Here is a 56,450-nt window from a genome sequence, read left to right on the forward strand (position 1 = left end):
TGGAGTTACCCTCCACGTGAATTCGGATCAGACCATCACCGAAGTCATGCAAGGCGCCGGTCTAGAAATTCCAACCTCCTGCGAACAAGGTGTGTGCGGAACATGCGTGACGCGCGTTCTAGAGGGAAGAGTGGACCACCGGGATCATTACTTTAGCGAGGCTGAGCGCCGATCGGGAGAATTTATGACCCCCTGCGTCTCGCGTGCGCTCGGAAAGAAGATCGTCCTCGATATCTAAGAGAGACGGGATGCAAAACGTCATAAATCGCGTATGTATCGCAGGGGAAGTTAAAAACGCAGACTTCGAGGCCTTCCTTGAGTTCTACGTAAAGAGGCTGGATCTGCGTAGGGTCGCAATCGCCTCTCGCGAGGACTGCATCGAAATTGATCTGCAAGGTCCGCCAGAGCTCGTCGATATGCTCATGATTGCATGCTGGCTTGGCCCACCGCGTGCGGCAGTTTCCGATGTTTCGCTCTTGCAGTTTTAAGTAGACTCGACGGCTTTCTTTCGAGATATGGCTTTCTTTCGAGATTTACCATTTGTGCGGCGTCGCTTGGCTTGCTTGGTACTAGGTTCGATCTGATTAATTAGAGAGTATCCCGGATATCGAATAAAAGACTGAAATTCCGTTCGCATTTGTTTGACGAGATTCATAACTCTTGGGTTACGGTATCTGTGCGCAGGATAAAGAGTGTAGATCGCTGACTCTTGCGAGCGCCATTCAGGAAGAACGGGGACGAGAGCTCCTTGTTCGACTTCGTAGTGAACGAAGAAGTCGGGCAAATATCCGATTGCTGCGCCTTGCACGGCGAAATATTTGGCCATCCAGTACTCATTGACTGTGAATCGTGGATGGCATTTCACGTTGATATTCTCGCTCCCCTTCGACAATTGCCACTCCTCCGGAATTCCGTTGCGGAGATAAATAGCCCCGTTGAGTTTGGCTATGTCTTCGGCTGTCCGGGGCATTCCGAATTCGCGAATAAATGCAGGGTTTGCGTATAAGCCGTAGAATATTTCGCCCATCTTCCGGCGTATTAGGCTCGAAGGTGGCGCTTCACCCACATAGATCATGCAATCAAAATCCAGTTGACCACTCGCGAGCCGATCGGGCGAATAGACTTGGGTGTCGAAGTCAAGCTGTGGATTCAGAGTAGCGATGTAGTATGCGGCAGCGCCGATAATCGATGTGCCGAACTCAGCACTAGATGCGATACGAACTTTGCCGCCAACTGTTGAGTGGGCGCGTTGTGCGGCGTTTGCGGCGTTCTCGCAGCTCTCAAAGATCTTTCCACAATGAGCAAAAAATTCACGGCCGGCGTCGGTTAGCTCCAGTCCTTTTGCTTTGCGTGTAAAAAGTTCGACATTGAGTGCATCTTCCAATCGTCTGAGATGATGGCTCAATGTTGCTTTAGGCACATTGAACATGTTGGAGGCGCGGCTCATGCCGCCAGCCTGGGCGATGCGCATGAAGGAATTCACGTCATCGAGATCGTACGGATAGCCCATGTTCCCAGCCCGTCTAATTTTTTGAACGCAGTGTCTTCAAACCCTGCCTTTCTTAGAAGCCTATCGTTCGATAGCTTTTTTTACAACAATACTAAACTGACGTTGGGTGGAAATGCTGGACACTGGAGAAGTCGCCGTTTGGACGGCGGTAGGGACGTCTGATGGCCTGTTGGACAGAAAAGTTCAGCGAGCTCAAATCAAGGCAACCGACCTCGCGGTTTGGCGCGGCGAGGATGGCGGAGTCAGAGCTTGGAGCAATCGGTGTCCGCATCGAGGCATGCGTCTGTCTTACGGTTTCGTTCGAGGTAATAGACTTACTTGCCTTTACCACGGCTGGACCTACGACGGCACCGGTGGCTGCGCGCTAATCCCAGCGCATATGAAGCTCACACCACCGAAGACAATCACTGTCGCCATGTATAGAGCTGCTGAAGCTGGTGGTTTGATTTGGGTCGCGTCCTCCAAAACAGAGGGAGAGCCTAATTTTAGCGGTTCGTGGCGCGCAATCCGCTCCATCCATATCGGAGCGCAGGCGTCTGCGGTCGAGAGTGCAATCGAGGCATCGCCCTTAGAATCTGGCCACCTCGTTAGGGCATCATCACCACGTGCGTACATACATGAACTGAAGGATGGGGGGCGCGTAATTTGTGCTCTTCAAGAGATCAACGACCATCAAACGATGATGCATGTCGCCGTTGAAGGTAGCGAAAGCCTCGATCGAAACCAGCGCATCGACGCATGGACCCGGAGAATCCGACGTGCAGCGGAGAAACTAATCGCTGCAGCGAAGTCTAATCGTCCGGTCCTGGAAGGAGCAAAAGTATGACAATTGATAGCTTCACAAAGGCTCATTGGTACGCGGTAGGGCGGCCCGAAGACGTAGCTGAGGGTGCCACACGAAAAACAAGGCTTTTAGGAACCGACATTGAGATTAGTCGATGCGGCTCGGAATTGGACGCGCGCAAGATTGAGAATGGCAACTTCAAGAAAATACCGCTCCAGGTTCGTTATGGCCATTTGTGGACGACGATGTCTGATGATCCAAAGCCGCTATTTGAAATGCCAGAGTTTGACGAAGATGGGCGCCGTCTGGTCACCGCGGGCGCCATTTCAGTGCGTTGTTCGGCGCCGCGCGCCGTTGAGAACTTCTTGGATATGGCGCATTTCCCGTTTGTTCACACGGGAATTCTCGGAGACGAAGCTCATTCCGAGGTCGCAGACTACAATGTCGAGATGCGTTCCGACGTCGATGAAGTATGGGCAACCAAGTGCGAGATGTACCAGCCGCAGGCGGCGGCGTCGGCCGCCGGTGGGCAGATAACCCGGTATATGTATCGCGTCCCTCACCCTACGGTTTCGATTCTGTACAAGACGTGTCCGATCCGTCCCGAGGGTGTTTGGGACTTGGTTGGTTTGTTCATACAGCCGCGTGAAGAAGACTTATGTGACGTTCATTCGTTCGTTCTCGTTTTCGATGAGGACAACACGGATGTGGGCCTGCTGCATTTCCAGCAGACCATCTTCATCCAGGACCGAATGATTCTAGAAAATCAAGTGCCCCGTACGTTGCCGCTCGACCCGCGGTCGGAACTGCCGACTCGCGCTGACGCCTCATCCATTGCATTCCGACGTTGGCTTAAGGCCAAAGGTGTCAAATACGGAGTGAACGAATCCCAGCCAAGTCCGGTGCACTGATATGAAGCTCTACGACTACGTCCTGTCCGGAAATTGCTACAAAGTTAGGCTTCTGGCGTCTTTATTGGGACTGCAATACGAAACCGTTCCCATCGACTTCTATCCTGGCCGTCAGCATAAGGAAGAGTGGTTCCTTGAATTGAATCCGCTCGGACAGCTTCCGATCATAAAAGATAACGGCATCATCGTACGAGATGCGCAGGCGATATTGCTGTATGTCGCCAATTGCTATGACGCCGACAAAAAATGGTGGCCCTCTACTGATGCGAAGCAACTTGGGCAGGTAGCTCAGTGGTTGGCTTTCGCCGATCAGATTACCAGTACCGCATCCGCTGCCAGGCTCCATGACATGCTAGGCTATCCGGTCGATGTGGAAACGGCGCGCCGCGATGCGCATCAGATATTCACAGTGCTTGAAGATCATCTCGTAGAGCGAGAGCTTGAGAAAGGTGAATGGATTGTTGGATCAAATCCGACAATCGCCGATATCGCATGCTTCCCCTACACGGCGCTCGCTGGCGATGGTGGAATCGACACGTCGATCTATCCGGCAATGCTGCGGTGGCATCGACGAGTTATGTCACTGCCGGGATTCATTGATATGCCCGGCATCAACAGCATCCAATAGGTGGCATGAATGTTAGCAACTCAGAGTGTGGTCGAAAAAGAACCACCCGGGTTTGGGGAAACGTTTCTTCTGGAGCTGGATGGTGTCACCAAGCGCTACCCGCTTACGGTGGCCAATGATGGCATCAATCTGAAGCTCAAGAAGGGCGAGATACATGCCGTTCTCGGTGAGAACGGTGCCGGAAAATCAACGCTGATGAAGCTGATTTTTGGCGTTGTTACTCCAGACGAGGGAATAATTCGTTGGAACGGGGAAGAGGTGCTGATTACAAATCCGGCGCAAGCACGTGCGTTAGGTATCAGCATGGTGTTTCAGCATTTCACATTATTTGAAACGATCACGGTCGCGGAAAATATCTCACTGACCGTTCCCGGCAGCATCCAGGAAATCTCGAACCGCGTACGCAAGATCAGCAAGGAGTTTGGTCTTCCGATCGAGCCTAATGCTATGGTGCATACGCTGTCGATCGGCGAACGTCAGCGCGTTGAAATCATCCGCTGCCTCTTGCAGAATCCTTCACTACTCATTCTCGATGAGCCAACGTCAGTGCTGCCACCGCCGAGCGTCGAGCAGTTATTCGCTACGCTCCGCGGCTTGTCGGAGAGAGGAATTGCGATTCTCTATATCAGCCACAAGCTAGAAGAGATTCGCGCACTGTGTCATTCGGCGACTATCTTGCGGCAAGGCCGTGTGACTGGAACCGTGATTCCGGCCGCCAAGACCGCCGGCGAACTGGCGCGCCTGATGATCGGTAAAGATCTTCCGACTACGAAGCATGCGCCAGCGAGGGACACGAATGTTGTTGGCCTAGAAGTGAATAAGCTCTCGACGTTCAAGGCTGACCCGTTTGCAGTCAATCTCGACAATATTTCTTTCGAGGTGCGCGCCGGGGAGATTCTTGGTATCGCGGGTGTCTCGGGCAATGGGCAAACGCTGCTCACGCGGCTTTTGTCCGGCGAGGAGCCGATGACGGCGGCGGAGAGCGGTGCCATCAAGATGATGGGACAGCCAATTGCCGACTTGGATGCTGCGGAGCGGCGTAACAGGAAGCTGGCGTTTGTTCCGGAAGAACGTTTAGGCCGCGGCGCCGCTGCGACGATGTCGCTGTCGGACAACGCGCTTCTCACTGCGCATCGTTACGGCATGGTAGATCGCGGTCTCGTGCGCTTCACACGTCGTAATAAATTCACCGAAGACACTATCCTCGATCTGGACGTGCGGTGCAGTGGGCGTGGAGCGCTTGCGGCAAGTCTGTCGGGCGGAAACCTGCAAAAGTTCATCGTTGGCCGCGAAATGTCGCACGAGCCACAGGTACTCGTCGTAGCACAGCCGACATGGGGCATCGACGTCAACGCAGCAACCATGGTTCGCCAAAAACTTGTCGATCTGCGCGACAGCGGTGTCGCCGTCCTGGTGGTGTCAGAAGAACTTGAGGAGCTGTTCGAGATTTCCGATCGAATTGCAGTGATGTTCAAAGGACGTCTATCGCATGCCATGCCGACGCGGGACGCCGACGTTGAAATGGTAGGGCGCATGATGATGGGAATGTTCAATCCAATGTATCCGAACGACGTAGTGATCGGCGCCGGCACTGCAGCGATTCCGCCCAGTGTAACGGTCGGTGTCGGAGGGCAAGCATAATGTTTCCGTTCTCGATCAATATTGTCCCGCGTCGCACGGCGTCTAACAATGGCGTATTGCTTGTCCCGTTGTTCACGATCGTACTGGCTGTTCTGTCGGCCACGATCATCTTCAGTGTTTACGGCACAAGCCCAGGTAAAGCGCTCTACAGCTTTTTCATTGAACCATTATCATCGAGCTACAATTTTGGTGAGGTTCTGCTCAAGGCAACACCACTGATCTTGGTGGCCCAAGGATTGGCGATTGGCTTCCGGGCGAAGGTCTGGAATATCGGCGCCGAAGGGCAGTTCATCATTGGCGCCATCTGCGCGAGTCTCCTGCCTATCACCTTTCCGAATAGTCAGTCGCTGTTCATGATGCCAGCCATGATCGTTGTTGCGGCTTTATCGGGAATGGCGTGGGCCACAATCGCCGCTGCGCTTCGGACCCGCTTCAACGCTAGTGAGATCATTGTCACGCTTATGCTGACGGAGGTGGCGCGCCAACTTCTTTATTATCTGGTGACGGGACCTTTGCGCGATCCCGGCGGATACAATTTTCCACAGTCGGTTCCGTTTCCAGACGCGGCAATGTTTACGTCAATCGGCGACACCCGCGCAAATATGTCGATCCTTATCTGCATCGGAGTGAGTATTGCAGCCTGGGTGTTCGTGGCGCGAAGCTTTGTCGGCTTCCGCCTCTTGGTCGGTGGTTTGTCGCCAGATGCCGCGCGTTATGCCGGCTTCTCGCAGCCGCAAGCGGTCTGGCTGTCATTATTGATCAGTGGCGCAACGGCTGGCCTTGCGGGTTTGGCTGAGGTTGCGGGCCCGTTTGGTAAACTTTCTGCAGCCATACCATCGGGCTACGGTTACGCGGGCATTATCGTCGCCTTTCTCGGCGGTTTAAATCCTGTAGGTATTGTGCTCGCCGGTTTATTCATGGCCATGATCTATATTGGCGGCGACAACTCTTTGGCAACCGCGCAAATCCCAGCTGCGGCGCCGGCGGTAGTTCAGGGCCTGCTACTCGTTTATTACTTGGCGTTTGCCTTCCTCATTAATAACGAAATTCGCATTACATCGACGAAGATTGCGAGGGCCAAGGCATGAGTGAAGCATTGATCTTCGTGCTGGCGGGAGCGTTCGCAACAGCCACTCCACTTCTTCTTGCTGCACTCGGTGAGTTGATCTCCGAGAAATCAGGTGTTCTCAACCTGAGCGTTGAAGGAATGATGGCGGTTGGTGCTGCGACCGGTTTCGTTCTTGTAGAGTCGACGGGTTCGCACTCGTTTGCGATGCTAGGTGGTGCTGTCGCCGGAATGCTACTCTCGTGCCTATTTGCGTTGCTGGTGCTGCGTCTTTTAGCCAACCAGATCGCAACCGGCCTTGCGATCGGTCTACTTGGACTCGGCGTTTCGGCGCTGCTCGGGCAATACAATGAAGGCGCGACCACGAGCACCATGGCTAAGCTCGATATTCCAGTGCTGTCAAAGATTCCGCTGCTCGGGCCGATCCTCTTTCATCAGGATATAATAGTGTACCTTACGTTCGGCTTCGCGGCGGTCGTTGGTTGGTTTATGTATCGTACCAAGGCAGGCTTGATGCTCCGCGTAGTCGGAGAAAATCCCCAAGCCGCTCATTCCTTGGGCTTGCATCCAACGGCTATTCGTTTCGCAGCAATTCTGTTCGGCGGTGCCATGGCTGGACTTGCCGGCGCCTATGCGTCGACCGTTCTGACCCCACTCTGGTCCCAAGGTATGATCGCGGGCCGCGGCTGGATTGCTATCGCTCTTGTTGTGTTTGGTTCTTGGCGACCTGCGCGCGTGATGGCGGGCGCATACTTCTTTGGTGCTGTTCAGCTGCTCGATCTTGCGGTGCAATCGGTTGGCATCACCATTCCCTCTCAGGTGATGACATGTGTGCCTTATGTGTCGACGATCGTCATCCTAGCCATCGTTTCACGGGACACCATTCGTATTCGGCTGAATGCACCGATGTCGCTTGGAGAAACGTATCAGCCGGCGACCTAGCGTCGTCTGATACTTAGTTGCTTAAAAAAAGACTACAAAAACTGCCCACGGAGAGAAACGTTTCTGTAACTGCGAAACATGTTGGACAGAGGAGTGGACTACTATGAAGAGGCAATTCTTGATTTCAGCGATGTTACTCGGACTTGCCGTTGCACCGGCATTTTCCGAGCCGTTGAAGATCGGCATCGTTTTTGCGAACGCAATCGCGGAAACCGGTTGGGATCACGAACTCGATCGAGGGGCAAAGGAAGTCTCAGAAAAATTTGGGGACAAAGTACAGATCAGCACCGTGACGGGCGTACTCGAAGGGCCGAATGCGACGCGCGCCATGAACAAGCTGGCTGCAGACGGGAACAAGATGTTGATCCTGACAGGCTTCGGCCAGATGAACGATGGCCTGCGTCTCGCGCGTAAGGACCCGAAGTTGAGTGTGTTGCATGTTGGCGGATATATCAACGAGCCGAACTTCGCCACGTTAGCCTTGCGCCACTATGAAGGTTCGTATCTATGCGGTATGTCGGCCGGTTTCGCTACTAAGTCTAAGCAGATCGGTATTGTCGCAGCTTTCCCGCTGCCAGAAGTTCTCAACATCATGAACGCATATGTGCTTGGCGCCCAGAGTGTGAATCCGAATCTGAAGCCGATTAAGGTTGTTTGGCTGAACTCCTGGTTCGATCCGACCAAGGAAAAGTCCGCAGCAGAATCGCTTGTGACGCAGGGCTCAGACGTTATCTTCTCATTGTTTCCCGGCACTGCTTCTACGGTTGCTACCGCTGAACAGCTCGGCGTCTACTCCAATGTGACGTTGTCGGATTCGTCGAAGATAGCGCCTAAGAAACATCTCTGCGCAGAACAAGCCTCGTTCGGCCCGGGCTTCGTCAAGAAAGTCCAGGAAGTACTTGATGGAAAATTCAAAGGTGACGACAACTTCATGGGCGTCAAGGATAACTCTGTTGCTGCCGCCGGCCTAAGCAAGGATCTGACTGATGATCAGCGCAAGCAGATCATGGACAAACAGGAAGCCATCCGCACCGGAAATTTCAAGCCGTTCACTGGTCCCATCACTGGTAGTGACGGAGCTATGGTCGTTGCGTCGGGGGGGGAGCTGGACGACAAGCAGATCAAGAGCATGAATTTCCTCGTAAAGGGTATCGATACTACGCTGCCCAAAAAGAACTGACCCAGTGGGGGCATCGAATGATGCCCCCACTTTTTAAAGGAGTATTGAATGAAAACCCGGGCCGCCGTAGCTGTCGCGCCAGGCAAGCCACTCGAGATAATGGAGGTAAATCTTGAGGGGCCGCACGACGACGAAGTTTTGATCGAAGTTAAAGCGACAGGTATTTGTCATACTGACGAATTCACGCTGTCTGGCGCCGATCCAGAGGGCCTTTTCCCCGCAATTCTTGGACACGAAGGTGCTGGCATCGTAGTGGACGTGGGAAAGTCAGTGACGAGCGTAAAGAAAGGCGATCACGTCATTCCGCTCTATACTCCCGAATGCCGTCAGTGCCCGTCTTGCCTATCGCAAAAAACAAACTTGTGCACGGCTATCCGAGCGACGCAGGGGCAAGGCCTCATGCCCGACGGCACGAGCCGCTTTTCAATCGGAAAAGACAAGATCCACCACTATATGGGATGCTCGACATTCTCAAATTTCACTGTCCTACCGGAAATTGCGGTCGCGAAAGTCAATCCCGACGCTCCATTCGACAAGATTTGCTACATCGGCTGTGGCGTGACGACGGGTATCGGCGCGGTGATTAATACAGCCAAGGTCGAGATGGGCGCGACCGCCGCAGTGTTTGGCCTTGGAGGCATTGGACTGAATGTAATTCAAGGCCTGCGCTTGGCAGGTGCCGACATGATCATCGGCGTTGACATCGACAACAAGAAGCAGTCCTGGGGCCAGCTTTTCGGCATGACACACTTCGTCAATCCAAAGGAGATCGACGGTAGCGTCGTTTCTCATTTAGTCGAGATGACAAAACGCGGAGCCGATGCGATCGGAGGATGTGATTACACTTTCGATTGCACGGGTAACGTCACCGTCATGCGTCAGGCGCTCGAGGCATCACACCGTGGATGGGGCAAGTCAATTGTAATTGGCGTAGCTGGAGCAGGGCAGGAGATTTCGACGCGTCCATTTCAGCTCGTGACTGGTCGTAACTGGATGGGGACCGCCTTTGGTGGGGCCCGTGGTCGCACTGACGTTCCTAAGATCGTCGATTGGTATATGGAAGGAAAAATCCAGATTGATCCGATGATCACCCATACCTTTTCCCTTGAGGAAATCAACAAGGGTTTTGAACTGCTCCGCAAAGGAGAGTCGGTGCGCGGGGTAGTTTTATACTGAGCTTGCTCCTTGGGGTAGGATGGAAAGGGGGAGCGAGATTGGAAAATAAGTTCGTAGTATGTGCGAACTGTTCTCGATCTCGCTCTTCAAAAAAGGGAAATGCACTAAGTTCTTTGTAGAAGCGTCATCCCTGCACGTGTGCCTGTGAAAGGTGAGACAGATTTTGATTGCGCTAGACAACATTCGAATCTTTATGCGTTCGGCTGAGCTCGGGAGTTTCTCGGCGGCAGGTCGTAGCCTTCGGATGTCACCTTCAGTTATAAGCTATCGCATCCAGGCACTCGAAGAGCATCTGAATTGCCGACTTGTGAGTCGAACAACTCGCCGCATGAATTTAACTGAAGCTGGCCGCATATTTTATGACAAGTGCGTGGATATTATTGATACTGTTGAGCGCGCTGAAACGAGCGTCGTCCAAGCTGGCGCTTCGCCTAGAGGCGCACTTAAAGTCACTGCGCCGCTGCGCCTCGGACGTCGCGTTCTGTCGCGCGTAGCTGTCGACTACCGTTGCGTTCACCCCGAAACCGATATTCATCTGCGTTTGTCGGATCATTTGATCGACCTTGTTCAAGATTCGGTCGATATTGCTATTCGAATGGGCCAGCTTCGCGACTCCACCTTCACTTTAAGAAAGGTGGCCGAGGTTGAGAGGGTGATTTGCGCTGCTCCATCTTATCTTGAAAAATATGGTGAGCCCAAGACGCCAGAAGAGCTCAGGCTGCATCAGTGTTTACTGTTGCGATTTCCGGGGTCGCATCAGTATAGGTGGCCCCTCATCGTCAACTCGAAGGTTGTTTTGCTTGACGTTTCAGGTGGCATCGACGCAGATGACACCGATTTTTTAGTGCGACTAGCGCTGTCGGGCCAAGGCATTGTCATGATGCCTTTATTCGATGTCGCGGAGGAGTTGGCCAATGGGAAGCTGGTTCCTATCCTCACGGAAACTCCTCCAGTGAGTGTAACGCTCGGCGTTTTGTATCCCAGCCGTAAAATGCTTCCTCCCCGGGTGAAGGCATTTGTTGAGATGACGATCGCCGCGCTTCGCTGTCACATTACGCATGAACTCCAGCGAATCGATGAAGTTTCCAAGCAGCCACTCCGTATGATTGGATAGTACGACGGTCACCGGGGTCGTGTAGGCTCACCGTTTCAACAGGTCGTCATGGCCGGGTTATTCTAGACATATCCATCATCCAGTTGAAATTTAAAGCACGCGCTCCGCAAGACTGAAACTCAACGTTGCTTCGTCGCCCATGGGTTCGATAAGCAAGCGCGGCTGCATTACTTGCTCTGAAATTTTAACGTGACGTCATAGTAAGCATCCGGGGCCTGCTTGCTGCGCTCACCCACGTATGATGCTTGACGCTTAACACGTAGAGACCAAAGAGAAACGGGGGGCTTTCGCCCCCCGTTTTGCAATATTCTGCGAGGTTAGAACTTGAGCGTGATGCCCGTGTGCAGGGAGTCTTCCGAACAGGTGTGGTTGCTTACACCAGGTGAGATATTACACACGGCGCTCCTCTTGGCATCGAGGCCGAACTTATTCTCCCAGTGACGCCAAGCGACCCAGACGTCGACTTCATGCGCATATTTCTTGCCCATGAAGGCAGAACCAGCATCAAAGGTCAGGCGAATTGGTTGACTGAACAATTCGACCGCAGTCGGTGTGCCGGTCTGCAATGGTTCGTTCTCGTTGCCCTTCTTACCATACCAAGTCGCGTTGCCGCTGATGGAAAAGTAGCGAATATTCTCTGGCAGGAAGCCAAGATCCATGTAGTACAGGATTTCGAGGGCCCAAGTTGCCTTGTACTCGTTGTTACCCGTGGGGCTTGATCCGCCACCAAATGCACCGCCAGTTTGCATAAACGAGTTATGGTCAAAGTGCTTGTATAGCATTGGTGAGATGTTGAAATAGCCTTTGTAAGGCAGATCGAACGCAAACATCACGCCGGCTAAGAGCGATTTGGTTGCCGGGGCATAAGTCTGATTCTTCGTGCCAAAGTTGGTTCCGATTTCGAGCGAAACGTTCCGTAGCGGCCCGTAGGTAAAGGCCTTGGTATCGAAGATCTGGTTCAGGCCGAATGTGCTGCGTTGAACGCCGTACAACTCGGTCGCGCCAGCGCAGCCAGGAATAAAACCGCCTGCAGCAGCAAAAGCACAACCGTTTGCTGGATCGTTCTGGCCCGACTGGTTGAGGTCGATCGAGATGAAGTTGGTACCGTACTGCCAAGCGTCAAAGTGAGTGAAAGAGACGACGTGCTTATGCGTCGTGCCGCCGATCGAACCATCCGGACGAACAACATAGGAGCCAGGGCCAGTCGCGTTGAACAGATAAGAGTAGCTCAATCGATTATCGACCACATAAAAGAACGGAGTATCTGGCGCAGCCTTTGGCGCCTTTGCCGGTGGATCTGTATCAGCTGCGAAAGTGTGAGTTGCAAATGAAAGGCTACTAACGCAGATAGCCCCTGCTGCAAATAGTGCACGTCGATAGGTCATTGAATCATCCCCCCATTAAGAATGATTCAAGCCTAAGCGATCGGTCTCATCTCCATTTCACAAAAATATAGAAAAGAGAATCCGCTCAGCCGAATAATAGGCGACACGCATCGTGCATAAAAAGTGGCGAGTAATGCTTGTTGCAACTTTGGAGGAGGCGACGCAGGCTTAGTTCTGTCAGGTGATAACGTCAAGAAGATCACCGCGGTCGCTCCTCACTACTTCCTGTTGATCGGATATTGGGACGACGTGTTCAAGAATACGAACACTCGGTGTCAGGACAGCATGCTAGTTTAAACGCTATCCTAGCTTGTGAGGTTCCATTTGCTCGGGCCATTGTTCGATAAAGTCGGAAACAGCTTGAGTGCGTTTCGAATGGCGCTCCGACGTTGAAGCGATATTTCTCTGACCAGAAAGCGACGGTAATTGTTAGGAACGATGCTTTCTAGATAATGCTGCGCCCAAGGTTGAAGTCCTTCATCGACGAGCATCGCTTTTGAGCGACCAAAGTCTTGGAGGATCAAGTGCCTCGAAGGAGCTTAGCGCAGCGTTAGACAGCGGTGGTGCTGATGGCAGGAAGCATAAACGAATGGCTAAAAACCGGAACGTGCGCTCAAGAGCGCGCTATTCTGGTGCAGATCGTGAACGCGTTGGGCTCGACGCCGCGCGACTCCGACGCAGTTTTAATTGTTACAAGTCGTTCCTTGAGCGGTACGATTGGTGGTGGCGCTCTCGAATGGACTGCGGTTGAGCACGCTCGTGAGATGATCGAGCAGGAACAGGACGTATCAAGTCTTTCAATAGCCCTTGGACCATTCTTAGGTCAGTGCTGCGGTGGGCATGTAACCTTAGATTTCCGAAACGTGAATTCTGAGGTTATCAAAGAACTTCAGCAGAGCGTGCACCTCCGCGAGGCGCAATGGCCAAAGGTGTTGGTATTTGGTGCCGGTCATGTGGGCCGCGCCATCGCGCGAGCGTTTGGGCCACTCCCGTTCGACGTTCATCTTATCGATACTCGTGCGGAAGAAGTTGCGACGCTACCATCGGATGTTTTCGCAGAAGTTGTGGAGGATCCCGTTGATATCGTCGAGAAAGCCGAACCCGGCTCAATCTATCTCATTCTCACGCATAGCCACACGATAGATTTTCTTGTCGGTGAGGCCGTCTTGAACAGACAAGACGCACTTTACGTCGGGATGATCGGGTCGAAATCGAAACGGGCTAGGTATCGAAGCTGGTACACCTCTCGGGGTAACAAGGCTGATTTGTTATCGCGCCTCACATTGCCGATTGGCAGCAAGAATGTCCGGGACAAGCGTCCGGAAATCATAGCGGCTCTCGTGGCTGCCGAAATTATTACAACCGTTCACATGAACCAAAGCCAGGAGGAATTCTTGGCTGACGAGCGTCGATCAGCCATGTCGTCTTCATGATCGATTGGGATAGGACCAGACCAGGATAACAATGAATAAACCAATGCAGAAGCAAGAATCGCTACAGGCTCTCGACCGCATACGTTTTTATTTTCGCGGGCGGATTCATGAGGTGGCCAACGAGAATCCGACGGCAACCGTCCTTGAGTGGCTTCGTGAGAGTGCTCACTGTACCGGTACTAAGGAGGGATGTGCGGAGGGTGATTGCGGTGCCTGCACTGTTCTGGCTTGTGAACTATTTGACCCGCAAAATGCGAACGAGTCTCTCAGGCGCAACGTCGTTGGTGGCTTGATTATTCGACCCGTAAACGCCTGCATTAAATTTCTTCCGACGCTTGACGGCTGCGCATTATTCACTGTCGAGGACGTGGAAACGTTTGGACTGGAATCGGGATCTCCACGAGGCTTAAGTCATCTACATCCCGTTCAGGAGGCCATGGTGAATTGCCACGGTTCTCAATGTGGATTCTGCACGCCAGGCTTCATCATGTCGCTCACGGCGGCTTATGAGCGGTATGCTGAAACGAAAACAGTCCCTTCAAGGGCTCAACTGGCTGACGATTGTGCCGGAAATCTGTGTCGGTGCACTGGTTATCGTCCCATCCTCGATGCCGGCCAACGAATGTTCGAACTTCCACCAAGGCGATTGAATACGAAGCCGGTTGTGGATGCGCTGCAATCCATCAGGGCGGCGTCCACGCCGATTTCGGTCGCAGGAGCCAAGAAATATTGGGCGCCGCGAACGGTCGCCGAATTTGCAGACGTTCGGCTTGCCCACCCCGAGGCAAGGCTTTTGGCAGGCGCAACCGATATCGGATTATGGGTCAACAAACAGATGCGGGATGTTGGAGACCTCATTTACATTGGAGAAGTCCAAGAGCTAAAGGCGATTGAAGAGCGTGATGGATTCTTGATCATCGGAGCGGCGGTGCGTCTGGAAGATGCTTGGCGCTCCATCGCCAGTCGCTGGCCCCAGCTACGCGACCTTTGGCGGCGATTTGCATCACCCCCCGTTCGGCACGCAGGCACGCTGGTCGGCAATCTGGCCAATGGTTCGCCGATAGGTGATGGGCCGCCAGTTCTTATAGCGCTTGGCGCGCAGGTCCAGTTGCGGCGGGGCGATGACCTGCGAGAGATGGACCTGCAGGACTTTTATCTGGACTATATGAAGAATGATCTTCGGGTGGGTGAATTCATAGCCTCTGTCCGTATTCCCATTCCCGATCGGGAAATAACGATGCGAGCTTATAAAGTGTCGAAACGCTTTGACTCCGATATTTCTGCCGTTTGCGGCGCTTTCTCGATTGAGTTGGACGAGCGAAAAAAGATCAAGACAGCATGCTTCGTCTTCGGGGGTATGGCGGCGATAGCCAAGAGGGCTGCTGCTGCGGAGGCTGCGGCCATCGGTCAGCTTTGGACCGAACGGACCCTCAGGAGCATTCAAAACGCGGTCAAATCTGATTTTAAACCACTGACCGACCTGCGGGCGACTGACAATTATCGCTGGTCTATTGTTTTAGGTCTGTTTGAGCGGTTTTGGCTTGAAACCCGAAGCGGCAGCGGCTTGGCGCCCCTTCCGGTTGAGCAAACGACAGTGTTCGCCGTCTTGGATCAGCGATAGGAGCGCATGATGGATCAGATACTCCAGAAGCCACTGCGCATGAAAGATGTCGCTTGGGTGCAGGTAGGGGCCGGGCAGTCGCACGAGTCAGCAAGACTCCACGTTAGCGGAAGGGCGAATTACACGGACGATATCCCCGAATTGCAGGGCACTTTGCACGCGGCCTTGGGATTGTCCCCGGTTGCCGCTGGGAAGATCGATAGCATTGACCTTGCAATGCTAAAATCCATGCCTGGCGTGGTCGATATCGTACTTGCCTCGGATATTCCTGGCGTCAATGATTGTGGGCCGATCCTGCACGATGACCCCATTCTCGCCGCCGACCAGGTCCAGTATCTTGGACAGCCTGTGTTTGTCGCGATCGCGACCACACGGAATGCGGCACGCAGGGCGGCGTTCCTTGCGCGAAAAGCCATCACTATCACACCGTCGGAGCCCGTTCTGACAGCGCGTGATGCACATCGGCTGGGCCAGTATGTTGTTCCGCCGATGAAATTAAGCAGAGGTGACGCTGAGAGCGAACTGGGTAGGGCCAAGCACCGCCTTGACGGGGTAATTAGCGTCGGCGGACAGGAGCAATTCTATCTCGAAGGCCAGATCGCTTATGCTTCACCTGCCGACGACGGCGGCATTAAGGTGTGGTCCTCCACGCAGCATCCGACTGAAATGCAGCTGGTGATAAGCCACTCGCTCGGCATTTCTGCCAACAAAGTCCATGTCGAATGTCGACGCATGGGCGGTGGTTTCGGCGGCAAGGAAAGCCAGTCCGCGTTACCCGCGTCCGTCGCGGCCATTTGCGCCAACAAACTCAACAGTCCGGTCAAGTTGCGGTACGATCGGGACGACGACTTCATGGTGACCGGTCGTCGCCACGGCTTTGAATATGATTACAGCGTTGGATTCGATGACGAGGGCCGAATCCTGGCGGCGCAGATCGACATGATTACCAATGCCGGATTCTCCGCAGATCTTTCGGCGCCGGTGATGACGCGCGCGCTATGTCATTTTGACAATGCTTATTGGCTACCGCACGTCCTGATCAAGGGGTTTTGTGCAAAGACAAATACGCAAAGCAACACCGCATTCCGCGGATTCGGCGGCCCGCAGGGGGCCTTGGCGATGGAAATCATCATCGACAAAATAGCTCGCCATCTCGGCCGGGATGCGATCGATGTTCGGAAAGTCAATTTTTACGGTATTGGTCGCAATAATGTGACCCCTTATCAGCAGGCGGTCACGGACAATGTTATTCATCAGCTGTCTGATGACCTCCTAGAGTCGAGTAACTACCGCGCACGACGAAAGACAACTGCGGAATTCAACAGGACGAGTCCGATTCTCAAGAAAGGATTGGCTTTTAGTCCGGTGAAGTTCGGCATCTCGTTCAATGTCACTCACTTCAATCAGGCTGGTGCCCTTGTCCACGTCTATATGGACGGTTCCGTACTCGTAAACCATGGCGGGACGGAAATGGGCCAGGGTTTGAATACCAAGGTTGCACAGGTCGTGGCCCAAGAGCTTGGGGTCGATGTCAAAAACGTACGGTGTACGGCAACCGACACACAAAAAGTAGCAAACACCTCAGCAACGGCGGCTTCCACCGGTGCCGATCTCAACGGAAAAGCCGCCCAAGACGCAGCGCGGCAAATCCGAAACCGCCTGTTGCAGTTTGCAGTTGATCATTTCGGATGCTCGATCGAAGACGTAATGCTCCAGAACGATATGGTCTATGCGGGTGATCAGGAGTTGCCATTTGGCGAATTCGTAATGCTGGCTTATCGCGCTCGCATCCAGCTTTGGTCGGACGGTTTCTATACGACGCCGGGATTACATTGGGATCCCGCGACGATGTCGGGCAGGCCGTTTTATTATTTTGCGTACGGCGCAGCCGTTAGCGAGGTGCTGATCGATACGTTGACCGGTGAATGGATGCTGCTCCGTGCAGATATCCTCCATGATGCAGGAAAGTCGCTGAATCCGGCGATTGATGTGGGTCAGGTGGAAGGCGCATTCGTCCAAGGCATGGGCTGGCTAACCAACGAAGAACTAGTCTGGCATCCGAAGACAGGTGCGTTGCTGACACATGCACCAAGCACCTACAAGATTCCGACCGCGAACGACGTGCCGACCGAATTCCACACCCGCTTATTCCGGAATGAAAGTGCCGTAGATAGCATTTTCCGCTCGAAGGCGGTGGGCGAACCGCCGTTGCTTCTGCCGTTTTCGGTCTGGTTGGCTATCTGCGATGCGATTAGCTCAGTTGGTGATCACAAGATCCAACCGCCGTTGCGTGCGCCGGCAACCGCTGAAGCGATTTTGACTGCCGTCGAGCAGGTCAAGAAAGCTTCAGCGGACATTGGTGCCTTGCCGCCTAGGTAGAAGGGAAAGACAATTAGCTCCCTCGGTAAGTGCTGTAGCCGAAGGGAGCGACTAAAAGCGGCACATGGTAATGGCGCGATGTATCCGTAATCTGAAATCGAACGGGGATTTCTTCGAGAAAGAGAGCCTCGCCTAGCGCGGAGGTTCTCTGGAGATATTCACCGTAGTTGAAAAGGAGCTCGTAGCAACCTTCAGCCATCTTGGGGCCCGAAAGGAGCGGGCTATCACATCGGCCGTCTCCGTTCGTACGAACCGTAGTCAAAAACTCACGGTCGGAGCTTGTGATGCGAAAGAGCGAAACGCCCATATTCGCGGCGGGTGTCCCGTTTGACGTGTCTAGAACGTGTGTCGTCAGGCGACCTGCTGCGGTCATGTGAATCCCTGCGTTTGATGTTGCTGTTCTCCAACCATAATGGGCTCGCTTTAGAAAAAAACAACGCGATCCCGTCATTCAATCGAAAAGTCTTTCGTAAAATCGCGAAGGATAATTCGGTGTAACAAGGCACTTTCAGAATTTTCTCAAGGTTCTCCATGCCCACGAAAGAACGTTACCCCCGCGATTTGATCGGCTATGGCGCCAACCAACCAGTGGTGAATTGGCCAGGAAAGGCCCGCATAGCGGTCCAGTTTGTTGTCAACTATGAGGAGGGCGGCGAAAATTGCATCCTCCACGGCGATGCTGCCTCGGAAGCGTTTCTTTCTGAAATTGTCGGCGCCCAGCCTTGGTCGGGTCGCCGGCATATGAATATGGAATCCATCTACGAATATGGTTCTCGTGCCGGGTTTTGGCGGCTGCATAAACTGTTTGCTGGCCACAATATTCCCGTCACCGTGTTCGGAGTAACCACCGCACTCGCTCGCAACCCGACAGTTGTTTCCGCATGCCTCGAAGCGGGATGGGAAATTGCGTGCCATGGCTACAAATGGATCGATTACAAGGATGTCAGCCTCGCAGAGGAAAAGGAACACTTCAAATTTGCGTGTGAACTTCATAAAAAAATCACGGGGCAAAGGCCTCTTGGTTGGTATCTCGGCAGGTGTTCCGAACACACCCTCGACATCGTTATGAAGGACGGCAGTTTCCTTTATTCTGCTGACTCCTACGCCGACGATCTGCCGTATTGGGTTGAAGGGCCTGAGTCGGCTCAATTGATGGTGCCTTACACCCTAGATGCCAATGATATGAGGTTCGCCACGCCGCAAGGTTTTAACGCGGGCGACCAGTTCTATAACTATCTCGTTGATAGCTTCGACACCCTCTACCGGGAGGGTGAGACGGCTCCGAAGATGATGTCTATCGGGTTGCATTGTCGGCTGGTTGGACGACCCGGCCGCGTCGCTTCTCTGCGGCGGTTTATCGATTACGTTATGCAGCACGAAAACGTATGGTTTGCCCGTCGTGTCGATATCGCTCGGCATTGGATAGAAAATCATCCGCCCGCAAATGGAACGCGACCAGATCGTCTATCGCGGGCGCTGTTTCTTGAGCGTTTCGGAGATGTCTATGAGCATACACCCGAAATCGCATCAGTCGCTTTCGAGAGAGGGATCACGGCTGCGCATGTAACGCCGGGGGGGCTGCATGGTGCGTTAAGTCGAGTCATGTGGGGACTTAGTACAGACCAGAAGCGACGGCTGCTTAACGCGCATCCTGATCTCGCGGGACGCCTCACGCTTGCTGGGGAGCTTACGAGTGATTCCAAGAAGGAACAATCGGGTGCTGGCTTAGATCAACTGACAGCGGCGGAACACCAGGAGTTCACGCAGCTGAACAACGCTTATCAGTCGAAGTTTGGTTTTCCCTTTATCATCGCAGTCAAGGGCCTAGATAAGCAAAGCATTATCGAAAGCTTCCGAAAACGTGTCTCCAATGACCTAGACACGGAATTCCAGGAGGCTCTTCGGCAAGTCGACCGTATCGCCATGTTGCGGGTGCAAGACCGCCTGCGTGCATAATGGAAAACGAGGTGGGTATTTTTCGAATATTTCCGAAAATCTTGCTGAATTACACGAAGGTTTCGCGCGCCCGCGCCCATTATGTTGCATCCGAGTATAGGGGGCGATGCGATGATGGCTTATGTCTTGGAGTGGGGGAGTTTGCTGTTCCGGTGGCTGCACATTATTGCGGCGATGGCTTGGATCGGCGCATCGTTCTTCTTCATGCATCTGGACGCTAGTCTAAAGCCGCTGGCGTCGATTCCGCCTGGAAAGGGCGGCGTGGATTGGCAGGTCCACGGCGGCGGCTTCTACGAAATGAAGAAGTTCATGTTCGCGCCGGAGGGAATGCCGCTCGAACTTACCTGGCACAAATGGCAGGCTTATACGACGTGGATCTCAGGCTTTTTCCTGCTTGTCTGGATCTACTATGCCCAGGCCAGCCTTTACCTCGTCGATCCAGACGTGGCTGCCATCACGGGTATCCAAGCGTCGGCGATTGGTATTGCTTCGCTTGCCGGGGGCTGGATCGTCTACGACCTCATCTGCAAATCATGGATTGGACGAAGCGAAATTCGCCTCGCTTTTGTTAGCTTGGCGTTTTCCGTTGCGGTAGCGTACGGGTACACCTGCGTATTCAGCGGCCGCGGCGCGCTCGTCCATACCGGCGCACTATTGGCAACTTGGATGGCAGGGAACGTCTTCCTGATCATTATTCCGAACCAGCGCAAAGTTATCGCAACGCTAATGGCTGGAGAAACGCCGGATTCCAAATACGGTCTTCAGGCAAAACAGCGCTCGACCCACAATAATTACCTGACCCTCGCGGTCGTATTGTTGATGATGTCGAACCATTATCCAATCCTATATTCCAACCCTGCTATTATCCCGCCAAGCGTCCTGATGATCATCGTATCCAGCGCACTGATCCGCTATTTCTACAATGTCCGGCACGCGGACCACGGAAAGTCACCGTGGTGGGCCTGGGCCGTAGCGGCGATTCTTCTCTGGTGTATGTTTTGGCTGGCAATGGCGGCATCTCCGAGTGGCCGAGAGTGGTTGAAGGGCGAAGGATGGAAGCTGGGTGCATTGACAACAGGGACGTCGTCACCTCATCGGCACGTTTCTGCACCTCCGGAAGTGGTGGAAGTGGTGACCACGCGTTGCTCGATGTGTCACGCATCTGAGCCGGTCTGGGATGGAATACAGATCGCTCCAAAGGCGGTCTTGCTTGATACCCCTGAAAATATTGCCCGCGAGTACGATGCAATTAAGCTGCAGGCAGTAATTGCCGGTGTGATGCCACCCAATAACGTGACATCGATGACAGACAGAGAGCGTGCAGTGCTTGCAAATTGGAAGCGGGACGCCGACTAGGTGTTTTCGGTTCAGAAATAGCACTTTGATCGCGACGAAGTGGCGTCCATGCCACGAATTGTTTCTCCAAAACGCTCTTCAATATGACAGGAAGTAAGATCATGGACACGCATGTGAAGATGTTTTCATGTCTATCGGACAATTTTGGATGCCTGATACACGACGACAGCACGAATACGACTGTCGCGATCGACGCGCCGGAGGCTGGGTCGATCATAGAGGCGCTCGAGAAGGAAGGCTGGTCGCTTTCCACGATCCTCATCACGCATCATCACGAAGACCATGTCGGTGGCGTTGATGAACTAAAGGCGCGCTACAAGTGTGGTGTTATCGCGCCGCATGACCAGGGTGGACACGCGATCGCGAATGTCGACAGACGCGTCGTGGATGGAAACACTATCTATCTTGGAAATTTGACGGCGCGCGTGATGGCAACGCCCGGTCACACGCTGGATCATGTCACTTATGTTTTTGATAATCAGAAGCTGATCTTCGCTGCGGATTTGCTCTTTTCGTTGGGCTGTGGCCGCGTCCTGGAAGGTGACCCCGCCATGATGTGGGCCTCGTTGCTCAAGGTGCGCGCGTTACCAGATGACTATTGGGTCTACTGCGGCCACGAGTACACCCAGTCTAATGCGAAGTTCGCCTTATCAATCGATCCTGACAACTTGGACTTACGGCGACGCGCCGAGCAGGTTGATCAGGTCAGGGCGGCCGGCAAACCGACGTTGCCGGTTCGGCTCGGCGATGAAAAACGCCAGAACGTGTTCTTGCGGGCCGATGAGCCTTCGCTTGCGAGGCAGCTCGGCATGGAAGGAGCGCCGTCTGCCAAAGTGTTCGGCGAGCTGCGTGAACGAAAGAACCGGGCTTAAGCGGGCAAGCGCTATGCTGTTGGCGGAAGTTCTATTTCCCAGGGGCAATCGAACTTATACTCCTCGAGGTTGGAGCCCTCACCCAGCCGATCTATGATGAGGAAGTCCTGAGGCCTATCGAGAGGAGTTAGGACTCCATGCCAGACATTGTGATGGTAGTTTACGCCCTGGTAGGGCGACGTGATGAAGGCTTGCGGAGTGCCGGGAACGCCAGCTTCGTCGCGGCAGACAATAACCAAAAATGGTTGCGGTGATAGCGGAATGAATGCTTGGCTCCCCAGAGGATGACGTTCGACGAGTTCGAGCCTTAACGGGCAGTAGTAGGGGTAGCCCTCTACAATGCTGATGGCGACCTTTGAACCTGGACCGTGTGACACTGCTTCGCCAAGCGGAGGGAGGCGTCTGGCATGTCCATTGTTAATCGGAATCCGCTCGTCCACTCCCGACTTGTCGATGACGTCGCCGAACGGCGCGAATCCCTCCCGCGTGAGGGGCTTTGCGTAAATGGTTCGAGACATCAGCGACCGAGCCTCATATGTCGATTGACGTCCTTATAGAGCAGGTACCGGAAGGGGCCGGGGCCGCCAGCATAGCAAGCCTGGGGGCAGAATGCCCGCAGCCACATGAAATCACCAGCCTCTACTTCGACCCAGTCTCGATTAAGGCGATACACGGCCTTCCCTTGAAGGACGAAGAGTCCGTGTTCCATGACGTGGGTTTCCTCAAATGGGATGCTCGCGCCAGGCTGCAACGTGACGATATTGACGTGCATGTCATGCCTGAGGTCATCAGGCGATACAAACCGCGTGGTGGCCCAAGTGCCGTTGCAGCCTGGCATGGCGATCGTCATCGTCTCCTGTTCGGTAGTGAAAAAAGCGGGAGGCACTTCGAGGCCAGTCACTGCTTCGTATCGTTTCCGGATCCAATGGAAACGGGTGTTGCTTGAGCGCGGATTAAGCAATTTCCAATGGGTCCCAGGGGGCAAATAGGCATAGCCGCCCGGGCCGAGTTTATGGGTCTGTCCGTCTAAGGTGATCTCGACGCCGCCATCCACGACGAAAATGATGCTTTCTCCGTCTCGATCGAGGTCGGGATTTTCGCTTCCGCCGCTCGGTCCAACCTCCATCAGATATTGAGAGAAGGTCTCGGAGAACCCTGACATTGGGCGTGATAAAATCCAAAGGCGGGTGTTATTCCAAAAGGGTAGCGCGCTCGTGACGATGTCACGCATAACGCCTTTCGGAATAACGGCATAAGCGCTCGTAAAAACGGCTCGCCCAGTCATCAATTCGGTTTGTGCAGGAAGTCCACCGCAGGCGTCGTGATAGGGTTTGCTAGGCATTTCTTTGTTATCTGTGAGAAAAATATAGAAGTGAAGAACGGATCTCTAGGGTCTTTCAATCATAGCGAGAGCGTCAAAAGACGATTTAATGAAATTACTTGAAAGTCCTTTTTGAAAAACCGTGGATTGGAACGAGGTCTATCAACGCTTCGCGAGTCCGTAATTAAGAATCCGGTGCCACACTCGATTCATCATTTGGGGAGGGTACTGTGCGCTTCACCATCAAGAATTCACTTATCGCAATCGTGTCGTTGCTCGTATTGATGCTGGGTTGCCTTAGCTTTTTGTCCGTTTCGAAACTGGAAAGCGTCAACGAAAAAACCGTTGATATTGCCACGAGGTGGCTCCCTTCAGAGCGGACGCTTGGCCAGATCAAATACATGATTACGCGATATCGTCTTAATGGTGCGCGCCGCATTATGGCTTCCGATAATGCCGTTCGCGATGATTTGGGTAAGCTCCTCGATGCGCAGGCTGAAGAGATGGCCCAATTTTTCACCGCGTATGGCAAGCAAGCGACATCGCCGGATGAACGCCGGCTATGGACGCAGTTCGTAAACAAGTGGGATGAATATAAAGGCACTCAGCTCGCGATCATGAAGATGGTCGATGATGCCTTCGATCCTTACAGTATGTCGTCTCGGGGAAGCACCGGCCTGATTCAGGACGCTTCAGATGCTTACGGTGCGAAAGCGCTCCATAGCTTTAGTGAGGCTATCGACGTGCTTGATAAAAATATAGAGCTGCATGACCAGGGTGCGAGGCGTGCCGCCGACGAGGCGAACTCGACGTATAAAATGGCGTGGGTCGTCATTGTAGCGGTCTCGTCGGTCGCTATCCTCCTCGGTATCCTTGCCGTTGCATATGTTATCGGCGGCATTGTTCGTCCTCTTTCGGGTCTAAATGCTACCATGGCGAAAATGGCACAGGGCGATCTGAACAGTGAAATTTCTGGGATCGGCCGGCGTGATGAAATAGGCGCAATGGCTAAGACGATCGGAGTGATTTGCGACCAAGCCCGGCAGGAGGCCATGGATAAGCAGGAAGTGGCCAGCCGAGAAGAAGCTGCCCGCGCTGCCGTCCGAAAAAAGGAAATGGAGCAGGTCGCAGATGCATTCGATGCGGCAACAGGAGCCATCCTTGACGCGGTTTCTTCAGCCTCCGTCGAATTGGAAGCCTCGGCCCATTCACTGACCCAAACTGCAGGTTCGACCCAGGATCTGTCCAAAGTAGTAGCTAGTTCGTCCGAGTTGGCATCTCAGAATGTCTCTTCGATCGCTTCGGCGGCAGAGGAGATGAGCGCTTCAGTTGCAGAAATTACTCGACAAGTCGAGATGTCGACCCAAATCTCGAGTGTTGGTGTCAGCCAGGCGGTCGAGACAGACGAGCGGATTAAAAAACTGTCCAGAGCGGCCGCCCGCATCAGTGAAGTTATCGACCTTATCAATGCAATCGCGAGTCAAACCAATCTGCTCGCATTGAATGCAACTATAGAGGCTGCACGCGCCGGTGAAGCAGGTCGCGGTTTCGCCGTCGTAGCGGCCGAAGTTAAGGAGCTTGCCTCGCAGACCGCCAATGCAACAACGGAAATCGCCCAACAGGTTAGCTCCATCCAGGATGCAACAAGCTACTCCGTTGAGTCTATCGCCCAAATCAGCTCGACCATCAGGAAGATGTCTGAAATTACCTTTGCTGTTGCATCGGCTGTGCAAGAACAGGGTACGGTAACACGGGAAATCTCGTCGAACATCCAGCAGGCTGCGCTCGCTACGTCTGAAGTTAGCTCAAGCATCTATAACGTAAGCTCCGGCGCTACCGAAACAGGCACGGCGTCAGCACAAGTCTTGTCTGCAGCCAAAACTCTTTCGCAGGAGAGTGTCCGGCTCAGGGAGGAGGTAAGAAAATTTTTGAGCAACGTGCGGGCGGCCTAGGGCGTTTTGTCATTACCCGGTGCCTTGATGCCGCTGAGACATGTGGCAATGATGCGCATTGTGCACGAGTTGTTTTGTCGATCAATAGATATAAAGAGATGGCTGGGTGAAAGAGTAATTACCGTCCCGCTTTGGCTGCCTCTTCTGTTGCCAAAGTAGCGATTTTTGCGACGAGCGCCCACACCGATGACTTGCGATCGTGTTGGAAAATTTTCCCGCACAGTGAATAAGGTGCAGAGTTAGTTATGTGGTTGTACCCTTCCGATACCCTCACCGCATAATCACTTACATCTGCAAGATCGCTGAGATTGGCGACGCTCGAAGTTGCGAGCACGCGTGCCCGCGTTTTGTCTCCGCCAGGCCAAATTTCAATGGTAATCTGCAACATTCCTTTCTCCGCGCTTTTATATCTCGAGAACGTATTTCGGATCGAAATACTGATTCTCGCTCTTCTGACCGGGATTCCAGGGGCCATAACCCTTAGCGTTGCTCACGATGCGGGTGCGGCCTTTGGTGAAGTCGCGGCTCTCGTGCGTATGGCCGTAGATCCAAAGGTCAACCTGCTCCACGAGATCTGAGCAGTCGCTGGCATATGCGGCCGATAGGAGGTCGTTCTCGGAACCAGCTTTGACTGTTTCTCTTAGACATCCGTGATGCGTAACAATGACAGTGCGGTCTGCTTGGTAATCCCGCGCGGCTGTAGAGATGAAGTTGCGTGTTTCTATATGTCGAGCGAGTGTATCCGCTGGACGTAGACGTAACTCATGTCGCTGCTTACGAATCTTACGGTAGTCGTTCATGATTTCGCCAGCGCACTTCATGGCATAGTCACGGTTATCGAACAGAGCGAAATCGGTCCAAAGCGTGGCGCCCACGAAAAGTATGCGGTCGATCACAACAGCATCATTTTGGAGGATCCGCACATTTGTGCCATTTGCTGCTTTACGTGCTTTCTCCACGGTCCTGTCGATGTCGTGACCATAAAATTCATGATTTCCAGGAACGTAGATGATAGGTTTGTCCGTGAAGCGTTCAGTTAGCCACGCTATTCCCCTTTCCATCCGCGGTATTAAATCGCCGGCGATTATCATGACATCGTGATCTGGTCGTGCCTCACCAATCGGTAGATCCCAACCGCGCGTCAATTCCAGATGCAAATCGGACATTATCCAAAGCAGCACATCATCCTCTTTTGTCTTAACCTTAGAGCACCCTCCGCAGGAAAGATTTGGGCTTGTGGCAGTCGGGGATTGCCAAGCTCCGCCATCTTCTTCTCCGCTTAATCGCGCGACTCGGATCGCCTCAGTCTGCTGGGTAGGTCCCAGGAGTTTGGACTCATCTCGATCTGCTATCTCCCATCAGCTTCTGCAGAGGGCATCAAAGTTCGATCACTAATTGGGAATTGAACTGCCCTCCCTCGAATGGATTGGCGATTGCTCGTGTCTTGCCGCACCGGACGTCAAATGCAGCATGTACGTGACCAAAAACCCAGATGTCCGGCCGAAGGTCTTCAGGCAGAACGGGAAGAAGTTCTGAACCGTAGAAGGCAGGTGCCCACCATGGGACCCCCAGGCCGCGATAGACATCAGCGCAATCGGGGAGTGGGGGATGATGGGTGATTACGATAGTTGGCCCATGGTGGTAGGAGACTAATTCGTCAAGCAAAAGAGCCTTCTCACGAGCATGTTCTGCAACTGCATCGTAGGGTGTCCACAAACCACTTGAGGTTCTGATAGCTCGGTATTCGCGCGCACCACTACGCCAATGTCCGGCCATAGCGCGGGCCTCCGCGGCGCACAACTCATGGCGCGGGGTAGATTCTTTCGGTACCCAACGGCTCGCCTGAGCCCAATCCGTCCAAAGCGTAACTCCGATGAATCGAGCCTGCTCGAGTTGGCAGACCGGATCGTCCGCACTCAACACCATCACGATGTCCTTATGCGCCCGAGCATTCTGACGTTCAGCTTCGTCACGAAGGCGTTTAAGGAAGTCGGTGATGGTGTGGGTATCTTCTGGACCGGCCGAATAGAGATCGTGGTTTCCCGGAACGATAATTGCGGGCCTGCCTTGAGCAAGGGCAACCACACTTTGAACGGCCTGCTCCGGTTGTCCCTCCCAAAGATCTCCAGCGCATATCAGTACATCAAAGGATTCCACGAGCGCTGGAATCTCCTCGAGTTTATGCCGCTCGAGGTGGAGATCTGAGATCGGAACGATTCGCATCGCCATCGGCACTCGTTGTTTAGTCGCAACATGCTTGACGTCTCCGGCGACAAATGAAGGATTCAATGCAGCCACCGAGAATCAGTGTCGTTTATAGAAGACAATTGAGGCTAAATTCGTAGCCCCGTCAAACACTCTCACCGCACAGGCCAATGCCGTCTCACAAAGTCGACCAGCAGTTTGATATGCGACAAGCCAAGGAGATTGGCGATCGCGTTAAAATTGTCCTTGGAAATGAGAGTGTTACTGATTTTTCGAGAAGAGTAGGGATCTCTCGGCAGTGGCTTCACGATATTCTCGGCGGCCGGACGCCCCGCAAAGCCTCTATTGCTACCTTGTCGTCCATAAGTGACATTACGGGCTTCAATTTGGAGTGGCTTGTGACGGGGAGAGGTATGCCTAACGAAGGGTGGAGGGCAAAGACAACACTCGTCTCTCGGTTGGCACCGAAGATCGGTATCCGGAAGAAGATCATACTTGAGCGCGTCCAAGACGAGCTCGTCTTGGTGCCTATGTCACTTTTAGATGGTTTGGAAAATAAGACCGACTTAGGAGTTTTGACGCGCGAAACCGTAGATTTAGGCGGCCTTATTGGTCCCTCAGATCAGGTTCTTGTCGATTTGCAAGATCAGAAGCTTATCGATGGCGGTCTGTTCATTGCCCAAGTTGAAAATCGGCTATTGGCGTGCCGATCAACTAAGGCTCATTCAGTCTGGTTGGTAAGCTCCACCGAAAACCTGGCCGTCGATTCCCTTATTGCAGAGTACCGCATCATCGGACGAATTCGGCTTGTTTGGAAAAGGGTTTGAGCCTTTCCGCTGTTCTGATGTTGGCGGTGCCGGAGCTATTTGCTCTTCTTTCTGTGGCCCGCCCGAATAATAACTCATAGTACCGCGACGATCGGCTTTTCCATCGCAAGTCAACTTTCAAGCCAATTGCGCTCACCCTCTAGCCACGCGCCAGCTCGCAAGGCAATTTTGGCTCGTTTAGCCTGTAAAAGATGAACTCGGTGGAGCGCTTCGGGTTCGCCCAGAAAATAGTAACGACTTGCGGTCCGCGCCCAGCCTAAATCTTCTGCGAGCCAAAGTAGGATACTCGTCCTGGTTAAGGGGCTGCGGCCCACATTGGGATTAGGGTGACCGGTGACTTTGCCCATAAGACGGATTGTATTGTCCGACGCCTCCACAACGGACCAGTTATCGATAGTTGGTGCGCCCGTCAGTTCGGCGCTGGTCGGCCTCCAACCTATGATTAGGCTGTTGAGGGTTGCCTCAGCTTCCGTAAGCCAGGTTTTCTTATCTTCAAACATCGAAACTACCGACCTTGCTGTTAATACGAATGCACAAATCTCGAACTTGATGGACCAATAGTCGGTTGAGAGGAGGACGGTGCTTCATGATATCTTGTCGGTCTGGACATGCCTCATCATCAACGGAATTGAGATTGAGTTGTAGCCTTTATTGAGCTTCGTAAATCGTAATTACCGCAGTGGCATTCTGAGTAATCCCCGCGGCCGCATCTTATCGGGGGCACCGCAATGTTGAGTTAGTCGTCGCCGGCCGCTCGCTCGCTACGGCGCTATTTGGAAGCGCGCTTCGCGAGCGGCTCGCTGCGGCGATGTTAGGGACATTGATATCTTATTAGCTGTGCAGTTAGCCGTAGGGCGACACTAAGACAACAATCGCCGTGGGGTAGAAAAGGTTTCGACGTTAAGGCGCTGCGGACCATCGTGCGCATGCGCAAGCAGGACGCCAACGAGCGCGAGGAACAGGAAACCATCCTCGAGACCTACATGCAGGCGCTCGGGATGCTTTGATCGGCGTTCCTGCCACTGCTGGGCAGGTACAAGTATAAGATTCGTTAACGCTGCGGCCCTAACCATGGGGAACGGGATAATCTCCCAGAGGCGGCCGGTCGCGAATGAGAGATGAAGCAGACCATGTTTCAGAACCTCAGTGGGCTCAGGTTTACGCGCGCCTCTATGACCGGGCTTTAGGTCATGCCCGCATCGGCGCATGGGAATGCGAGCTTGAGACAGAGCGTCTGACCTGGACTTCCGGGGTCTACGAACTCTTCGGATATCCGATGGACAGCCCGCTGCGGCGCGCGAGCATCGTCGATCTCTACGTTCCCGAATCCAGACGAAACATGGAAATCGCCCGAGCCGAGGTGATCCGTAGTGGCCGCGCCGTTTCGCTCGATACGGAGATCAGGACCTGGGGCGGCGAAAAGCGCTGGATGCGGCTTTCGATCAATGCGGTCGCGGAGAACGGGCGGCCTGTACGCATCTTCGGTTCCAAGCAGGACATCACCTCAGACCGTCAAGCACTGGAGAGTCTGCGGTTGCAAGCCGAAACCGATTCACTCACGGGGCTTGCCAATCGCTCCTTGTTTCAGCAGCGCTATCGCGAGGTCATTGGTGACACTTTGAACTATGGGTTTGCATCCGCGCTTGCCCTTGTCGATCTCGACCGTTTCAAGGAACTGAACGATACGTTCGGGCATGAGGCCGGCGATGCATGTTTGCGCGAGATCGCAATGCGGTTGAAACGGGCTTTCTGCAATGCTGGGTTGGTCGCCCGGCTGGGTGGTGATGAGTTCGCGCTCATCCTGCGTGCTCCCACGAATCCCGCCCGGATCGAGAGCGTATTGGAACAAACGGTTACGATGCTGTGTCGCCCGGTCTTTTGGAATGGTCTTCATCTCGAAATCGGCGCTTCGATTGGAGCTGCGCTGATTGGGCGCCCGCACCGCCGACGTATAACCGAGTTGTTCGCGGATGCTGACATCGCGTTGTATGCAGCAAAGGCTGCCGGCCGTAACAAGGTCCATCTGTTCAACGATGAAGTGGGCAGTCGCTCGGTGAATCCAGACGCGGCGGCCTGACGACGGCCTCTTAAGTTTACCGCAGCGCAGCGGTCTGCACGAACGTCGTCGTCGGCATCGCGGCAACCGCTTGCCCGGCGAAATGATCGCAGGCGGGGCCGATCTGCGGGTCGAGTGAGAACGTGATGGTCACTGCGCGCGCCGGCTTCACGAAATGCGCGGCCATCGCCCGCATGTCAGGGTCACCCATCACCGACGTGTAAAGCGCGTTGTTGGCGCTCGGCGCGAGCACCATCGCGCGCAGCCAGATGTCGCTTGCCTGATCGGCGTTGGCGAGGCGCAGCATGGTTGCGGGCGAACGGGACTGGCCGCGCAATGTCTTGCCGACCACGGTGGTCGAATGCACCGACACAGCGGCGTCGTGCGCGAGCGCCGCAATATGCGTCTGCGGAACCGGTGCGCTGGCGGCGACGATCTTGCTGCGGTCGAGCAGCTGCGGCGAGGCATAGGCCATCGCGTTGGCGACGTTCGCAGGCAGCGCGGCGGTGGATTGCGGATCGGCGGCGCGGGCCTTCGCGGCGGCAATCTGTTCGGCCGATGCGGGCTTCGGCGTCATCGCATCGTCATCCCAGCGGACGCGAGCCTCGATCATCTCGGCCATGGTCTGCGGCTGTTTGGCGGTGGCAGGCTTGGCCGCAACCGGGAGTTCAGCAGGGGCAGCGGACGCGACACGATAGCTTGCGGTCTGGACCGGGCGTGCGCGCGGCACTGGCACCATCTCGGCGATCTTGTCCTTCACCGCCTCAGCCGCGGAGGCGATCACGCTCGGCTTGGCGGCAGCATCAGCGGCGGGTTCAGCAGTCGCTGTGGCGACAGAGGATTCTTCATCGTCCTCAGCCGATTTCCGCCCCTTGAACAGCGAGGTGAGCAGGCTGCGGCTCGACGTCGTCGTGGCTTCGTCGCCCTTGCGGTGCCGGATTTCGGCGAGCGCGAGGTCGTAGCCCTTCAGCGGGCGTCCATCGGTGGGGAGATGGACCGTCTTGCCGTCGGGGAAGACGCGCGCGAGTTGGTCGTGCGTCATACGCGGCCAGTGGCGGACGTTGCCGGTGTCGAGATGCACGAAAGGCGAGCCGGAGGTGGGGTAGAAGCCGACGCCGCCGCGTTGCAGGCGAAGTCCGGCGAAGCGGATTTTCTCGAGCGGGACGCCGGGGATGAAGAAGTCCATCGCATGGCCGAGCATGTGCTGGCTGAAACGGGCGACTCCGGTGTGCGCCGAGCGACGGCGCAGCATGGCGTTGGTCTTGGGCGAGCGATAGGCCGAGATGATCTGGATCGGCTGCTTGGCGTCGACGTCGCGATAGACCTCCCACAGGATGTCGAACAGATGCGGGTCCATCGTGGTCGAATCCTGGCTTCGCCAGTCGCGCAGGAAGTGATTGAGCTTCTTTAGCGCGTCGCCGTCATAGCGGCCGTTGCGCTTGAAGGTGACGGTGAGGTCTTCGCCGGAATGGGTGTGGTGGAAGGAGAGGGTGCGTGTGTCGTTGCTGGCGGTCGCGTCATGTACCGCGCCGGCGCCGGCGAACAGAAGCAGAGTCGCCGCCGCGCTCACCCGCAAGGAGCGTTGCACAGGCCAAAGTCTTATGCCGCGTGGATGATCGCCCGCCACTTATCGTCCTGTTGGAACGCCCAGGAAGAGATCCCCGCTACCCCACGCAGCGGAGATGGTGAATTGTGTGTAACGTCGGCCGGTTAATGGAAAACTACCCCCATCCCCGATCACGCAATCGGGAGCTAACGGGGCGACTATGGCAAAAAATGGCCGGTATCTATGCCCCGGCGGCCGACAGGGTTAACGCAAAGGGCCCCGCTTGCGGCGGGGCCCTGATTTCATTGCGTAAGGTGAATTTCGGAACCGGGGAACCCGGGCCGAAAAATTTGTGCGCTTACCGATAGCGCCGGCGGCTGCGCGGCTCCGGCTCGTACTCGGCCCGTCCGCCACCACCAAACAGCATCTGGAAGAAGTTCGGCGCGGAGGAATGGGAATCGGCGTAGCTATCGCCCGGAATGTTGATGTTGCCGGTCGGCTTCACGTAGTTCGGCTGCGAATGTGCAACGACGGTTTCGAGATTGCGGCGGCCGCCTTCCTTCAGCAGTTTGATCATGGTCGCATCGCGGCCATAGATGTCCTTGCGGAATTCGAGTTTGCCGGCGTCATCGACGAACGCGGTCTGGTAGGTGATGTTGACCGGGATCGGCGTCGGGAAATTGATGTTGATCTCGTTGCGGCCGTACATGCTGCGGATCTTCTCCGGCGTGTAATTGTCCTTCGGCAGCGCGATGCTGAGCAACGTCGCGGCGTACTGATCCGGATTCTGCACACGCATGCAGCCATGGCTGTAAGCGCGCTCGGTTTTCGCGAACAGGTTCTTGTCCGGCGTGTCGTGCTGATAGACCAGGAACTTGTTCGGGAAGTTGAAGCGGATGCGGCCCAGCGCGTTGGCTTCGCCCGGCGGCTGCGAGATGCGGATGGTGCCGTCTGGGTTGCGCTGCAGCTTGAGGCCCATGCGGTCGAGCACGGTGGGGTCCTGCTGCAAGGCGGGCAGGTACTCGTTGTAGATGATCGACGGCGGCACGTTCCAGGTCGGGTTGACGGTGATGTACTTCATCGTCTCCGTCAGAAGCGGGGTGGCGTGTTTGCCGGGCTTGCCGACCACGACGCGGGTCTTCCAGGCCGTCGCGCCATTGTGCATCAACTGAAGGGTGTAATCCGGAATGTTGAGGATCACATAGGCATCGCCGAGCGAGGCAGCGCCGAGATCGCGCGGCAGCCAGCGCCAGCGTTCCATGTTGACGCGGACGATATCGATCTTGCGGTCGTTCCTCGGACCGTTCAGCGCGGCGACGGTATGGTTGTCGAGCACGCCGGTGGCCTTGAGTTCGTTCGCGCTCTGGAATTTGCGAACGGCGGCGGCGACGGTCGCATCATAATGCGTGTCGGTCGCATTCTCGGTGACGCCCAGCTTGGCACGCAGCGCGGGCACGCGCGCGTCGTCCATCACGGCGGGGTTGGGGTTCTTCTTGGTCGGCTTGATGAAGCGCAGCGTCTCGCCGTCGGCGATCTTGTGGCCTTCGTCAGTCTTGCCGCGCAGCTCGGCGAGATTAGCCTTCAATTCCTTGTAGAGCTTGTGCGGCGGGTTGTAGGTCTCAAGCGCCGCGCCGGCGTTGCGCGCGGTCGAGACGTTGATGAGCACTTCGGTCGGGTCCGGATAGTGCTCCGGATACTGGATGTCGCCGGACACCTGCGACCAGTGCATGCGGCCGCTCTGGGCGTGACGGGCGTAATCGAGCACGCTCTCGGTGAGTTTCAGTTCGGCGTCGGCCTGTGCATCCGGAGTGGCGGCGGCGGCGAAATTCGGCACCGGGTAATCGTCGGCATCGAGGCCGTCCTCGTCGGCCTTCTTCAGCCGTGCGATCGCGTCGTTGGCGCGTGCAGTTGCGGCGGCGCCCTTGGTCCAGAGCGGGGCGTAGTTACGGTCTTTGTAGAAGGCTTCCACCGCTTCGCGCTCTTTCTTGCGATCGAAATAACGCGAGGCCTTGGCGGAGATCAGATCGCGCAGCGCCTGGGCGGACGGATCGAGCGTGGCGACGGTGGGAGCAGGGTTTGCAGCAGGAGCTTCGGTCTTCGAGGTCTCGGTGCTGCTAGCCGGAGCGGCAGGTGCGGTTTGCGCCGCGTTGGTCTTTGCAGGCTCGCTCTTGGCCGCGTCGGCCTTTGCTGCATCCGGTTTCGGCGCTTCGGTGGCCGCCGCTTTATCATCCGCCTTGGCAGGCTCAGTCGCAGCAGGTTTTGCGGCCTCGGCAGCCTTTGCAGGTTCAGCCTGCGGGGCTTCGGCCTTTACGTCGGCCGCGGTCGGCGGCGGGACATTGGAGGTATCGGGCATGGGAACTGCGGCGCTGATAGCCGGGTCCGCTGGCTTCGCCGGGTCGGCGTGCGCGAGGGTCACGGTTCCGGTCAGCAGGAAAGTTGCTGCGACGGCTGCCAGCACGCGATCGTAACCGCTGCGGCCAGTCGAGGAGTCATGCATTATCGAGTTCCCTGAGCGAGGCTGTTTCGGCCTGAAACAGCGGAGATTGTCTCATTCGGGCCCGTGCCGGATCATATTTCCGGCGCATCGCGCCCGGTCGATTCATCGCACCATCAGCATAGTCTACACGCGCCGGCACAATGCGCCTAGCTTACGCCGGAGCGTGTCACGGGAAACTGACCGTGATGCCGGTGATCCGCAACCGTTCTGTGCGCTTTCTCTTGGTCTGTCACCAAGTCGCAACGGTTCAATGGTGCCGCTGGCTGTCTCAGGATTTTTTTGTCTGCTCGGCGGGAACGGCAGCGATGTCGTCCATCTTCCGGTAGAGCGTAGAGCGGCCGATCTTCAGCCGCCGTGCCACTTCCGACATCTGGCCGCGATAGTGCGAGATCGCGAAGCGGATGATCTCGGCCTCCATCTCATCGAGCGGGCGGCATTCGCCGTCCTCGTCCAGCATTTGCAGCGTGCCGTGCGGCAGGAATGCCGGCGCGGGTTGGGCGGGCGCGATCGGGACCTCATGCGCCGCGACTCGCGCGGGTTGCGCGAGCGTCATCGGCTCGATGTCCAGGGTTACGTCGGGCTCCGTCGAACCGCCGTTGATTGCCGGGAAGTCGTCCGCCCGCAATTCGTCGCTGTCCGACAGCACCACCGCGCGATAGACCGCGTTCTCGAGCTGGCGGACGTTGCCCGGCCAGTCGGCATTGACGAGGCGGGCCATGGCATCGGCGCCGACGCGGGCAATGGTGCGCTTTTCCTCGGCGCTGAAGCGCGCCAGGAAATGCCGCAGCAGATGGGGGATGTCCTCGCGCCGTGTCCGCAGCGGCGGGATCGTCAGCGGCAGGACATGCAGACGATAGAACAGGTCGTCGCGGAAATGCCCGGCCTTCACATGGTTGAGCAGGTTGCGGTTGGTCGCTGAGATGATGCGGACATCGACCTTGACCGGCTTGCGGCCGCCGACCGCCTCGACCTCGCCCTGCTGCAGGGCGCGCAACAGCTTCACCTGCGCCGTCAGCGGCAGTTCGCCGACCTCGTCGAGAAACAGCGTGCCGCCGGAGGCTTCGACGAATTTGCCGGCGTGGCGCTCGGTCGCCCCCGTGAAGGCGCCCTTTTCGTGGCCGAACAGGATCGACTCAACGAGGTTCTCGGGAATGGCGCCGCAATTCACCGTGACGAACGGCTTGCTGGCGCGATCCGAGGAGCCGTGGATGGCGCGCGCGACCAATTCCTTGCCGACGCCGGATTCGCCTTCGATCAGCACCGGAATGGTCGAGGCCGCAGCCTTCTTGCCCATCGCCAGCACATTCTGCATCGCCTCCGAGCGCGTCACGATGTCCTTGAAGGTGAGACGACCCTCGCGAGAGTGGCGGATGCGCTGCAATTCGCCCTTCAGTGCGCTGGCGTCGAGCGCATTGCGCAAGCTGACCGCAAGTCGCTCGATGCCGACCGGCTTGACCACAAAATCATGGGCGCCCGCGCGCATCGCGGAGACGACATTGTCGATGCCGCCATGCGCGGTCTGCACCACAACCGGACTATGCAGCCCCATCTCGCGCATCTTCGAGAGTACGCCGAGACCGTCGAGGCCCGGCATCACGAGGTCGAGCACCACGGCGTCGACCGTGCGCATCTCGTCGGCAAGCACCGTCATGGCGGCGTCACCGCTTTCGACGACGATGGTCTGATAGCCGCAACGCTGCACCATGTTTTCCAGCAAACGGCGCTGGACGGCATCGTCGTCGGCAATCAGAATAGTCGCGGCCATGGAATTCCTCGGTCAGCAGGTTTATCTGTCTCGAATCGGGGCACTCTCGCCGATGCCGATTAACGGCCTCTTAAGAGTTGGCGGACGGTTGCGCCGCCGGCAACGAACAACACGGGTAGGAACATAATAATGGCTGCACGTTCGTCCTCCGCTCTGCGTAAACCCGCCAAGACCAAGAAGGCGGCGAAGCCTGTGAAATCCGCGGCGAAGAAGACGGCGAAGCTGCCCGAATGGAATTTGGCCGATCTCTATTCGTCGATCACCGCGCCGGAGATCGCGCGCGACCTCGACAAGCTCGATGCCGACTGTGTCGCGTTCGAGAGTGCCTACAAGGGCAAGATTGCCGACGCGCTGGCGAAGCCCGGCGCAGGCGAGTGGCTGGCGGAAGCGGTAAAATCCTACGAGGCGATCGACGATCTCGCAGGTCGCCTGATCTCCTATGCGGGTCTCATCCATGCCGGGGATACGGTCGATCCGGCGATCACGAAATTCTACGGCGACGTATCCGAGCGCCTCACCAACGCCTCGACGCATCTTTTATTCTTCACGCTCGAACTGAACCGTATCGACGACGACCTGATCGAGCAGGCGATGCAGGTGCCGTCGCTCGGCCATTATCGCCCGTGGTTGGAAGATATCCGCAAGGACAAGCCGTATCAGCTCGAGGATCGCATCGAGCAGCTCTTCCACGAGAAATCGACCACGAGCTACGGTGCGTTCAATCGCATGTTCGATCAGACCATTGCGGGCCTGCGCTTCAAGGTCGGGTCAAAAGAACTGGCGATCGAGCCGACGCTGAACCTGCTGCAGGATCGTGCGCCGGAAAAGCGCAAGGCGGCGGCGCAGGCGCTGGCGAAAACCTTCAAGGCTAACGAGCGCACCTTCGCGCTCGTCACCAATACGCTCGCCAAGGACAAGGAAATCTCCGACCGCTGGCGCGGTTTCCACGATGTCGCGGACTCGCGCCATCTGGCCAACCGTGTCGAACGCGAGGTGGTGGACGCGCTGGTGGCATCGGTGCGTGCGGCGTATCCGCGCATCTCGCACCGTTATTACGCGCTGAAGGCGTCGTGGTTCAAAAAGAAGAAGCTCGCGCATTGGGACCGTAACGCGCCGCTGCCGTTCGCCGCCACCGGCGAGATTGCGTGGGGCGATGCCAAGGCGACCATCCTGAAAGCCTATGGCGATTTCTCGCCGGAGATGGCGGGCATCGCGAAGCGCTTCTTCGACGACCGCTGGATCGATGCGCCGGTCCGTCCGGGCAAGGCGCCGGGTGCGTTCTCGCATCCGACCACGCCGTCCGCGCACCCCTATGTGCTGATGAACTATCAGGGCAAGCCGCGCGACGTGATGACGCTCGCGCATGAACTCGGTCACGGCGTGCATCAGGTGCTGGCTGCGAAGCAGGGCGCGCTGATGGCGCCGACGCCTCTGACGCTCGCCGAGACCGCAAGCGTGTTCGGCGAGATGCTGACCTTCAAGCGCCTTCTCGCGCAGACCAAGAACGCCAAGCAGCGCCAGGCTTTGCTCGCGGGCAAAGTCGAGGACATGATCAACACGGTGGTGCGGCAGATTGCGTTCTATTCGTTCGAACGCGCCGTCCATACCGAGCGCCGCAACGGTGAACTCACCGCCGAGCGTCTCGGCGAAATCTGGCTGTCGGTGCAGGGCGAGAGCCTCGGGCCAGCGATCGAGATCAAGCCGGGCTACGAGACGTTCTGGATGTACATCCCGCACTTCATCCATTCGCCGTTCTACGTGTACGCCTACGCGTTCGGCGACTGCCTCGTGAACTCGCTCTATGCGGTGTACGAGCACGCGACCGAAGGCTTCGCCGAGCGCTATCTCGACATGCTCGCGGCAGGCGGCACCAAACACTATTCCGAGCTGCTCGCGCCGTTCGGTTTGGACGCGAAAGATCCTGCTTTCTGGGACGGCGGCCTGTCGGTGATCGAGGGCATGATCAACGAGCTGGAGGCGATGGGTTAGGGCGCACCAAGTTCGGGATAAAAGGCCTGTTACATTTTCATTCAATGAAAACAAACCCATAGGCCCGGTGCTAGAAACCCGCCGCTTGTGGGTTGTACAACTTTTTGCCTAGAAGGACCGTTGCCCTGCCACGGCAAGTGCGGTATTTCCCACGCAAAGCAAGTGCTGGAGGCAATAATGGCAGACCACAGTGAGGTGGCCTACACGACCGCGGATGGTAACGACTATCCCGCTCATGAGCAGACCTACGAAGCGTTCCTGAAGCTGACGAAATACACCAGCCTTACGCTGGTCTGTATTTTGGCGCTGATGGCGTACTTCCTCACCTAAATTCGATTTTCCCTGAGCTTTGAACGGGATTGGAAGGGAAGCGGCCTTCGCCGCTTCCGCGTGCAGTGGTGCGTCATGCACCGGTCAGACGCGACTATGAGATCGCGGGAGGCTTTATGAAGATAGCGATTGCCAAGGAACAGGACGCGGCCGAGCCGCGCGTAGCGGCGACGCCGGATACCGTGAAGAAATACAAGTCGCTCGGTATCGACGTTGCGATCGAGCCGGGTGCGGGCATCAAGTCCGGCCTGCTGGACGCCGACTTTGAGGCGATGGGCGCCACGGTGAGCGCCGGTGCGGTGAAAGATGCCGACATCGTCGTCAAGGTGAAGCGCCCGACTGCAGCCGAAGCAGCATCCTACAAGAAGGGTGCGCTCGTGCTTGCGATCATGGACCCCTATAACAACGAAGCTGCGCTGAAGTCGCTCGCCGATGCAGGCGTGTCGGCTTTCGCGATGGAACTGATGCCGCGCATCACCCGCGCGCAGGTGATGGACGTGCTGTCCTCGCAGGCGAACCTCGCGGGCTATCGCGCGGTGATCGAAGGCGCCGAAGCTTTCGGTCGCGCGTTCCCGATGATGATGACCGCGGCAGGCACCGTGCCGGCCGCCAAGGTGTTCGTGATGGGCGTCGGCGTCGCCGGCCTCCAGGCGATCGCGACCGCGCGCCGCCTCGGCGCTGTCGTGTCCGCGACCGACGTTCGCCCGGCTACCAAGGAGCAGGTCGAGTCGCTCGGCGCGAAATTCCTTGCCGTTGAGGACGAGGAATTCAAGAACGCGCAGACGGCGGGCGGCTACGCCAAGGAAATGTCCAAGGAGTATCAGGCCAAGCAGGCCGCGCTCACCGCCGAGCACATCAAGAAGCAGGACATCATCATCACCACGGCTCTGATCCCGGGCCGTCCGGCGCCGAAGCTCGTCACGCTTGACATGGTCAAGTCGATGAAGCCGGGCTCCGTGCTGGTCGACCTCGCGGTCGAGCGCGGCGGCAACGTCGAGGGTGCGAAAGCCGACGAGATCGCCGACGTCAACGGCGTCAAGATCATCGGCTACACCAACCTCGCGGGCAAGGTCGCAGCTTCGGCCTCCAGCCTCTACGCCCGCAACCTGCAGGCGTTCATCGAGACGATGGTCGACAAGGAAACCAAGTCGCTGGCCGTGAAGTGGGACGACGAACTGGTCAAGGCGACTGCGCTGACCAAGGACGGCGCCGTCATCCACCCGAACTTCCAGCCGAAGGCGTAAGGAGTCCAGCCATGCATGGTATTGAGATTGTCGACCCGTTCGTGTTCCGGCTGTCGATCTTCGTGCTCGCGGTTTTCGTGGGCTATTTCGTGGTGTGGTCGGTGACGCCCGCACTGCACACCCCGCTGATGTCGGTGACCAACGCGATCTCCTCGGTGATCGTGGTTGGTGCGCTGCTCGCAGTCGGCGTGGCACTCGTCGGCGACGACAACGGCCCGCTCTGGGCCCGCGCCTTCGGGTTCGTCGCGCTGATCTTCGCATGCATCAACATTTTTGGCGGCTTCCTTGTCACCCAGCGCATGCTGGCGATGTACAAGAAGAAGCAGAAGTAAGCAGGGGCTGAGCCATGAACGCTAATCTTTCGGCCCTGCTCTATCTTGTTGCAGGCATCCTTTTCATCCTGTCGCTGCGCGGACTCTCCAGTCCGGCGTCCTCGCGTCAGGGCAACTTCTTCGGCATGGTCGGTATGGCGATCGCGGTCGCCACCACGCTCGCGGCGCATCCGCCGGCAAGCGCCACCGGCTGGATCCTTGTGATCCTCGGCGTCGTCATCGGCGGCAGCATCGGCGCGGTGATCGCCAAGCGCGTGCCGATGACCTCGATGCCTGAACTGGTCGCCGCCTTCCACTCGCTGGTCGGCATGGCCGCGGTGCTGGTCGCCGCCGGTGCGTTCTACGCGCCGACCGCCTTCGGCATCGGCACCCACGGTGCGATCCACGCCCAGAGCCTCGTCGAGATGTCGCTCGGCGTTGCCATCGGCGCATTGACCTTCACCGGCTCGGTGATCGCGTTCCTTAAGCTGTCGGGCCGCATGAGCGGTGCACCGATCATGCTGCCGGGCCGCCACATCATCAATATCGTGCTGGCGCTGGCGCTGGTGTTCTTCATCTACGGCCTGATCTCCTCGCAGAGCGCGGTCGACTTCTGGCTCATCACCATCCTCGCGCTGGTGCTCGGCGTGCTGATCATCATCCCGATCGGCGGCGCCGACATGCCGGTGGTGATCTCGATGCTCAACTCCTATTCGGGTTGGGCCGCGGCAGGCATCGGCTTCACCCTCGGCAACTCGGCGCTGATCATCACCGGCGCGCTGGTCGGCTCGTCGGGTGCGATCCTGTCCTACATCATGTGCCACGCGATGAACCGGTCCTTCATCTCGGTCATCCTCGGCGGCTTCGGCAGCGACGGCGGTACGGCGGCAGCCGGTGGCACCGGCGAAGTGAAGCCGGTCAAGCTTGGCTCGGCCGACGACGCGGCCTTCATCATGAAGAACGCACAGAAGGTCATCATCGTGCCGGGCTACGGCATGGCGGTGGCGCAGGCGCAGCACGCGCTTCGCGAAATGGCCGACACGCTGAAGAAGGAAGGCGTCGAGGTGAAATACGCGATCCACCCGGTTGCGGGTCGTATGCCCGGCCACATGAACGTGCTGCTGGCGGAAGCCAACGTGCCTTACGACGAGGTGTTCGAACTCGAGGACATCAACTCGGAGTTCGCGCAGGCCGACGTCGCGTTCGTGATCGGCGCCAACGACGTCACCAACCCGGCGGCGGAAGAAGATCCGTCCTCGCCGATCTACGGCATGCCCGTGCTGCAGGTCTGGAAGGCCGGCACCGTGATGTTCATCAAGCGCTCGCTCGCCTCCGGTTACGCCGGCGTCGACAACCCGCTGTTCTATCGTGACAACACGATGATGCTGCTGGGCGACGCCAAGAAGATGACCGAGAATATCGTCAAGGCGATGTAACGGTCTCTCCATGAAGCCTCGCATACCAAGGCTTCGTCTTTCATCCTTATCGGGCGCGGAGATATTTCCACTCGCCGTGCCTGGTGAAAGCAGAGTTTGCAACCCCTCGATTGCGATAAGCGATCGAGGGGTTTTCTGTATCATCCGCGCGGTGAATTACGATCTGGACCGGAATGGGCGCGTCCTGATCCAGCCGCCGGAGGGATTCCAGTCGTCCAACTGGTTTGCCGAACTCGATTCCAATCTCTGTATCACGCGTCTTGATCCGATCGACGACAGCGCCGTTGGCATCGATCGTCAGCATTGGAATCGTCTGGAAGACTGCCGCCTTTTCCGATGGAAGAACGATTGGTGGTTCACCGCGACCTGGGTGCTTCACGATGGCCCTGTCGCCTGCCAGATCGCGCTGTGCCGGCTGCAAGGCAGCAAGGTCGTCGAATGGCATCTGCTGCCGTCGCCCATAGGCGCTCAGGCGGAAAAGAACTGGATGCCGTGTGTGGAAGGTGAGTATCTCAAATGGATCTATTGGCTCGATCCGATGCAGGTGCTGACCCATCGCGATGACGGATTGTTCTATGAGCGTCTCGCTCGGTGTGGACGGCTTGACGAGTGGGCCGGTTCGTCAGCGTTGGTGCGCTATCGCGGTCATTGGCTCTGCGTCGTGCATGCCAAACGCACTGCGGGCAGGAATGTCGTCTATGCGCACCGGTTTGTGGAATTGGACGATGATTTCACGATCACGCGTATCTCACCTCGATTGACGTTGGAGGGTGAGGAGATCGAGTTTTGCGGTGGGCTCTGCCTCACCGGCGAACAGGCCATTTTGAGTTATGGCGTTTGGGACCGGCACGCCCGCATCATGCGGGTTGACCTATCCGAAATCGAAGCGATGTTGCGCCCTTACCGCCTGCCGCAGCCGCTGGCTGTGGCGATCAGCGACTTCCGCCGTATGATTCGCCCCTGGCTGCGGCACCGGTGGCTTCGCCAGCCGGGCAAGCAGCTTCGCGCGATCGGCGCCCGGCTGCGTGGCCGGTTTGGTCCGCTGGGCATAGTCGGCCTCGGCGATATCGCGATATCTGCCGCGCAATACGCCGATTTGGCAATGCAACTGACACGACAATGCATTAGTCTCACCGCATGAGCACCTCTCATGCGATGCCACGGTCAGCCTGGATTTTTCCGGGGCTGGCCGTTTTGCTGTTTGCGGCCACGGCAATCCCCTCGCTCGGCATCGGCTTTACCCATTCCATTCAAGGTTTGGTTTTCGCGGGCGTCCTGCTCGTCATCCTGTTCGGCACGGTATTCGCGGCCGTCCATCATGCCGAGGTGATCGCGGAGCGGATCGGCGAGCCGTTCGGCACGTTGCTGCTGACGCTCGCCGTCACCGTCATCGAGGTTGCCCTGATCATGACGCTGATGCTGGGCGAGCAGGAGGTGCCGACGCTGGCGCGTGACACGGTATTTTCCGTGGTCATGATCGTCTGCAACGGACTGGTCGGCGCGTGCATCCTGGTCGGCGGATTGCGCTACCGCGAGCAGGAATTCCAGATCACCGGCGTCAACGTCTATCTCTGCGTGCTCACGGTGTTCGCGACCATCACGCTGGTGCTGCCGAATTACACGCTGGAAACGCCGGGCCCGGTCTATTCGCATCTGCAACTCGGCTTCGTCAGCGTTGTCACGATCATTCTCTACGGGGTGTTTCTCTACACCCAGACCATCCGCCATCGCGATTACTTCATCGGCGGACAGCGGGATGGGGAAGGCCATGTCGTGGCTTCCGGCGGGGTGCTTGTGGTCAGCTGCGTGTTGCTGATCGTTTCGCTGGTGGCGGTTGTGCTGCTCGCCAAGAAATTTTCACTGGTGGTCGATGCGGGTGCCGCCATGATCGGCGCGCCGCCGGCCTTTGCCGGCGTGGTGGTTGCCATGCTAGTGCTGTTGCCGGAAAGCATCGCGGCGCTGTCCGCGGCCCGCAAGAACGATCTGCAGAAAAGCATCAACCTCGCGCTCGGCTCTTCGCTCGCCACTATCGGCCTGACCATCCCGGCGGTGTCGGAGGCGGCCTATCTCTTCGACAAGACGCTGGTGCTTGGGCTTCCCTCCCGCGACATCGCGCTTCTGGCGATGACCATGCTGGTCAGCATGATGACGTTCGGAACCGGCCGCACCAACATCCTGTTCGGGATGGTTCATCTGGTCGTGTTCGCCGTCTTCCTGTTGCTGGTTTTCGTTCCCTGAAGGTATGCGGCGATTGTTATGTGCTCGACGCCTGTCTGATCGAGAGCGCGCTCATCCTTCAAAACAACGTGACATTGTTTATGCGAGGGGAGCATGTTCAGGGGGTGAGCTCACTCACGATATTCCGGGTCTGGAAGGGCGGCTGCTCAACGTCGGTAAGGCGAGTGTCGGTGGAATCTATGATTTCCTGCGCACAGACCATGCCAAATTCGGTGTCGGCGGGCTGGTGAGCCAGTACGCGATCCCTCACGATCTCATCAGCCTGTACAGCAAGGACCCCACCAGCTTCATGGTGCTTGGCCGCTTAAAGATGCTGTAACCGAACTGTGCGAAGGAGGGATCGAATTGCCACCATGCGGTCGCAGTTGATCCCTCAATCGGCCCAAAAGTTCCCGCATGCAGACCCGGCGCGGGGAGCACATTCGGCGATGATCAAGAAGTTTCTGTCCAAATATCTGCTGGAGGTCATACCCTCCATCGTGGCGACGGTCGTCGGCGCCTACATCGTCACCAATTACATCAACGCCAAGCCGCCCGCCGAGAAGCCCCCGGCGGCGGTTTCCAGTCAGGCTCCGGCCGAGACGCTCGCGACCCTGCCTGCCAAGGGCGATACCGCCGCGAAGGCCGAGGCCGCCGCCAAGGCTGCTGAAACGAAGGCTGCTTCCGAACGGCTTGCGAACGAGAAAGCTGCGGCGATCAAAGCCTCTGCCGAAAAGGCTGCCACCGAGAAGGCCGAAGCGCGCAGGGCGGCCGAACGGCTCGCCAGCGAAAAGCGCGAGGTCGAGAAGCGGGAACTGGAGCGGAAGGAAGCCGAGCGGCACGAGGCTGAGAAGCGCGAGCATGTGCTCGCCAAGGTCAATCCTTCAGTCAGAACTCCGGCCGTCAAGCCGATCGAGGAAAGTGCAGCGAATCCTGACGCCAACGATCTTGCGCGCGCCGCCATCGCGAGGTTACGGGCCGAGCAGCCGATGCCGGTTGCGCAGCCGGTGACGAAAATGCCCGAACATCCGGTGGCTCCGGTGATCGCGGCACCTGGCTCGCAGCCCGCGGCTCCGCCGATGCGCGAAGCCAATATCAACCCGACCGAACCGATGCCTCCGGCCGCGGTCGCACCGCTGCCGACAGCCACCATCGCGACCACGCCGCCGGTTGCCGATGTCAGCGCCTCGCGCATGGTGCCACCCGCGGACATTCCCTTGCGCCCGCTCGATCTGCAGCCCAGTGACCAGGGCAAAAAAGACAATGGCTCTGTCGTCTCCGACATGATGTCGGCGACCAAATCCGCGTTTCAGGCTGTGCTGCCACGCTAGCAGTCTGTTCTAGCGGCGCGGCTTTTTCTTCGCGGTTTTTGCAATCGTCTTTTTCACCGAAACCCGCTTGGCGGTCGGTCGGGCAGGTGCCGTCGTGCAGTCGTTTTCCGCCATCGATGCGAAGAAGTCCTTCACGGTGCTGATCTCGCCGGGGCGCGATGCGCTATAGCCTGGCAGGCTCGAGACAGCGTCCTGGAATTCCTGACCCTTCATGAGATCGAGCAGATGCTGCATCGGTTGCGTCTCAAGAAACGCGCGGTGGCAGACAAAGAAATAATCCTCGGTCAGGAGCTGGATGAAATCGAGCCCGAACTGCCGCGCAGCCGCCTCGACGCCGAAAGTCGCATCCGCCATGTCGCTCGCGACGAAGGCCGCCACCGCCGCGTGGGTGAATTCCATCTGCGTCTCGTGGACATCGGCGCGATCGATGTTGTGGAGCGCTAGCAGTTGATCGAACACCTGCCGCGTGCCGGAATCGTGGTCGCGGTTGACGAAGCGGGCCTTGCGCGCGACGAGATCCTCCAGTGAGTGGATTTGCAGCGGATTGCCGCGCTTCACCATCAGGCCCATCTCACGGGTGACGAGGCTGATGACGCGATCCTCGCGCGGATCGAGCCATTCGAGGCAGGCGCGGATGTTCTGCTCGCGCAACGGGCCGCGCGGCAGATGCACGCCGGAAAGGTCGCAGGCATTCTGCGCGAGCGATACCAGCGAGTTCTGGTTGCTGACGTAGCGAAGGTCGACGCCGAGGCCGGGCCGGCGATCGAGCATCTCGCGCAGTTTCGACACCGCGAAACCGTGACTTGCGTGGACGCGGATCACCGACGGCTCCTGATGCAGGAACGGCTTGATCTCGCTCGCAAGCTCCTGCGCGAGGTTCTGCAATTGCGGGCCGAGACGCGCCTCCAGCCGCTGGCCTGCCCAGACCAGCTTTTCGCCGAACGGCGTCAGCGTCGTGCCGCGGCCGCGCTGACGCTCGACGAGCGGCGCGCCGAAGAACGCCGACCATTGCTCGATCAGATTCCAGACGTGGCGGTACGACAGATTGGCGTGCGTGGCGGCGCTGGTGAGCTTTCCGGTCTGCCGGATCTCATTGAGGATTCCGAGCATGACGATGGCGGCCTGCGGGCTGCCTTCTTTACGAAATCGCCAGACCGGTTCGATTTCGATATGGAGCATCGTGCCTTTCCTTATGCATGAATGTGCATATTACAGGGAACGTTCCTGTCTAAGATATCATATTTTTTATTGGCTAAATCATCCTACCTTAAAGAACAAGAAAAAGGAGAAATATGATGTCTGTAGCATATGACTACGATGCTGCATCGCTCATCAGGCGTGTTTCGGCCAGAGAGAAGTTGCTCGTCATCGACGGCAAGCTCGTTCCCTCCGCCTCCGGCAAGACCTTCAGAAGCATCAACCCTGCCACCGAAGAGGTGATTGCCACCGTCTCCGAGGGCGGCGTGGAAGATGTAGAGCGGGCCGTTGCCGCAGCTAGGCGGGCGTTCGAAGGCCCATGGAGCCTGATGCGTGCCGCCGAGCGGAGCAAAATTCTGTTCCGGCTCGTCGATCTGATGAAGGAGCATGCCGATGAACTCGCCGAGCTCGAAAGCCTCGATGCCGGCAAACCTATATCCAGTGTGTTGCGGCAGGATCTGCCCGCCGCGATCGATACCCTGACCTACTATGCCGGATGGGCCGACAAGGTTCATGGCGAAGTGATTCCTGCGCGTGAGGACGCGCTGACCTACACCGTGCGCGAGCCGGTGGGTGTGGTCGCGGCGATCGTGCCGTGGAATTTCCCGATGATGATCGGAATGTGGAAACTGGCTCCCGCGCTGGCATGTGGCTGTACCGTGGTGATGAAGCCGGCCGAACTGACGTCGCTCTCGGCATTGCGGATTGCCGAACTTGCACTTGAAGCCGGTCTGCCGGCCGGTGTGTTCAACGTCGTCGCGGGCTCCGGCCGCGTGGTCGGCGAGGCACTCGTCAATCATCCGGATGTCGACAAGATCACGTTCACCGGCTCCCCTGGCGTTGGCCGTGGCATCATGAAGGGCGCTGCGAGCAACTTCAAACACGTCTCGCTCGAACTCGGCGGCAAGTCGGCCAACGTGATCTTCGAGGATGCCGACGTTGCGGCAGCGACCAAGTCGGCAGCGTCGGGCGTGTTCTTCAACGCGGGCCAGGTGTGCTCGGCGGGTTCCCGCGTACTCGCCCACGAGAAGGTCTATGATGAAGTCGTCGAGCGGCTGACGGCGCGCGCGCGGACCATGAAGATGGGCGATCCGTCGGATCGTTCCACCATGCTTGGCCCTGTGATCTCCGAAAAGCAGATGGACAGTATTCTCGGTTACGTCGACATCGGCCGTAAGGAGGGCGCGTCGCTCACCACCGGCGGCGAGCGGATCGGCAATCGCGGATTCTACATCGCACCGACGGTGTTCGCGAATGTCGAACACGAGATGCGCATCTCGCAGGAGGAAATCTTCGGGCCTGTGGTGAGCGTCATCAAGTTCAAGGACGACGCGGAGGCGCTACGCATCGCCAATGGCACGGCGTTCAGCCTTGCCGCGGGTGCATGGAGCCGCGACATCGGCCGCCTGCAGCACTTCGCCCGTCATGCGAAGGCGGGAACGGTGTGGTTGAATACGTTCGGCTACACAGACGTTCGTCTGCCGTGGGGCGGAGCGCACGATTCCGGTCTCGGCCGCGAGCGCGGCACCGCGGCGCTCAAGAATTTCACCGAAGAAAAGGTGGTCTGGCTCAACACCAGAGGCTGAGCTTGCAGGAACTTCCTCCGCCGTCTGTGAGGAGGCCCTACAAACGAAAAACGCGGGCCGCAAGGCCCGCGTTTTTTAAGTCTGAAAGAAAGAGGTCGCTTAGCGAGCGGGGCGCGGCGCGCCACCGGCTGCACCGCCACGGCCGCCAGCGCCACGATCCGCGCCGAACACCGGCTTCGGCTTCATCGGCAGCAGGCCTTCGCGCTGCAGCTTCTTGCGAGCGAGCTTACGGGCGCGGCGAACGGCTTCAGCCTTCTCGCGGGCCTTCTTCTCGGAGGGCTTTTCGTAATGACCGCGGAGCTTCATCTCGCGGAAAATACCCTCGCGCTGCATCTTCTTCTTCAGCGCCTTGAGGGCCTGATCGACATTGTTATCGCGGACGAGAACCTGCACGCGGCATCCTTTTTTGGTTCGAAAGCCTGAAAATGGGGACGTAAAGAAGGGCCGCCAAAGGCAAAGCCCTTCACGTCGAAGTCGGGTTTCTACCAGATCGGGGGGGTAGTGTCCACGCCTGTGGACAGGGTTTTTCGCAGATACGGATGTCAGAATTCTGGGTCAGAATCGACCCCGGCGGAGCGTGATTCGAAGATTTGGCGGGGTTTCAGCCTGGGTTCCTTCGAACGAGCGGTCTGACGCCACCGTTTGAAGGAGACGAGATATGAATGCGAAAAAATATGCCGCCGAGCTGATCGGCACCTTCTGGCTCACATTCGCGGGTTGCGGCAGCGCCGTTCTCGCGGCGGCCTTTCCGCAGGTCGGTATCGGCCTTCTGGGCGTGGCGTTCACCTTCGGCCTGAGCGTCGTCACGATGGCCTTCGCCATTGGCCATATCTCCGGCTGCCATCTCAACCCGGCGGTGACGGTGGGACTTTGCGCGGGCGGCCGCTTTCCCGGCAGCCAGGTCATTCCCTACATCATCGCGCAGGTGATCGGCGCGATCGCAGGCGCGGCTCTGCTCTATGTCATCGCCAGCGGCAAAGCGGGCTTCGACCTTGCTGGCGGCTTCGCCTCCAACGGCTATGGCGATCACTCGCCGGGCAAATACACGCTGATGGCAGGCTTCGTCTGCGAAGTGACCATGACGGCGATGTTCCTGTTCGTCATCATGGGCGCGACCCACGGCCGCGCTCCTGCAGGCTTCGCGCCGCTCGCCATCGGCCTTGCGCTCGTCATGATCCACCTCGTCAGCATTCCCGTCACCAACACTTCGGTGAACCCGGCGCGCAGCACCGGCCCGGCGTTGTTCGTCGGCGGCTGGGCCTTGCAGCAGCTCTGGCTGTTCTGGGTCGCGCCGCTGATCGGCGGCGTCATCGGCGGGGTTGTCTATCGCTGGTTGAGCGACGAGCCGGCCGGCATCGTCGAGGGGCGGAAGTAATCTCACGTCGAAACACAAAGGCCGCTGCGAGCGATCGCGGCGGCCTTTTGTTTTACTTGTGAGGTTTCACCTCGGTGACGTGCCCCATCTTGCGGCCCGGGCGCGGCGTGCCCTTGCCGTAGAGATGAACCGTTGCGCCGGGCACGGTCAGCCACTTGCCGTAGTCGAGAATATCGTCGCCGATCAGGTTGGTCATGGTGACCTGGCCGTGGCGGACCGGGACGCCGAGCGGCCAGCCCGCGATGGCGCGGATGTGCTGTTCGAACTGCGATATCGATGCGCCGTCGAGCGTCCAGTGGCCGGAATTGTGCACGCGCGGTGCGATCTCGTTGACGAGCAGGCTCGGCCCGTTCTCGCCGGGCACGACGAACATTTCCACGCCGAGCGCGCCGACATAATTCAGCGCGTTGGCGATTTTGGCCGCCATGTCGCGCGCCTGATCAGCCAGCGCGGGGGGGATCGCCGCCGGCGCGTGGGAGAATTTCAGGATGTGATCGCGGTGCTCGTTCTCGGTGACGTCGAAGCAGACGACCTCGCCGTTCGCCGAGCGCGCGGCGATCACGGAGACCTCCTTCTCGAACGGCACGAACGCTTCGAGGATCGCCGAGCGGGTGGACAGCGCCGCCCACACCGCGTCGAGGTCGTCGCCTTCGCGGATCATCGCCTGGCCCTTGCCGTCATAACCGAAGCGGCGCGTCTTCAGCACCGCGGGCAGGCCGATCTTGGCGACCGCGCTGCGCAGGCTGTCGGCGGACGTCACGTCGGCGTAACCGGCGGTGCCGATGCCGAGACCATTGACGAAATTCTTCTCGATAAGGCGGTCCTGCGTCGTCCCCAGAACCTTTGTATCCGGCAGCACCGGACGGCGGGCCTGCAAAGCCAGCGCGGCGGCGGTCGGGACATTCTCGAATTCGTAGGTGATGACGTCGACGTCGGAGGCGAACAGTTCGAGCGCCTCGATGTCGGCATATTCGGCGCATGTGCAGTGCTGCACCACATCGAAGGCGGGCGAATCCGGGTCCGGCGAGAAAACGTGCGATTTAAGGCCGAGCCGCGCAGCGGCAAGCGCCAGCATCCGACCGAGCTGGCCGCCACCCAAAATGCCAACCGTGTCGCCGGGCTTCAGCGCCACCTGTTTCGAAGTAGTCACTTAGGGAATCCTTATGGCCGCTCGGAGACGGCGGCGGTCTGTTGCTTGCGCCATGCGGCGAGTTTCGCTGCCAGCGCGCCGTCGGACAGCGCGAGCACGCTGGCGGCCAGAAGCGCAGCATTGATAGCGCCGGCTTTGCCGATCGCCAAGGTTCCAACCGGCACACCGGCCGGCATTTGCACGATGGAATACAGCGAATCCACACCCGACAGCGCCTTGGATTCCACGGGAACACCGAACACCGGCAGTTCGGTCAGGGCGGCGGTCATGCCGGGCAGGTGGGCGGCTCCGCCGGCGCCTGCGATCACGACCTTATGGCCGGCGGCTTTAGCGCCTTTGGCGAAGCTGTAGAGCCGCTCCGGGGTGCGGTGGGCAGAGACGATCAGCCGTTCGGAGGCGACGCCGAGGGCGTCCAGCGTCTCGGCGGCATGCCGCATCGTCTCCCAGTCGGACTGGCTTCCCATGATGATGGCAACGGGGGCGGACATGGCGGCTCGATTCTCGAAAAAAGGGGGAAAGACAAGGATTACAGGAGCGCCCCCCTGCCGGGCAATGGCTTTGGGGGCTGGTTGGCATCACATGGTCAATGCCGGGCCCGGGCGTGGCTCCGGCTTTCGCAGGGCGCGAACGGCGGTCAGGCGATGATGTCCGGGGTGATCTGGTCTTCGAGGAAAGAAATCCGGTCGCGCAATTGCAGCTTGCGTTTTTTCAGCCGTTGCAGCTGCAGCAGGTCTGGCGCGGGAGAATGGTGCAAAGCCTCGATTGCGGCATCAAGGTCACGATGCTCCTGTTGCAACCGGGCCAGCTCGAGGGCGAATTCGTTATTGTCTTGTTCGGCCATGATTATCGACGGCTTGCCGGTCTGCGAAGCGCAGCTTGTTATCTTCATGGCAGAAAAGGACGCGCGGTGCCAGCCTTCGGAATTTTCCGGCCACATTTTCTGAAATGTGATCCGTTCCGTTTTCCGGACAGGAAGAAGTTTGAATGTGTCGCATCGATCCCAGTCGACAGATCGCAATTGCGATGTACAATCTTCCGTTCGACCTTGTATCTGACATCCACGGAAGAAGGAGACTTCTAATGGCGATTCAGGCGCATCTCGTTGAACTGGAGCGGAAACACCGCGTCCTCGAAAGCGAATTGCACGAGGCTTTGAAGAATCTCGCGACTGACGATGTGCGTATTGTCGAGCTGAAGCGGCGCAAGTTGCTGCTCAAGGATCAGATCGAGCGCCTCAAGGCGTCGGGCGGCCAAACGCTGCACTAGCGTTTCTTCCGCTCTCTTTCACAAGGCTCAAGCTTCCCAATTGAAAGTCTGGATGTGAAGGGCTGCTCGCCCGTCCGCTGTTTCAGCGTGACGAGGTGAGAGCCCGCACGTCTTCCGCGATCGCAAGCGACGCGGTCAGTCCCGGCGACTCGATGCCGAACAGGTTGACGAGTCCCGGGACGCCGTGACGTTGCGCATCCTGAATCACAAAATCCTGCACTGCGACTGCGGGCGGTACGATCTTGGGCCGGATGCCTGAATAGGCCGGCACCAGCGCGCCGTCCGGCAACCCTGGCCAATAACGCCGGATCGCCGGATAGAAGCGCTCCGCGCGTTTCGGGTCGACATCGTAATCGAGCGTCTCCACCCATTCGACGTCGGGGCCGAACCGCCCCGCGCCGCCGGTGTCGAGCGTCAGATGCACGCCGAGGCCGCCCGGCTCTGGCAGCGGATAGATCAGATGCGAGAACGGCACGCGCGTCGTGCAGGCGAAGTAGTTGCCCTTGGCGTAATAGGCCGTGGGGATATGCTCCGCCGGCAATCCTTCGATGGCGCGGGCCACCTCCGGCGCGCTCAGCCCAGCCGCGTTGATCAGAAGATCGCAGCCCAGCGTCATCGGCGCATCGCCGCCGATCTCGACCACAAAGCCTTCACCTTCGCGCCGCGCTCTCACGAATGGCGCGTGAAAGGCGAATGCCGCGCCCGCCTGTTCGGCGTCGCCGCGCAAGGCGAGCATCAGCGCATGGCTGTCGACGATACCTGTTGACGGCGAATGCAGTGCGCCGGTGCAGCTCAGCGCGGGCTCCTTTGCGCGCGCTTCGTCTGCACTCAGGGTGACGAGATCGGTGACGCCGTTCGCTTCCGCGCGTGCGCGGATCGCGGCAAGTCTCTCGGATTCATCGGCGCCGGTGGCGACGATGAGCTTGCCGCAGCGGCGGTGCGGCACGCCGTGATCCTCGCAATAGCGATAAAGCATCTGCCGCCCGGCAACGCACAGCCGCGCCATGGCGCTGCCCGCAGGATAATAGATGCCAGCATGGATCACTTCCGAATTGCGAGATGACGTGCCGGTGCCGATATCGCCCGCCGCTTCGACCACGATCACCTCGCGTCCGGTCACGGCGAGGGTGCGCGCGATCGCAAGCCCCACGACGCCGGCGCCGACGACGATACATTCAACGCGGTCCATGCGTGCTCCGGTGCAACCGCACGCTCGCGAAATGGCCGGGCGGCGCGCCAATTAGGATTTCATTAAGCATGACGAACCATTTGCTCGCGCGGAAGTGATAAATCGCGACCGCATGGGTAGGCGTTTACCCGATTCAAACCGGTGCAACCAGAGAGTGCGTGCGTCAATGCACGGGTCATCATGGAAGTCGGGCGACGGACAATCAGAACGGGAGCCATTCGCTTCTCCGGCGGGGTGAGTTTGGTTGTCACGCTGTTGACGATGACAGCCTCGGTCGCGCATGCCGTGACCGACGCGGAGATGCTCGATTTCGACGGCATCGATCAGGCTTCGATGATGTGGCAGGTCCTGATCAACGGCCTGCTCGTGATCCTGTTTTTGGGGGTGATGTTCGTCTGGGTGATGTCCGCGCTGCGCCGCGCCCGTCGCACCAACGCCCGCCGCGAATTCTTCGTCTCGTCCGCGCTCAACAACCTGTCGCAGGGCATTGTGATCACCAATGCGCGGCAGGTGGTCATTTATTGCAACGACCGCTATCTGCAAATCTATGGCCTGTCGCGTTCCGATATCCGCAGGAACATGACGCGGTTGGAGCTTATGGAGCTTCGTAAAGCGCGTGGGATGTTGTCGGAGGACATTGAGGCCTATTGGCGGGACTCCATGTCACCCGAAGGCTATGTGAATGTGCTGCCAGACGGCCGGCGCATCCATATGAAGAAAGAAACGCTCGCCAATGGCGGCATCGTTGCCACGCATGAAGACGTTACCGAGCAGGGTAGGCTCTCGCACGAACTGAATGCGACCAAGCGCTTCCTGGAAATGGTGCTCGACAACATTCCGTCCGCCGTGATGGTGAAACGTATCGACGATGGCAAATTCGTGCTCGCCAACCGCGCCGCCGAGACGATCCTGAACCGCGAACGCAGCGCCATCATTGGCCAGACGGTGATGGAAGTTCATCCCGAGGCAGCCGCGAAGTTCGTGCTCCAGCGCGACGACGCCGCGATCAAGCAGGGCGGCCTCGTCACCGAAGAACATCCGATTCCGACCGACAACGGATTGCGCCTGTTCGCTACGCGCCGAGTCACCCTCGCCAACGAGGTGGGTGAGCCGCAATATCTCATCAAGACCAGCGACGACATCACCGACCGGCGCGAGACGGAATCGCGCATGGCGCATATGGCCTATCACGACGGCCTCACCGGCATGCCGAACCGCGCGGCGTTCCTGCAGGCGCTGGAGCAGTTGATCGACGCCTGCGACGGCACTTCGGAAGAGTTCGCGGTGCTGTCGATCGACCTCGATCGCTTCAAGGAAGTCAACGATGTGTTCGGCCACGAGGTCGGCGACAAGTTACTGATCGAGGTCACCAAGCGGCTGGAGAAAGCCGCGGGAGCCGGCGTGGTCGCGCGGCTCGGCGGCGATGAGTACGGCATGATCATCGACGGTGAGCAGCCAACTGCTGCGTGGAAGCTCGCCGAAACCGTCGCCAAGATGATCTCGCAGGATTTTCTGATCGACGACAAGGTGGTGCGCATCGGCGTTACCTCCGGTATTTCGATTTTCCCGCGCAACGGACGCGACGGTGCCGCGCTGCTGGCGAACGCCGGTGCTGCGCTGAGCCGGGCCAAGGCGAAGTCGCGCGGTTCTGTGGTTTTCTACGAAGCCGAGATGGATCAGCAGATGCGCGACCGGCGCGCTTTGCATCAGGATCTTTACAACGCACTGCGCAAAGGCGAATTGTCGCTGCACTACCAGCCGCTGTCTCGCGCGCGCCAGAGCTTGAGCGGCGACGATGTGACGGGCTTCGAGGCGCTGGTGCGCTGGGTGCATCCGATGCGCGGTTTCGTGCCGCCGTCAGATTTCATTCCGCTTGCCGAAGAAAGCGGCCTGATCGTCGAACTGGGCGAGTGGATTCTGCGTGAAGCCTGCCGCGAGGCGGCCTCCTGGCCGCGCCATCTGCAGATCGCCGTCAACCTGTCACCCGCGCAGTTCATGCATGGTGATCTGGTCGGTCTCGTTCACTCGATCCTGCTGGAGACGGGCCTCACCCCCGGCCGGCTCGAACTCGAGATCACCGAAGGCGTGCTGATCGACGATTTCGAGCGCGGCCTCTTGCTGCTGCGCCGCCTGAAGGCGCTCGGCGTGCGCATCGCGATGGACGATTTCGGCTCCGGCTATTCATCGCTGACCTATCTGCAGGCGTTCCCGTTCGACAAGATCAAGATCGACCGCGCCTTTGTCATGAATCTTGGCCGCAACCAGCAATCCTCCGCGATTATCCGCTCGGTGATCGGGCTCGGCCACGGCCTCGATATTTCCATCGTCGCCGAGGGCGTGGAAACGCAGGACCAGTTGAGTTTCCTCGCGGTGGAAGCCTGCGACCAGATTCAGGGCTATCTGCTCGGCAAGCCCGCACCGATTGCGCAATACGACGCCTGGGTGGGACGGCAGCCTTATGTCGAGACCGAGGGCAGCAATGTCGTCACCATCCGCCGGGTGAGCTGATTTTCCTTTTCTCTGCTTGAGCGCGCGTCTGGTGGTCGCGGCCGCCCGGCTTGACAATGCGCCCAGTGATGCCAAGAGCATGGCGCTTTGGTTTGGCACGCGGCTCGACAATGAGCCGTCAGGGCGGGAGTGCGGGATCGAATGCAGGGCGGGTTTTCGGCACAGCCGGGTCATGCGGAACGCAGCCGGTCTGCGCCGCTGATGCGCATCGAGAGTGTCGGCAAGCGGTTCGGTGGTTTCGTCGCGGTCGATGGTGTCTCGCTGGAGATAGGCGCGGGCGAATTCTTCGCGCTGCTCGGGCCGAGCGGCTGCGGCAAGACCACGCTGCTGCGCATGCTCGCCGGATTCGAGATGCCGGACGAGGGTGGCATCTGGCTCGATGGCAAGAACATCGCCGACGTGCCGCCGCATCTGCGTCCCGTGAACATGATGTTCCAGAACTACGCGCTGTTTCCGCATCTTAGCGTCGAGGGCAACATTGCCTTCGGCCTGAAACAGGCGGCGATGGCGAAGGACGAGATCGCCGTGCGCGTCGCGGAGATGGTCGCACTGGTGCGGCTGCAGGGGCTGGAGCGGCGCAAGCCGGATCAATTGTCAGGCGGGCAACGTCAGCGCGTGGCGCTCGCGCGGGCGCTGGCGCGGCGACCGCGCCTGCTGCTGCTCGATGAGCCGCTCGCGGCTCTCGACAAAAAGCTGCGCGCCGAGACGCAGGCCGAACTCGTCGAGGTGCAGCGCCGCCTCGGGATGTCTTTCGTCATCGTCACGCACGATCAGGAGGAGGCGATGACGCTCGCCGATCGGATCGGCGTCATGAACAAGGGGCAGCTGGTGCAGGTCGCAGCCCCGCGCACGCTGTATGAACGGCCGGACACGCGCTGGATCGCGGGCTTTGTCGGCGACATCAATCTGTTCGAAGGACAGGTAATGTCGCAGGACGACGGCGTCGTCAGTGTTGCGACGCAAGCCGCCGGTCTGCTTCGCGTCGCGGGCGGCGTGGAAATGGGAAAATCGGCATGCATCGCCGTGCGGCCCGAGAAGCTGTCGCTGTCGCACGATCTTTCATCACACGATGCGAACGCGCGGCCGGGCGAGGTGCTTGACGCCGATTATCTCGGCGGCCTCACGCGTTATCGTGTGAAGCTCGCGGGCGGCGATGTCGTGCAGGTCGTCCGCGCCAACGCCGCAGGCAACGACATTC

51 protein-coding genes and 1 pseudogene (2 of these 52 only partly in view) are annotated in these 56,450 nt (G+C 57.9%); 34 read left to right on the forward strand and 18 right to left on the reverse strand.

The window, feature by feature from the left end:
* A protein-coding gene (locus HMPREF9697_RS17995; protein WP_002718678.1) for a PDR/VanB family oxidoreductase crosses the window boundary here: on the forward strand, positions 1 to 238 show its 3' end. It extends 704 nt beyond the left edge of the window; only the last 238 of its 942 coding nucleotides appear in the window; its start codon lies beyond the left edge, outside the window; the stop codon is at positions 236 to 238.
* A gap of 246 nt (positions 239 to 484) precedes the next feature.
* On the opposite strand, the gene HMPREF9697_RS18005 is transcribed toward HMPREF9697_RS17995, so the two are convergent.
* On the reverse strand, positions 485 to 1,510 hold the full coding sequence (locus tag HMPREF9697_RS18005) for a LysR family transcriptional regulator (RefSeq protein WP_002718680.1): 1,026 nt from the start codon (positions 1,508 to 1,510) through the stop codon (positions 485 to 487).
* Positions 1,511 to 1,622: 112 nt separating this feature from the next.
* Here HMPREF9697_RS18005 and HMPREF9697_RS21750 point away from each other — a divergent pair, with 112 nt between their 5' ends.
* The 9 genes from HMPREF9697_RS21750 to HMPREF9697_RS18045 all read left to right on the forward strand — a co-directional run bounded on the left by HMPREF9697_RS21750 (position 1,623) and on the right by HMPREF9697_RS18045 (position 10,952).
* A complete protein-coding gene (locus HMPREF9697_RS21750) occupies positions 1,623 to 2,336 on the forward strand; it encodes an aromatic ring-hydroxylating oxygenase subunit alpha (RefSeq protein ID WP_002718681.1) in 714 nt (237 codons plus the stop codon).
* On the forward strand, positions 2,333 to 3,205 hold the full coding sequence (locus tag HMPREF9697_RS18010) for an aromatic ring-hydroxylating oxygenase subunit alpha (protein ID WP_002718682.1): 873 nt from the start codon (positions 2,333 to 2,335) through the stop codon (positions 3,203 to 3,205). Before HMPREF9697_RS21750 ends, HMPREF9697_RS18010 begins: the two co-directional genes overlap by 4 nt.
* 1 nt (position 3,206) lies before the next feature.
* Entirely contained in the window at positions 3,207 to 3,833 is a 627-nt protein-coding gene (locus HMPREF9697_RS18015) for a glutathione S-transferase family protein (RefSeq protein ID WP_002718683.1), read from the forward strand.
* A gap of 9 nt (positions 3,834 to 3,842) precedes the next feature.
* A complete protein-coding gene (locus HMPREF9697_RS18020; RefSeq protein ID WP_002718684.1) occupies positions 3,843 to 5,474 on the forward strand; it encodes an ABC transporter ATP-binding protein in 1,632 nt (543 codons plus the stop codon).
* Positions 5,474 to 6,562 (forward strand): ABC transporter permease, encoded by a 1,089-nt coding sequence (locus HMPREF9697_RS18025; protein WP_002718685.1) that lies wholly within the window; start codon positions 5,474 to 5,476, stop codon positions 6,560 to 6,562. Before HMPREF9697_RS18020 ends, HMPREF9697_RS18025 begins: the two co-directional genes overlap by 1 nt.
* Positions 6,559 to 7,482, forward strand: coding sequence for an ABC transporter permease (locus HMPREF9697_RS18030; protein WP_002718686.1), 924 nt, complete (start codon positions 6,559 to 6,561; stop codon positions 7,480 to 7,482). Before HMPREF9697_RS18025 ends, HMPREF9697_RS18030 begins: the two co-directional genes overlap by 4 nt.
* 103 nt (positions 7,483 to 7,585) lie before the next feature.
* Complete coding sequence (locus tag HMPREF9697_RS18035) at positions 7,586 to 8,662, forward strand: BMP family ABC transporter substrate-binding protein (RefSeq protein WP_002718687.1); 1,077 nt, start codon at positions 7,586 to 7,588, stop codon at positions 8,660 to 8,662.
* 48 nt (positions 8,663 to 8,710) lie between these two features.
* The gene (locus HMPREF9697_RS18040) at positions 8,711 to 9,838 is read left to right on the forward strand and encodes an S-(hydroxymethyl)glutathione dehydrogenase/class III alcohol dehydrogenase (protein ID WP_002718688.1); all 1,128 of its coding nucleotides are present in this window, start codon (positions 8,711 to 8,713) and stop codon (positions 9,836 to 9,838) included.
* Between the two features lie 163 nt (positions 9,839 to 10,001).
* Complete coding sequence (locus HMPREF9697_RS18045) at positions 10,002 to 10,952, forward strand: LysR family transcriptional regulator (protein WP_040308025.1); 951 nt, start codon at positions 10,002 to 10,004, stop codon at positions 10,950 to 10,952.
* A 317-nt stretch (positions 10,953 to 11,269) separates the two neighbouring features.
* On the opposite strand, the gene HMPREF9697_RS18050 is transcribed toward HMPREF9697_RS18045, so the two are convergent.
* Positions 11,270 to 12,337: a hypothetical protein gene (locus tag HMPREF9697_RS18050; protein WP_002718690.1), complete on the reverse strand. Its 1,068-nt coding sequence runs from the start codon at positions 12,335 to 12,337 to the stop codon at positions 11,270 to 11,272.
* Between the two features lie 569 nt (positions 12,338 to 12,906).
* Between HMPREF9697_RS18050 and xdhC the strand changes: the two genes are divergently transcribed.
* The 3 genes from xdhC to xdhB are packed head-to-tail and all read left to right on the forward strand — an operon-like array spanning position 12,907 to position 17,770.
* Positions 12,907 to 13,770: a xanthine dehydrogenase accessory protein XdhC gene (gene xdhC, locus HMPREF9697_RS18055; RefSeq protein ID WP_002718691.1), complete on the forward strand. Its 864-nt coding sequence runs from the start codon at positions 12,907 to 12,909 to the stop codon at positions 13,768 to 13,770.
* A 31-nt stretch (positions 13,771 to 13,801) separates the two neighbouring features.
* Positions 13,802 to 15,391: a xanthine dehydrogenase small subunit gene (xdhA, locus tag HMPREF9697_RS18060; RefSeq protein WP_002718692.1), complete on the forward strand. Its 1,590-nt coding sequence runs from the start codon at positions 13,802 to 13,804 to the stop codon at positions 15,389 to 15,391.
* A 6-nt stretch (positions 15,392 to 15,397) separates the two neighbouring features.
* The gene (gene xdhB / locus HMPREF9697_RS18065; RefSeq protein ID WP_115622206.1) at positions 15,398 to 17,770 is read left to right on the forward strand and encodes a xanthine dehydrogenase molybdopterin binding subunit; all 2,373 of its coding nucleotides are present in this window, start codon (positions 15,398 to 15,400) and stop codon (positions 17,768 to 17,770) included.
* Between the two features lie 13 nt (positions 17,771 to 17,783).
* On the opposite strand, the gene uraH is transcribed toward xdhB, so the two are convergent.
* A complete protein-coding gene (gene uraH / locus HMPREF9697_RS18070) occupies positions 17,784 to 18,143 on the reverse strand; it encodes a hydroxyisourate hydrolase (RefSeq protein WP_002718694.1) in 360 nt (119 codons plus the stop codon).
* Between the two features lie 158 nt (positions 18,144 to 18,301).
* Here uraH and puuE point away from each other — a divergent pair, with 158 nt between their 5' ends.
* The 3 genes from puuE to gloB all read left to right on the forward strand — a co-directional run bounded on the left by puuE (position 18,302) and on the right by gloB (position 21,954).
* Positions 18,302 to 19,726, forward strand: a complete 1,425-nt coding sequence (puuE, locus tag HMPREF9697_RS18075) for an allantoinase PuuE (RefSeq protein ID WP_002718695.1) — start codon at positions 18,302 to 18,304, stop codon at positions 19,724 to 19,726.
* A 111-nt stretch (positions 19,727 to 19,837) separates the two neighbouring features.
* Positions 19,838 to 21,082, forward strand: a complete 1,245-nt coding sequence (locus HMPREF9697_RS18080) for a urate hydroxylase PuuD (RefSeq protein ID WP_002718696.1) — start codon at positions 19,838 to 19,840, stop codon at positions 21,080 to 21,082.
* A gap of 101 nt (positions 21,083 to 21,183) precedes the next feature.
* Entirely contained in the window at positions 21,184 to 21,954 is a 771-nt protein-coding gene (gene gloB, locus HMPREF9697_RS18085) for a hydroxyacylglutathione hydrolase (protein ID WP_002718697.1), read from the forward strand.
* An 11-nt stretch (positions 21,955 to 21,965) separates the two neighbouring features.
* Here gloB and HMPREF9697_RS18090 read toward each other — a convergent pair whose 3' ends face one another.
* Positions 21,966 to 22,472, reverse strand: a complete 507-nt coding sequence (locus HMPREF9697_RS18090) for an ureidoglycolate lyase (protein WP_002718698.1) — start codon at positions 22,470 to 22,472, stop codon at positions 21,966 to 21,968.
* On the reverse strand, positions 22,472 to 23,296 hold the full coding sequence (locus HMPREF9697_RS18095) for a bifunctional allantoicase/(S)-ureidoglycine aminohydrolase (protein ID WP_002718699.1): 825 nt from the start codon (positions 23,294 to 23,296) through the stop codon (positions 22,472 to 22,474). The genes HMPREF9697_RS18090 and HMPREF9697_RS18095 overlap by 1 nt, the downstream gene beginning before the upstream one ends.
* Before the next feature lie 209 nt (positions 23,297 to 23,505).
* Here HMPREF9697_RS18095 and HMPREF9697_RS18100 point away from each other — a divergent pair, with 209 nt between their 5' ends.
* Positions 23,506 to 25,227, forward strand: coding sequence for a methyl-accepting chemotaxis protein (locus tag HMPREF9697_RS18100; protein WP_002718700.1), 1,722 nt, complete (start codon positions 23,506 to 23,508; stop codon positions 25,225 to 25,227).
* A 118-nt stretch (positions 25,228 to 25,345) separates the two neighbouring features.
* On the opposite strand, the gene HMPREF9697_RS21095 is transcribed toward HMPREF9697_RS18100, so the two are convergent.
* The 3 genes from HMPREF9697_RS21095 to HMPREF9697_RS20635 form a co-directional block, all read right to left on the reverse strand.
* Positions 25,346 to 25,615 carry a hypothetical protein gene (locus tag HMPREF9697_RS21095; RefSeq protein WP_002718701.1) on the reverse strand — a complete coding sequence of 90 codons (270 nt, stop codon included), beginning with the start codon at positions 25,613 to 25,615 and terminating at the stop codon, positions 25,346 to 25,348.
* 16 nt (positions 25,616 to 25,631) lie between these two features.
* Complete coding sequence (locus tag HMPREF9697_RS18105) at positions 25,632 to 26,393, reverse strand: metallophosphoesterase (protein ID WP_244600263.1); 762 nt, start codon at positions 26,391 to 26,393, stop codon at positions 25,632 to 25,634.
* Between the two features lie 211 nt (positions 26,394 to 26,604).
* A complete protein-coding gene (locus HMPREF9697_RS20635; protein WP_147293869.1) occupies positions 26,605 to 27,525 on the reverse strand; it encodes a metallophosphoesterase in 921 nt (306 codons plus the stop codon).
* A 77-nt stretch (positions 27,526 to 27,602) separates the two neighbouring features.
* Between HMPREF9697_RS20635 and HMPREF9697_RS18115 the strand changes: the two genes are divergently transcribed.
* Positions 27,603 to 28,259 (forward strand): helix-turn-helix domain-containing protein, encoded by a 657-nt coding sequence (locus tag HMPREF9697_RS18115; protein ID WP_002718704.1) that lies wholly within the window; start codon positions 27,603 to 27,605, stop codon positions 28,257 to 28,259.
* 110 nt (positions 28,260 to 28,369) lie between these two features.
* Here the strand turns inward: HMPREF9697_RS18115 and HMPREF9697_RS21755 are convergent, their stop codons facing one another.
* Positions 28,370 to 28,759, reverse strand: coding sequence for a DUF6634 family protein (locus HMPREF9697_RS21755; RefSeq protein WP_002718705.1), 390 nt, complete (start codon positions 28,757 to 28,759; stop codon positions 28,370 to 28,372).
* A 390-nt stretch (positions 28,760 to 29,149) separates the two neighbouring features.
* On the opposite strand from HMPREF9697_RS21755, the pseudogene HMPREF9697_RS20640 reads away from it, so the two are divergent.
* A pseudogene (locus tag HMPREF9697_RS20640) lies at positions 29,150 to 29,266 on the forward strand (DUF2312 domain-containing protein); the annotation flags it as partial.
* Positions 29,267 to 29,370: 104 nt separating this feature from the next.
* Positions 29,371 to 30,336, forward strand: a complete 966-nt coding sequence (locus HMPREF9697_RS18125) for a sensor domain-containing diguanylate cyclase (RefSeq protein ID WP_002718706.1) — start codon at positions 29,371 to 29,373, stop codon at positions 30,334 to 30,336.
* 16 nt (positions 30,337 to 30,352) lie between these two features.
* Here HMPREF9697_RS18125 and HMPREF9697_RS18130 read toward each other — a convergent pair whose 3' ends face one another.
* The 3 genes from HMPREF9697_RS18130 to HMPREF9697_RS18140 form a co-directional block, all read right to left on the reverse strand.
* Positions 30,353 to 31,942: a peptidoglycan L,D-endopeptidase MepK gene (locus tag HMPREF9697_RS18130; RefSeq protein WP_002718707.1), complete on the reverse strand. Its 1,590-nt coding sequence runs from the start codon at positions 31,940 to 31,942 to the stop codon at positions 30,353 to 30,355.
* Positions 31,943 to 32,219: 277 nt separating this feature from the next.
* Complete coding sequence (locus HMPREF9697_RS18135) at positions 32,220 to 34,358, reverse strand: L,D-transpeptidase family protein (protein WP_002718708.1); 2,139 nt, start codon at positions 34,356 to 34,358, stop codon at positions 32,220 to 32,222.
* 268 nt (positions 34,359 to 34,626) lie between these two features.
* On the reverse strand, positions 34,627 to 36,123 hold the full coding sequence (locus tag HMPREF9697_RS18140) for a sigma-54-dependent transcriptional regulator (protein WP_002718709.1): 1,497 nt from the start codon (positions 36,121 to 36,123) through the stop codon (positions 34,627 to 34,629).
* Positions 36,124 to 36,252: 129 nt separating this feature from the next.
* Here HMPREF9697_RS18140 and HMPREF9697_RS18145 point away from each other — a divergent pair, with 129 nt between their 5' ends.
* The 9 genes from HMPREF9697_RS18145 to HMPREF9697_RS18180 all read left to right on the forward strand — a co-directional run bounded on the left by HMPREF9697_RS18145 (position 36,253) and on the right by HMPREF9697_RS18180 (position 44,981).
* On the forward strand, positions 36,253 to 38,112 hold the full coding sequence (locus HMPREF9697_RS18145; RefSeq protein WP_002718710.1) for a M3 family oligoendopeptidase: 1,860 nt from the start codon (positions 36,253 to 36,255) through the stop codon (positions 38,110 to 38,112).
* A 177-nt stretch (positions 38,113 to 38,289) separates the two neighbouring features.
* A complete protein-coding gene (locus HMPREF9697_RS18150) occupies positions 38,290 to 38,442 on the forward strand; it encodes an aa3-type cytochrome c oxidase subunit IV (protein WP_002718711.1) in 153 nt (50 codons plus the stop codon).
* A gap of 116 nt (positions 38,443 to 38,558) precedes the next feature.
* A complete protein-coding gene (locus HMPREF9697_RS18155) occupies positions 38,559 to 39,686 on the forward strand; it encodes a Re/Si-specific NAD(P)(+) transhydrogenase subunit alpha (RefSeq protein ID WP_002718712.1) in 1,128 nt (375 codons plus the stop codon).
* Positions 39,687 to 39,697: 11 nt separating this feature from the next.
* Positions 39,698 to 40,018, forward strand: coding sequence for a proton-translocating transhydrogenase family protein (locus HMPREF9697_RS18160; protein ID WP_002718713.1), 321 nt, complete (start codon positions 39,698 to 39,700; stop codon positions 40,016 to 40,018).
* A gap of 14 nt (positions 40,019 to 40,032) precedes the next feature.
* The gene (locus HMPREF9697_RS18165) at positions 40,033 to 41,433 is read left to right on the forward strand and encodes an NAD(P)(+) transhydrogenase (Re/Si-specific) subunit beta (RefSeq protein WP_002718714.1); all 1,401 of its coding nucleotides are present in this window, start codon (positions 40,033 to 40,035) and stop codon (positions 41,431 to 41,433) included.
* A gap of 151 nt (positions 41,434 to 41,584) precedes the next feature.
* Positions 41,585 to 42,574: a glycoside hydrolase family protein gene (locus HMPREF9697_RS18170; RefSeq protein ID WP_174302313.1), complete on the forward strand. Its 990-nt coding sequence runs from the start codon at positions 41,585 to 41,587 to the stop codon at positions 42,572 to 42,574.
* Positions 42,571 to 43,671, forward strand: a complete 1,101-nt coding sequence (locus HMPREF9697_RS18175) for a calcium:cation antiporter (protein ID WP_002718716.1) — start codon at positions 42,571 to 42,573, stop codon at positions 43,669 to 43,671. The genes HMPREF9697_RS18170 and HMPREF9697_RS18175 overlap by 4 nt, the downstream gene beginning before the upstream one ends.
* A 4-nt stretch (positions 43,672 to 43,675) precedes the next feature.
* Complete coding sequence (locus tag HMPREF9697_RS21100; protein WP_115622207.1) at positions 43,676 to 43,990, forward strand: hypothetical protein; 315 nt, start codon at positions 43,676 to 43,678, stop codon at positions 43,988 to 43,990.
* 109 nt (positions 43,991 to 44,099) lie between these two features.
* Complete coding sequence (locus HMPREF9697_RS18180) at positions 44,100 to 44,981, forward strand: RodZ family helix-turn-helix domain-containing protein (RefSeq protein WP_002718717.1); 882 nt, start codon at positions 44,100 to 44,102, stop codon at positions 44,979 to 44,981.
* A 9-nt stretch (positions 44,982 to 44,990) separates the two neighbouring features.
* On the opposite strand, the gene HMPREF9697_RS18185 is transcribed toward HMPREF9697_RS18180, so the two are convergent.
* Positions 44,991 to 46,160, reverse strand: a complete 1,170-nt coding sequence (locus tag HMPREF9697_RS18185) for a substrate-binding domain-containing protein (protein WP_002718718.1) — start codon at positions 46,158 to 46,160, stop codon at positions 44,991 to 44,993.
* Between the two features lie 116 nt (positions 46,161 to 46,276).
* On the opposite strand from HMPREF9697_RS18185, the gene HMPREF9697_RS18190 reads away from it, so the two are divergent.
* Entirely contained in the window at positions 46,277 to 47,764 is a 1,488-nt protein-coding gene (locus tag HMPREF9697_RS18190) for an aldehyde dehydrogenase family protein (RefSeq protein ID WP_002718719.1), read from the forward strand.
* A 99-nt stretch (positions 47,765 to 47,863) separates the two neighbouring features.
* Here the strand turns inward: HMPREF9697_RS18190 and rpsU are convergent, their stop codons facing one another.
* A complete protein-coding gene (gene rpsU / locus HMPREF9697_RS18195; protein WP_002718720.1) occupies positions 47,864 to 48,157 on the reverse strand; it encodes a 30S ribosomal protein S21 in 294 nt (97 codons plus the stop codon).
* A gap of 265 nt (positions 48,158 to 48,422) precedes the next feature.
* Here rpsU and aqpZ point away from each other — a divergent pair, with 265 nt between their 5' ends.
* Positions 48,423 to 49,139, forward strand: coding sequence for an aquaporin Z (gene aqpZ, locus HMPREF9697_RS18200; RefSeq protein ID WP_002718721.1), 717 nt, complete (start codon positions 48,423 to 48,425; stop codon positions 49,137 to 49,139).
* A gap of 52 nt (positions 49,140 to 49,191) precedes the next feature.
* Here aqpZ and HMPREF9697_RS18205 read toward each other — a convergent pair whose 3' ends face one another.
* The 3 genes from HMPREF9697_RS18205 to HMPREF9697_RS18215 all read right to left on the reverse strand — a co-directional run bounded on the left by HMPREF9697_RS18205 (position 49,192) and on the right by HMPREF9697_RS18215 (position 51,130).
* Positions 49,192 to 50,289, reverse strand: a complete 1,098-nt coding sequence (locus tag HMPREF9697_RS18205; protein WP_002718722.1) for a 5-(carboxyamino)imidazole ribonucleotide synthase — start codon at positions 50,287 to 50,289, stop codon at positions 49,192 to 49,194.
* Between the two features lie 11 nt (positions 50,290 to 50,300).
* A complete protein-coding gene (gene purE / locus HMPREF9697_RS18210) occupies positions 50,301 to 50,777 on the reverse strand; it encodes a 5-(carboxyamino)imidazole ribonucleotide mutase (RefSeq protein WP_002718723.1) in 477 nt (158 codons plus the stop codon).
* A gap of 146 nt (positions 50,778 to 50,923) precedes the next feature.
* A complete protein-coding gene (locus tag HMPREF9697_RS18215; protein WP_009337291.1) occupies positions 50,924 to 51,130 on the reverse strand; it encodes a YdcH family protein in 207 nt (68 codons plus the stop codon).
* Between the two features lie 239 nt (positions 51,131 to 51,369).
* Here HMPREF9697_RS18215 and HMPREF9697_RS18220 point away from each other — a divergent pair, with 239 nt between their 5' ends.
* Positions 51,370 to 51,555 carry a YdcH family protein gene (locus HMPREF9697_RS18220; protein WP_002718725.1) on the forward strand — a complete coding sequence of 62 codons (186 nt, stop codon included), beginning with the start codon at positions 51,370 to 51,372 and terminating at the stop codon, positions 51,553 to 51,555.
* A gap of 82 nt (positions 51,556 to 51,637) precedes the next feature.
* Here HMPREF9697_RS18220 and HMPREF9697_RS18225 read toward each other — a convergent pair whose 3' ends face one another.
* Positions 51,638 to 52,744, reverse strand: a complete 1,107-nt coding sequence (locus HMPREF9697_RS18225) for an NAD(P)/FAD-dependent oxidoreductase (RefSeq protein ID WP_002718726.1) — start codon at positions 52,742 to 52,744, stop codon at positions 51,638 to 51,640.
* 300 nt (positions 52,745 to 53,044) lie between these two features.
* Between HMPREF9697_RS18225 and HMPREF9697_RS18230 the strand changes: the two genes are divergently transcribed.
* Positions 53,045 to 55,252 carry a putative bifunctional diguanylate cyclase/phosphodiesterase gene (locus tag HMPREF9697_RS18230; protein WP_244597987.1) on the forward strand — a complete coding sequence of 736 codons (2,208 nt, stop codon included), beginning with the start codon at positions 53,045 to 53,047 and terminating at the stop codon, positions 55,250 to 55,252.
* Positions 55,253 to 55,393: 141 nt separating this feature from the next.
* Positions 55,394 to 56,450 carry the 5' portion of an ABC transporter ATP-binding protein gene (locus HMPREF9697_RS18235; protein ID WP_002718728.1) on the forward strand. It continues 68 nt past the right edge of the window, so 1,057 of the gene's 1,125 nt are visible here — the first part of the coding sequence; its start codon is at positions 55,394 to 55,396; its stop codon lies beyond the right edge, outside the window.

The sequence above is a fragment of the Afipia felis ATCC 53690 genome, from assembly GCF_000314735.2.
GTDB lineage: Bacteria > Pseudomonadota > Alphaproteobacteria > Rhizobiales > Xanthobacteraceae > Afipia > Afipia felis.

Bases quoted from the DNA above. Each gene is read 5' to 3' on its own strand.
- HMPREF9697_RS21755 (WP_002718705.1), bottom strand. From the start codon at position 28,759: ATGTTTGAAGATAAGAAAACCTGGCTTACGGAAGCTGAGGCAACCCTC.
- HMPREF9697_RS18175 (WP_002718716.1), top strand. From the start codon at position 42,571: ATGAGCACCTCTCATGCGATGCCACGGTCAGCCTGGATTTTTCCGGGG.
- HMPREF9697_RS18115 (WP_002718704.1), top strand. From the start codon at position 27,603: ATGCCGTCTCACAAAGTCGACCAGCAGTTTGATATGCGACAAGCCAAG.
- HMPREF9697_RS21095 (WP_002718701.1), bottom strand. From the start codon at position 25,615: ATGTTGCAGATTACCATTGAAATTTGGCCTGGCGGAGACAAAACGCGG.
- aqpZ (WP_002718721.1), top strand. From the start codon at position 48,423: ATGAATGCGAAAAAATATGCCGCCGAGCTGATCGGCACCTTCTGGCTC.
- purE (WP_002718723.1), bottom strand. From the start codon at position 50,777: ATGTCCGCCCCCGTTGCCATCATCATGGGAAGCCAGTCCGACTGGGAG.
- HMPREF9697_RS18030 (WP_002718686.1), top strand. From the start codon at position 6,559: ATGAGTGAAGCATTGATCTTCGTGCTGGCGGGAGCGTTCGCAACAGCC.
- HMPREF9697_RS18035 (WP_002718687.1), top strand. From the start codon at position 7,586: ATGAAGAGGCAATTCTTGATTTCAGCGATGTTACTCGGACTTGCCGTT.
- HMPREF9697_RS18010 (WP_002718682.1), top strand. From the start codon at position 2,333: ATGACAATTGATAGCTTCACAAAGGCTCATTGGTACGCGGTAGGGCGG.
- HMPREF9697_RS18150 (WP_002718711.1), top strand. From the start codon at position 38,290: ATGGCAGACCACAGTGAGGTGGCCTACACGACCGCGGATGGTAACGAC.
- HMPREF9697_RS18080 (WP_002718696.1), top strand. From the start codon at position 19,838: ATGATGGCTTATGTCTTGGAGTGGGGGAGTTTGCTGTTCCGGTGGCTG.
- HMPREF9697_RS18135 (WP_002718708.1), bottom strand. From the start codon at position 34,358: ATGCATGACTCCTCGACTGGCCGCAGCGGTTACGATCGCGTGCTGGCA.
- HMPREF9697_RS18015 (WP_002718683.1), top strand. From the start codon at position 3,207: ATGAAGCTCTACGACTACGTCCTGTCCGGAAATTGCTACAAAGTTAGG.
- HMPREF9697_RS18105 (WP_244600263.1), bottom strand. From the start codon at position 26,393: ATGTCCGATTTGCATCTGGAATTGACGCGCGGTTGGGATCTACCGATT.
- HMPREF9697_RS18230 (WP_244597987.1), top strand. From the start codon at position 53,045: ATGCTCGATTTCGACGGCATCGATCAGGCTTCGATGATGTGGCAGGTC.
- xdhC (WP_002718691.1), top strand. From the start codon at position 12,907: ATGGCAGGAAGCATAAACGAATGGCTAAAAACCGGAACGTGCGCTCAA.
- HMPREF9697_RS18095 (WP_002718699.1), bottom strand. From the start codon at position 23,296: ATGCCTAGCAAACCCTATCACGACGCCTGCGGTGGACTTCCTGCACAA.
- HMPREF9697_RS18220 (WP_002718725.1), top strand. From the start codon at position 51,370: ATGGCGATTCAGGCGCATCTCGTTGAACTGGAGCGGAAACACCGCGTC.
- HMPREF9697_RS21100 (WP_115622207.1), top strand. From the start codon at position 43,676: ATGCGGCGATTGTTATGTGCTCGACGCCTGTCTGATCGAGAGCGCGCT.
- HMPREF9697_RS18180 (WP_002718717.1), top strand. From the start codon at position 44,100: ATGATCAAGAAGTTTCTGTCCAAATATCTGCTGGAGGTCATACCCTCC.
- uraH (WP_002718694.1), bottom strand. From the start codon at position 18,143: ATGACCGCAGCAGGTCGCCTGACGACACACGTTCTAGACACGTCAAAC.
- HMPREF9697_RS18225 (WP_002718726.1), bottom strand. From the start codon at position 52,744: ATGGACCGCGTTGAATGTATCGTCGTCGGCGCCGGCGTCGTGGGGCTT.
- HMPREF9697_RS18160 (WP_002718713.1), top strand. From the start codon at position 39,698: ATGCATGGTATTGAGATTGTCGACCCGTTCGTGTTCCGGCTGTCGATC.
- xdhA (WP_002718692.1), top strand. From the start codon at position 13,802: ATGAATAAACCAATGCAGAAGCAAGAATCGCTACAGGCTCTCGACCGC.
- HMPREF9697_RS18145 (WP_002718710.1), top strand. From the start codon at position 36,253: ATGGCTGCACGTTCGTCCTCCGCTCTGCGTAAACCCGCCAAGACCAAG.
- HMPREF9697_RS18020 (WP_002718684.1), top strand. From the start codon at position 3,843: ATGTTAGCAACTCAGAGTGTGGTCGAAAAAGAACCACCCGGGTTTGGG.
- HMPREF9697_RS21750 (WP_002718681.1), top strand. From the start codon at position 1,623: ATGCTGGACACTGGAGAAGTCGCCGTTTGGACGGCGGTAGGGACGTCT.
- HMPREF9697_RS18090 (WP_002718698.1), bottom strand. From the start codon at position 22,472: ATGTCTCGAACCATTTACGCAAAGCCCCTCACGCGGGAGGGATTCGCG.
- HMPREF9697_RS18155 (WP_002718712.1), top strand. From the start codon at position 38,559: ATGAAGATAGCGATTGCCAAGGAACAGGACGCGGCCGAGCCGCGCGTA.
- HMPREF9697_RS18215 (WP_009337291.1), bottom strand. From the start codon at position 51,130: ATGGCCGAACAAGACAATAACGAATTCGCCCTCGAGCTGGCCCGGTTG.
- xdhB (WP_115622206.1), top strand. From the start codon at position 15,398: ATGATGGATCAGATACTCCAGAAGCCACTGCGCATGAAAGATGTCGCT.
- HMPREF9697_RS18190 (WP_002718719.1), top strand. From the start codon at position 46,277: ATGTCTGTAGCATATGACTACGATGCTGCATCGCTCATCAGGCGTGTT.
- HMPREF9697_RS18050 (WP_002718690.1), bottom strand. From the start codon at position 12,337: ATGACCTATCGACGTGCACTATTTGCAGCAGGGGCTATCTGCGTTAGT.
- gloB (WP_002718697.1), top strand. From the start codon at position 21,184: ATGGACACGCATGTGAAGATGTTTTCATGTCTATCGGACAATTTTGGA.
- HMPREF9697_RS18165 (WP_002718714.1), top strand. From the start codon at position 40,033: ATGAACGCTAATCTTTCGGCCCTGCTCTATCTTGTTGCAGGCATCCTT.
- HMPREF9697_RS18025 (WP_002718685.1), top strand. From the start codon at position 5,474: ATGTTTCCGTTCTCGATCAATATTGTCCCGCGTCGCACGGCGTCTAAC.
- HMPREF9697_RS18005 (WP_002718680.1), bottom strand. From the start codon at position 1,510: ATGGGCTATCCGTACGATCTCGATGACGTGAATTCCTTCATGCGCATC.
- puuE (WP_002718695.1), top strand. From the start codon at position 18,302: ATGCCCACGAAAGAACGTTACCCCCGCGATTTGATCGGCTATGGCGCC.
- HMPREF9697_RS18125 (WP_002718706.1), top strand. From the start codon at position 29,371: ATGAGAGATGAAGCAGACCATGTTTCAGAACCTCAGTGGGCTCAGGTT.
- HMPREF9697_RS18185 (WP_002718718.1), bottom strand. From the start codon at position 46,160: ATGCTCCATATCGAAATCGAACCGGTCTGGCGATTTCGTAAAGAAGGC.
- HMPREF9697_RS18040 (WP_002718688.1), top strand. From the start codon at position 8,711: ATGAAAACCCGGGCCGCCGTAGCTGTCGCGCCAGGCAAGCCACTCGAG.
- HMPREF9697_RS18140 (WP_002718709.1), bottom strand. From the start codon at position 36,123: ATGGCCGCGACTATTCTGATTGCCGACGACGATGCCGTCCAGCGCCGT.